Annotated in this window: 44 protein-coding genes (1 of these 44 cut by a window edge); 25 read left to right on the top strand and 19 right to left on the bottom strand. The window is 66.4% G+C overall.

Annotated features, from left to right (window positions below):
• The 4 genes from BW994_RS05520 to BW994_RS05505 all read left to right on the top strand — a co-directional run.
• Positions 1-1,341 carry the 3' portion of an AsmA-like C-terminal region-containing protein gene (locus BW994_RS05520; protein ID WP_029311158.1) on the top strand. The gene continues 1,785 nt to the left of window position 1, outside the view, so only the last 1,341 of its 3,126 coding nucleotides appear in the window; its start codon lies beyond the left edge, outside the window; its stop codon occupies positions 1,339-1,341.
• Positions 1,342-1,464: 123 nt separating this feature from the next.
• Positions 1,465-2,214 carry an electron transfer flavoprotein subunit beta/FixA family protein gene (locus BW994_RS05515; protein ID WP_029311157.1) on the top strand — a complete coding sequence of 250 codons (750 nt, stop codon included), beginning with the start codon at positions 1,465-1,467 and terminating at the stop codon, positions 2,212-2,214.
• A gap of 2 nt (positions 2,215-2,216) precedes the next feature.
• Positions 2,217-3,152 carry an FAD-binding protein gene (locus BW994_RS05510; RefSeq protein ID WP_029311156.1) on the top strand — a complete coding sequence of 312 codons (936 nt, stop codon included), beginning with the start codon at positions 2,217-2,219 and terminating at the stop codon, positions 3,150-3,152.
• A 1-nt stretch (position 3,153) separates the two neighbouring features.
• On the top strand, positions 3,154-4,041 hold the full coding sequence (locus BW994_RS05505) for a 3-hydroxybutyryl-CoA dehydrogenase (protein WP_029311155.1): 888 nt from the start codon (positions 3,154-3,156) through the stop codon (positions 4,039-4,041).
• A gap of 32 nt (positions 4,042-4,073) precedes the next feature.
• Here the strand turns inward: BW994_RS05505 and BW994_RS05500 are convergent, their stop codons facing one another.
• The 8 genes from BW994_RS05500 to BW994_RS05465 form a co-directional block, all read right to left on the bottom strand.
• Positions 4,074-4,958 (bottom strand): DMT family transporter, encoded by an 885-nt coding sequence (locus BW994_RS05500; protein ID WP_029311154.1) that lies wholly within the window; start codon positions 4,956-4,958, stop codon positions 4,074-4,076.
• Positions 4,959-5,256: 298 nt separating this feature from the next.
• Positions 5,257-7,806 (bottom strand): bifunctional acetate--CoA ligase family protein/GNAT family N-acetyltransferase, encoded by a 2,550-nt coding sequence (locus tag BW994_RS05495; RefSeq protein WP_029311153.1) that lies wholly within the window; start codon positions 7,804-7,806, stop codon positions 5,257-5,259.
• Between the two features lie 18 nt (positions 7,807-7,824).
• Positions 7,825-8,169 (bottom strand): hypothetical protein, encoded by a 345-nt coding sequence (locus tag BW994_RS05490; RefSeq protein ID WP_029311152.1) that lies wholly within the window; start codon positions 8,167-8,169, stop codon positions 7,825-7,827.
• The gene (locus tag BW994_RS05485; protein ID WP_029311151.1) at positions 8,157-8,648 is read right to left on the bottom strand and encodes a hypothetical protein; all 492 of its coding nucleotides are present in this window, start codon (positions 8,646-8,648) and stop codon (positions 8,157-8,159) included. The genes BW994_RS05490 and BW994_RS05485 overlap by 13 nt, the downstream gene beginning before the upstream one ends.
• Before the next feature lie 5 nt (positions 8,649-8,653).
• On the bottom strand, positions 8,654-10,546 hold the full coding sequence (locus BW994_RS05480; RefSeq protein ID WP_029311150.1) for a potassium transporter Kup: 1,893 nt from the start codon (positions 10,544-10,546) through the stop codon (positions 8,654-8,656).
• Positions 10,543-11,337 carry a (Fe-S)-binding protein gene (locus BW994_RS05475; RefSeq protein WP_029311149.1) on the bottom strand — a complete coding sequence of 265 codons (795 nt, stop codon included), beginning with the start codon at positions 11,335-11,337 and terminating at the stop codon, positions 10,543-10,545. Before BW994_RS05475 ends, BW994_RS05480 begins: the two co-directional genes overlap by 4 nt.
• On the bottom strand, positions 11,334-12,545 hold the full coding sequence (gene mltA / locus BW994_RS05470; protein WP_245594071.1) for a murein transglycosylase A: 1,212 nt from the start codon (positions 12,543-12,545) through the stop codon (positions 11,334-11,336). Before mltA ends, BW994_RS05475 begins: the two co-directional genes overlap by 4 nt.
• A gap of 18 nt (positions 12,546-12,563) precedes the next feature.
• Positions 12,564-13,232, bottom strand: a complete 669-nt coding sequence (locus tag BW994_RS05465; protein ID WP_029311147.1) for a Tim44/TimA family putative adaptor protein — start codon at positions 13,230-13,232, stop codon at positions 12,564-12,566.
• Between the two features lie 116 nt (positions 13,233-13,348).
• Here BW994_RS05465 and BW994_RS05460 point away from each other — a divergent pair, with 116 nt between their 5' ends.
• From BW994_RS05460 to BW994_RS05440, 5 genes are all read left to right on the top strand, one after another.
• Complete coding sequence (locus BW994_RS05460) at positions 13,349-13,903, top strand: histidine phosphatase family protein (protein WP_076454406.1); 555 nt, start codon at positions 13,349-13,351, stop codon at positions 13,901-13,903.
• A gap of 109 nt (positions 13,904-14,012) precedes the next feature.
• Complete coding sequence (locus BW994_RS05455; RefSeq protein ID WP_051657221.1) at positions 14,013-15,473, top strand: efflux transporter outer membrane subunit; 1,461 nt, start codon at positions 14,013-14,015, stop codon at positions 15,471-15,473.
• Positions 15,470-16,642, top strand: a complete 1,173-nt coding sequence (locus tag BW994_RS05450; protein WP_245594070.1) for an efflux RND transporter periplasmic adaptor subunit — start codon at positions 15,470-15,472, stop codon at positions 16,640-16,642. Before BW994_RS05455 ends, BW994_RS05450 begins: the two co-directional genes overlap by 4 nt.
• Entirely contained in the window at positions 16,639-19,878 is a 3,240-nt protein-coding gene (locus BW994_RS05445) for an efflux RND transporter permease subunit (RefSeq protein WP_029311143.1), read from the top strand. The genes BW994_RS05450 and BW994_RS05445 overlap by 4 nt, the downstream gene beginning before the upstream one ends.
• Before the next feature lie 2 nt (positions 19,879-19,880).
• Positions 19,881-22,973: an efflux RND transporter permease subunit gene (locus BW994_RS05440; protein WP_029311142.1), complete on the top strand. Its 3,093-nt coding sequence runs from the start codon at positions 19,881-19,883 to the stop codon at positions 22,971-22,973.
• Positions 22,974-23,231: 258 nt separating this feature from the next.
• On the opposite strand, the gene glgA is transcribed toward BW994_RS05440, so the two are convergent.
• The 4 genes from glgA to tsaD form a co-directional block, all read right to left on the bottom strand.
• Complete coding sequence (gene glgA / locus BW994_RS05435; RefSeq protein ID WP_029311141.1) at positions 23,232-24,674, bottom strand: glycogen synthase GlgA; 1,443 nt, start codon at positions 24,672-24,674, stop codon at positions 23,232-23,234.
• Positions 24,674-25,945 carry a glucose-1-phosphate adenylyltransferase gene (gene glgC / locus BW994_RS05430; protein WP_029311140.1) on the bottom strand — a complete coding sequence of 424 codons (1,272 nt, stop codon included), beginning with the start codon at positions 25,943-25,945 and terminating at the stop codon, positions 24,674-24,676. The genes glgA and glgC overlap by 1 nt, the downstream gene beginning before the upstream one ends.
• A 62-nt stretch (positions 25,946-26,007) precedes the next feature.
• Entirely contained in the window at positions 26,008-28,527 is a 2,520-nt protein-coding gene (locus BW994_RS05425; protein WP_081849024.1) for a glycogen/starch/alpha-glucan phosphorylase, read from the bottom strand.
• Positions 28,528-28,555: 28 nt separating this feature from the next.
• A complete protein-coding gene (tsaD, locus tag BW994_RS05420; RefSeq protein WP_076454399.1) occupies positions 28,556-29,665 on the bottom strand; it encodes a tRNA (adenosine(37)-N6)-threonylcarbamoyltransferase complex transferase subunit TsaD in 1,110 nt (369 codons plus the stop codon).
• A gap of 23 nt (positions 29,666-29,688) precedes the next feature.
• On the opposite strand from tsaD, the gene hemC reads away from it, so the two are divergent.
• From hemC to BW994_RS05400, 4 genes are read left to right on the top strand one after another with little or no spacing between them, the layout of a single operon-like run.
• Positions 29,689-30,687 (top strand): hydroxymethylbilane synthase, encoded by a 999-nt coding sequence (gene hemC, locus BW994_RS05415; RefSeq protein ID WP_029311137.1) that lies wholly within the window; start codon positions 29,689-29,691, stop codon positions 30,685-30,687.
• The gene (locus BW994_RS05410; protein ID WP_245801514.1) at positions 30,680-31,378 is read left to right on the top strand and encodes a uroporphyrinogen-III synthase; all 699 of its coding nucleotides are present in this window, start codon (positions 30,680-30,682) and stop codon (positions 31,376-31,378) included. Before hemC ends, BW994_RS05410 begins: the two co-directional genes overlap by 8 nt.
• Complete coding sequence (locus tag BW994_RS05405) at positions 31,375-32,370, top strand: COG4223 family protein (RefSeq protein WP_051657219.1); 996 nt, start codon at positions 31,375-31,377, stop codon at positions 32,368-32,370. The genes BW994_RS05410 and BW994_RS05405 overlap by 4 nt, the downstream gene beginning before the upstream one ends.
• A complete protein-coding gene (locus BW994_RS05400; protein ID WP_029311134.1) occupies positions 32,370-33,557 on the top strand; it encodes a heme biosynthesis HemY N-terminal domain-containing protein in 1,188 nt (395 codons plus the stop codon). The genes BW994_RS05405 and BW994_RS05400 overlap by 1 nt, the downstream gene beginning before the upstream one ends.
• Here the strand turns inward: BW994_RS05400 and BW994_RS05395 are convergent.
• From BW994_RS05395 to BW994_RS05385, 3 genes are all read right to left on the bottom strand, one after another.
• On the bottom strand, positions 33,499-34,704 hold the full coding sequence (locus BW994_RS05395; RefSeq protein WP_029311133.1) for an acyltransferase family protein: 1,206 nt from the start codon (positions 34,702-34,704) through the stop codon (positions 33,499-33,501). The genes BW994_RS05400 and BW994_RS05395 overlap by 59 nt on opposite strands.
• Positions 34,705-34,745: 41 nt before the next feature.
• Positions 34,746-35,003, bottom strand: a complete 258-nt coding sequence (locus BW994_RS05390) for a GlsB/YeaQ/YmgE family stress response membrane protein (protein WP_029311132.1) — start codon at positions 35,001-35,003, stop codon at positions 34,746-34,748.
• A 70-nt stretch (positions 35,004-35,073) separates the two neighbouring features.
• Complete coding sequence (locus tag BW994_RS05385; protein ID WP_245594068.1) at positions 35,074-36,063, bottom strand: lysylphosphatidylglycerol synthase domain-containing protein; 990 nt, start codon at positions 36,061-36,063, stop codon at positions 35,074-35,076.
• Positions 36,064-36,391: 328 nt separating this feature from the next.
• Between BW994_RS05385 and hpnA the strand changes: the two genes are divergently transcribed.
• The 5 genes from hpnA to hpnE are packed head-to-tail and all read left to right on the top strand — an operon-like array spanning position 36,392 to position 41,598.
• Entirely contained in the window at positions 36,392-37,519 is a 1,128-nt protein-coding gene (gene hpnA / locus BW994_RS05380) for a hopanoid-associated sugar epimerase (RefSeq protein WP_245801513.1), read from the top strand.
• The gene (locus BW994_RS05375; RefSeq protein ID WP_029314622.1) at positions 37,516-38,652 is read left to right on the top strand and encodes a glycosyltransferase; all 1,137 of its coding nucleotides are present in this window, start codon (positions 37,516-37,518) and stop codon (positions 38,650-38,652) included. The genes hpnA and BW994_RS05375 overlap by 4 nt, the downstream gene beginning before the upstream one ends.
• The gene (gene hpnC, locus BW994_RS05370) at positions 38,649-39,515 is read left to right on the top strand and encodes a squalene synthase HpnC (RefSeq protein ID WP_029314624.1); all 867 of its coding nucleotides are present in this window, start codon (positions 38,649-38,651) and stop codon (positions 39,513-39,515) included. The genes BW994_RS05375 and hpnC overlap by 4 nt, the downstream gene beginning before the upstream one ends.
• The gene (hpnD, locus tag BW994_RS05365; RefSeq protein WP_029314625.1) at positions 39,512-40,369 is read left to right on the top strand and encodes a presqualene diphosphate synthase HpnD; all 858 of its coding nucleotides are present in this window, start codon (positions 39,512-39,514) and stop codon (positions 40,367-40,369) included. Before hpnC ends, hpnD begins: the two co-directional genes overlap by 4 nt.
• The gene (gene hpnE, locus BW994_RS05360; protein ID WP_029314626.1) at positions 40,366-41,598 is read left to right on the top strand and encodes a hydroxysqualene dehydroxylase HpnE; all 1,233 of its coding nucleotides are present in this window, start codon (positions 40,366-40,368) and stop codon (positions 41,596-41,598) included. The genes hpnD and hpnE overlap by 4 nt, the downstream gene beginning before the upstream one ends.
• Positions 41,599-41,944: 346 nt before the next feature.
• On the opposite strand, the gene BW994_RS05355 is transcribed toward hpnE, so the two are convergent.
• On the bottom strand, positions 41,945-43,150 hold the full coding sequence (locus BW994_RS05355; RefSeq protein WP_035234207.1) for an ROK family transcriptional regulator: 1,206 nt from the start codon (positions 43,148-43,150) through the stop codon (positions 41,945-41,947).
• A 392-nt stretch (positions 43,151-43,542) separates the two neighbouring features.
• Here BW994_RS05355 and BW994_RS05350 point away from each other — a divergent pair, with 392 nt between their 5' ends.
• The 7 genes from BW994_RS05350 to BW994_RS05325 all read left to right on the top strand — a co-directional run bounded on the left by BW994_RS05350 (position 43,543) and on the right by BW994_RS05325 (position 49,001).
• A complete protein-coding gene (locus BW994_RS05350; RefSeq protein WP_051657697.1) occupies positions 43,543-44,901 on the top strand; it encodes a carbohydrate porin in 1,359 nt (452 codons plus the stop codon).
• Between the two features lie 78 nt (positions 44,902-44,979).
• Entirely contained in the window at positions 44,980-45,111 is a 132-nt protein-coding gene (locus BW994_RS20360; RefSeq protein WP_281174473.1) for a hypothetical protein, read from the top strand.
• Between the two features lies 1 nt (position 45,112).
• The gene (locus tag BW994_RS05345; RefSeq protein WP_035234210.1) at positions 45,113-45,580 is read left to right on the top strand and encodes a DUF427 domain-containing protein; all 468 of its coding nucleotides are present in this window, start codon (positions 45,113-45,115) and stop codon (positions 45,578-45,580) included.
• A gap of 134 nt (positions 45,581-45,714) precedes the next feature.
• The gene (locus BW994_RS05340) at positions 45,715-47,499 is read left to right on the top strand and encodes a DEAD/DEAH box helicase (RefSeq protein WP_051657704.1); all 1,785 of its coding nucleotides are present in this window, start codon (positions 45,715-45,717) and stop codon (positions 47,497-47,499) included.
• Between the two features lie 105 nt (positions 47,500-47,604).
• Entirely contained in the window at positions 47,605-48,006 is a 402-nt protein-coding gene (gene msrB, locus BW994_RS05335; RefSeq protein WP_029314631.1) for a peptide-methionine (R)-S-oxide reductase MsrB, read from the top strand.
• Positions 48,007-48,400: 394 nt separating this feature from the next.
• Positions 48,401-48,625 carry a dodecin gene (locus tag BW994_RS05330; protein ID WP_029314633.1) on the top strand — a complete coding sequence of 75 codons (225 nt, stop codon included), beginning with the start codon at positions 48,401-48,403 and terminating at the stop codon, positions 48,623-48,625.
• 163 nt (positions 48,626-48,788) lie between these two features.
• On the top strand, positions 48,789-49,001 hold the full coding sequence (locus BW994_RS05325) for a DUF2934 domain-containing protein (RefSeq protein ID WP_029314634.1): 213 nt from the start codon (positions 48,789-48,791) through the stop codon (positions 48,999-49,001).
• Between the two features lie 41 nt (positions 49,002-49,042).
• Here BW994_RS05325 and BW994_RS05320 read toward each other — a convergent pair whose 3' ends face one another.
• The 3 genes from BW994_RS05320 to BW994_RS05310 all read right to left on the bottom strand — a co-directional run bounded on the left by BW994_RS05320 (position 49,043) and on the right by BW994_RS05310 (position 57,454).
• Positions 49,043-49,816: a ferredoxin--NADP reductase gene (locus BW994_RS05320; RefSeq protein WP_029314635.1), complete on the bottom strand. Its 774-nt coding sequence runs from the start codon at positions 49,814-49,816 to the stop codon at positions 49,043-49,045.
• A gap of 143 nt (positions 49,817-49,959) precedes the next feature.
• Positions 49,960-51,900: a penicillin-binding protein 1C gene (gene pbpC / locus BW994_RS05315; protein WP_029314636.1), complete on the bottom strand. Its 1,941-nt coding sequence runs from the start codon at positions 51,898-51,900 to the stop codon at positions 49,960-49,962.
• 1 nt (position 51,901) lies between these two features.
• Complete coding sequence (locus BW994_RS05310) at positions 51,902-57,454, bottom strand: alpha-2-macroglobulin family protein (protein WP_076454397.1); 5,553 nt, start codon at positions 57,452-57,454, stop codon at positions 51,902-51,904.
• Positions 57,455-57,671: the final 217 nt, after the last annotated feature.

Raw genomic sequence — 57,671 nt, 5'->3', positions numbered from 1 at the left:
GGCGAGCGGGCGCGGTTTCATGCGGCGATGGCGCTGCCGAACGGCGATTTCACCCTGAAGGCCGATACCACCGTCGGGCGCCCCTTGCTCGCGAAACTGGGCGCTAGCACCGGGCTGTGGCAGGGCGGGGCGGCGCCGCTCGCGATCGCCTATCGCGATGCGAAGGGGCGCGGCACGCTCGACCTCACCGCCGATCTCACGCCGGTTGCGCTGGCGCTGCCGGTGGCGGGTTGGCGCAAACCGGAAGGTGCCGCGGGGCACGCGATGCTGGGGCTGGTGCTGCGCAACGGCCGGCCGCGCGCCGTACAATCCGTGGATATCGGCGCGGCCGGGCTGGCGTTGCGCGGCGAAACCAGGGGCGGCGCCCTGGTGATCAGCACGGCACGGCTGGGCGGCACCAGTGCGACCGGCAAGCTGACCCCGCCCGACCGCGCGGGCGCGCCCTGGGTGCTGGCCCTGGCCGGGCCGACGCTTGATTTGTCCGCCGCGCTGAACGCCGCGAATCCGTCACATCCGGCCGCCGCCAGTGCGCCGGCATCGAATCCGCCCGCGCCCCCTGCCCTGCCCTGGCGATTGCGCGCCGCGTTCGACCGCATCCGTCTGCACCAGGCCCCGGCCCCCGCGCTGGGCGGCGTGCATATCGACGCGACCGGCAACGCCGGCGCGCTGGCGACGATGAACGCCGTGGTGCGGACCGACCCCGATCACGACGCGCGGCTGGAATTCGGCCGGCAGGCCGGCGCTGACACGGTAAGGCTCACAGCGGGTAATGCCGGGGCGCTGTTTGCGGCAATCGGCACCACCGGCGATATCGCTCAGGGCAAATTGGTGCTGAACGCCGTGACGCGCGGTGCCACGACCGCGGGCCAGGCGGTGATCACCGACTTCCGGCTGCGCCACGCACCGGTGATCGCAAAAGTGTTGCAGGGAATGTCGCTTTATGGCGTGCCGGCCGCAACCTCCGGCCCTGGGCTTGCGATCACGCGGTTGACCGCGCCGTTCAGCATCACCGGCCCGATCGTGCGGCTGGGCAGCGGGCGCGCCTATTCCGCCTCGCTCGGCTTTACCGCGACCGGCACGATCGATGTGCGGCAGAAACGCTATAATCTGTCCGGCACCATCGTGCCCGCCTATGCGCTGAACACGTTGCCGGGGCGGATTCCGCTGATCGGCAAATTGTTCAGCCCGGAAAAGGGCAGCGGGCTGTTCGCGGCGCGCTACAGCGTGGTCGGGCCGTTTGCCAACCCGAATATCGTGGTCAATCCGCTCGCGGCGCTCACACCGGGGTTTCTGCGCGAAATTTTCGGCGTGTTCAACGCGCCGGCGACCGCCAAGCCATAACGTATGCGGCAGCAAACATCCCTATACATTGACTTGCGGGGCGATCGTCAATAGATCATCCATCCCCCGTCGTTTCGTCAGTCCGCTCAACACTTCAATGCAACCGCTCCGAATGGTGAAACCATGAAGCTTCTTGTTCCGGTCAAGCGCGTCGTCGATTACAACGTCAAGGTCCGGGTCAAATCCGACCATTCCGGCGTCGAACTCGCCGGGGTCAAAATGTCGATGAACCCGTTCGATGAAATCGCGGTCGAGGAAGCGGTGCGGCTGCGCGAAAAAGGCATCGCCACCGAAATTATCGCGGTGTCGATGGGGGTTGCCGCCTGCCAGGAAACGCTGCGCACAGCACTCGCCATGGGGGCCGATCGCGGCATTCTGGTCGAGACCGACGCCGAACTGCAACCCCTCGCGGTCGCCAAGCTGCTGAAAGCGCTGGTCGAGCGCGAACAGCCGCGCATGGTCATCATGGGCAAGCAGGCGATCGATGACGACATGAACGCGACCGGCCAGATGCTGGCGGCGCTGCTCGGCTGGCCGCAGGGCACGTTTGCCAGCAAGCTGACGATCGATGGCGATCATGCCACCGTGATCCGCGAGATCGACGGCGGGCTCGAGACGATTTCACTCACCCTGCCGGCGGTGGTCACCAGCGATCTGCGGCTCAACGAACCGCGCTATGCCTCGCTGCCCAATATCATGAAGGCGCGTAAAAAACCGATCGAGACGATCAAGCCGGCAGACCTCGGCGTCGATCCCGCACCGCGCCTGACCACCGTGACCGTGATGGAACCGCCCAAGCGCCAGGCCGGCATCAAAGTGGGCTCGGTGCATGAACTCGTCGAAAAACTCCGCAACGAAGCGAAGGTGATCTGACCATGGCAAATGTTCTGGTTCTGCTCGATCATGACGAGCACGGCATCAAGCAGCCCGCGCGCAGTGCCGTGGCGGCGGCGCTGAAGCTCGGCACCGTGCACGCATTGATCGCCGGTGAAGGCGTTGGCGAAGCGGCCAAGGCCGCCGCTGCGATCGCAGGGGTTGCGAAAGTGCTGGTCGCCGATGGGCCGGCCTATGCCCATGCGCTGGCCGAACCGCTGGCCGATCTGATCGTCAAACTCGCCGGCGATTACAGCCATATTCTCGCCGCCTCCACCGCGATCGGCAAGAACGTGATGCCGCGCGCGGCCGCCCTGCTCGATGTGCAGCCGATCAGCGACATCGCCGAAGTGATCGATGCCGACACCTTCGTCCGCCCGATCTATGCCGGCAATGCGATGGCGACGGTGAAATCATCGGATGCCAAAAAACTGATCACCGTGCGCGCCGCGAGCTTCGACCCGGTGGCGGCAACCGGCGGCACCGGCGCGATCGAGACGATCGACGCTGGCATGGCCAACACCACATCGAAATTCATCAGCGCCGAGTTATCGAAAAGCGAACGCCCCGAACTGACGGCGGCGAAAATCGTGATCTCGGGCGGCCGCGGCATGCAGAACGGCGATAATTTCACCAAGCTGCTCGACCCGGTGGCCGACAGGCTGCACGCCGCCGTCGGCGCATCGCGCGCGGCGGTCGATGCCGGGTTCGTGCCGAACGATTACCAGGTCGGCCAGACCGGCAAGATCGTCGCACCGGATCTCTATATGGCGGTCGGTATTTCGGGCGCCATCCAGCATCTGGCCGGCATGAAGGATTCCAAGGTAATCGTCGCGATCAACAAGGATGAGGACGCGCCGATTTTCCAGGTGGCCGATTACGGCCTGGTGGGCGATCTGTTCACCATATTGCCCGAGCTTGAAAAGGAACTCGGCTGACATGACCACGCCCGGCGCGATACAGCGGGTCGGCGTACTCGGCGCCGGGGCCATGGGCAACGGCATCGCGCATGTCGCCGCCCTGTCCGGTTTTGAGATCGTGTTAGTCGATACCGCCCAGGCCGTGCTCGACAAAAGCCTTGCCACCATGGAGAAAAACATGGCACGGCAGGTCGAAAAAAACACGATCGATGCCGCCGCGCGCGATGCCGCGTTAGCGCGCGTCGCCCGCTCGACCACGCACGATGCCTTCGCCACCTGCGACATCGTGATCGAGGCGGTGCCGGAACGCGAGGATATCAAGCGCGCGGTCTACGCGCAGATCATCCCGCATCTGGCACCCCACGCCATTCTGGCGTCCAACACCTCGTCGATCTCGATCACGCGGTTGGGCACGGCGAGCGGCATCGCCGAGCGGTTCGTCGGGATGCATTTCTTCAACCCGGTGCCGATGATGAAACTCGTCGAGATCATCAGCGGAATCGCGACCGCGCCCGCAACCCTCGCCGCCGTCGAAGACCTGGCGAAACGGATGGGCAAGACCACCATCGTCGCCGCCGATTTCTCCGGCTTCATCGTCAACCGCATCCTGGTGCCGATGATCAACGAAGCGATCTTCGCGCTGCACGAAGGCATCGGCACGATCACCTCGATCGACAACGGCATGAAGCTCGGCGCATCACACCCGATGGGCCCGCTCACCCTGGCCGATTTCGTCGGGCTCGACATCGTGCTCGACGTGATGCGCGTGCTGCACGAAGGCCTCGGCGAAGACAAATACCGCCCCTGCCCGCTGCTGGTAAACTACGTCGCCGCCGGCTGGCTGGGCCGGAAAACCGGGCGCGGATTTTACGATTACGCGAGCAATCCGCCGGTGCCGACGCGGTAACGCGTCGGCACGTCACGGCCATGCGGCCGGTTTCACCGCGCAGCGCGCCACTGGCTCAACACCACGCTGCCGATGATCATCGCACCGCCAACAACCTGCCCCACACCGAAAATCTCACCGAACGCCGCCCCGATCAACCCGGCCCACACCGGCTCCAACGCGTAGATCAACGTCGCCCGATTCGCCGGCACGCTGCGCTGCGCCCAGTTCTGCGCCACCATGATGAACGCGGTGATCAACCCCATCCCCAGCACCGCCAGCACCGGAAACCACGCCAGGCTGATCATCGGTCCGCCACGCACCCACTCCGTCCCCAGCGCGAGCACACTCACCGTCACCAACTGCACCAGCGCCAGACGCCGCGGATCGGTTCGCTTCGAACTGCGGCTGATCAGCACGATCTCGAGCGCCGCCGATAACGCCGCAATCACCGTCAGCCATTGGCCCGTACCCAGATCAAGCCGGCCCGGCGTAATGCCCGATACCAGCACCAGCCCGGCAAACGCCATGATCACACCAACCAGCGCCACCCCCGACGGCCGGCGGCGGAACAACATAAACTCGAGCACCGGCACCATCGGCACATACAGCGCCGTCAGAAACGCCGACTCGCCGCTCGCCACCGTCTTCAGCCCGGCCGCCTGCAAGCCATAGCCAAAATACAGCACAACCCCGACCGCAATGCCGCCCACCAGCTCACGCCGCTGGAAACTGGCCGGATGCGGCCGAACCACCAACGCAACCACCACCGCCGCCATACCAAACCGCCAGCCGACAAACGCAAACGGACCAATGAAATGCAGCGACGTGCGCGTGACCAGAAACGTGCCACCCCACAACACCGTCATGAACACCAGCACCAGAACCGGCGACGGTAAACGCACTGGCTTCACCCCGATCTCACTGACCTCGCCCATGACACCCCATCAACGCGACCCCCGCAAACAGAGCAAGCCCAACCGAACGCAACCCTGATCACGTCTGACGCTGGGGTGCGTGCCTGGAGGAAGAAGACGGGGGGCTTTGCCCCCTCGACCCCCACTAAGGGCTGAGCCCTTAGAACCCGCTAGTTTTAGGCAAGGGGAGGGCGACACAGGCCAGATCGACGGAACCACCGAGGCAGCGCCCTCCCCTTGCCTAAAACTAATGGATTTTAAAGGCTCCGCCTTTAACGGGGTCCAGGGGCAGAGCCCCTGGCCTTCTTCCTCCACTCACCTACCCCAACTTCAGCCGTGCTTCGACGACGTCGTCTTCGCCTTGGGTGTGGTGCAGGGTGAAGCCGAGGTGGCGGATGAAGCCGAGCATCGGGTGATTATCGGCGAGGATTTGGCCGACGATATCTTGCACGCCTTCGGTGCGGGCCCAGGCGATGAGGTGGCGCATCAGGGCCGAGCCGAGGCCGAGGCCTTTGGCTCCGGTTTCGACCAGCACGGCGAATTCGCCTTCGTTGCCATCGGTATCCGAGCGCACCAGGCGGGCGACGCCTCGGGTTTCGCCGCTCGCCTGATCGACCGCGATGAGCGCCATTTCGCGCCCGTAGTCGACTTCGGTCATCCGCACGATCTGTTCGGCGGTCAGGGCGCGGACCGCCGAGAAGAAGCGGAAGCGGACGTCTTCCGGGTTCAGGCGGCTGAACAGGCGCTGGTGGGCGGCAGCGTCTTCCGGGCGGATCGGGCGGATGGTGAAGTGCTGGCCGCGGACCTCGATCGCTTGCGCGAGTTCGGCGGGATAGGGGGCAATGGCGAGGTGCGGGCGGCGTTCGCCCGGCGCACGGAGGGTCAGGCGCGCGTTGGCCGCCGCGATACCGTGCTCGCTCGCGAACAGCGGATCGATCTCGATGGCGCTGAACTCCGGCCAATCGATGATCAACTGGCTGATCCGCACCAGCGTGCCGGCGACGGCGGCGCGATCGGCTTCATCGAGCCCGCGCGCGAGGCGGAGCAGATCGGTCCCGCCGGCGCGCTCGATCAACGCCTGTGCCAGCGCGAGGTTGAGCGGCGGCAGATCGACCGCGGGCGATGCCGTGCCTTCGCCACCGCCGACACCCAAGCCGATGGTCGGGCCGACGAACAGATGTTCGCCGACCGTGATGCGCAGGGGGCGGGCGCGGTCGATCTGGTGTTGCACCATGAAGCGGGCATCGGGCGGCAATTCGCCGCGCTGGTGCAGGCGCGCGGCGATCACCTGGGCGGCAGCGGCGGCGGATGGCGCGTCCGGCAGGTCGAGCGCTACGCTGCCGAGCGGGCGTTGCCGGGCGAGATCGGGGTGGGAGAGTTTGACGACGACCGGAAAGCCGATTTCGGTGGCGGCCTGGGCGACATCGTCCGGTGTATCGGCGAGGCGCCAGGCCACGATATCGATGCCGTAGGCGCGCAGCACCCCGAAGGCGTCCTCCTGGGTCAGCATCGCGCGGCCATCGGCGCGGGCCTGGGCGATGGCGGCTTGAACGGTCGCGCGGTCCGGCGCGACATCGAGCACGGCGGAGGGCGGCAATTCGCGGGCGGCGGCGCGGATGTCGCGGTGGCGCAGCAGGTCGCGGAACCCGCCGACCGCCTCTTCGGGCGTGGCAAATACCGCAACGCCGTGCCCCGCGAGGCGACGGCGGCGCGCGCCACCGGTGGTCTGGCCGAGCACGGTGACGAGCAGCGGCGCCTTGATGCTGGCGGCGCAGGCGATCAGCCCGGCGATGGCGGCATCGTCGTCCGGTCCGGCAGGCGCGTGGATGACCAGGACGCCGCCGACTTCCGGTGCGGCGGCGAGCATGGCGGCGAGATCGGCCAGCCTGGTCCCCGGCGCGTCCGGCAGCGCGATCGGCGCATCGGCCGGCGGTTCGGCGCCGAGCATCAAGCCGAGCACGCGGCGGGTTTCCAGCGATAGCTGGGCAAGCCCGATGCCGGAGGCCAGCGCGGCATCGGCGGCGAGGCGGCAGGCACCGCGGCTGTTGCCGAGGATCGCGAGCCGGTCGTTGCGGGCGGGCCGGGCACGCGTGAGGGTTTCGGCGGCGGCCAGGAAGGCGCCGAGCGTGGTGGTCAGCAGCACGCCGGCGCGCGCCAGCGCGGCCTCGAACCCGGCGAAGGCGGTGAAGCTCGGGTCCGCGAGGCGCGCACCCGGCGCGAGGGCGACGATCGGGCGCAGGCGCGATGCGGCGCGGGCGGCCGACAGGAACAGCCGTGGATCGCGCAGGCCGGCGATTTCTAGCAGGATCGGGCCGGTACCGGGGTCGCGGGCCAGATGATCGAGCACGCGGCCGAAGCCGATATCCGCGTTGCCGCCGATGCCCACGATATGCGAAAAACCGATGCCGTTGGGTTCCGCCCAGTCGATCACGGCGCGCGCCAGGGCCGGCGATTGACCGAGCAGGGCGACGCGGCCGGGCGGCACCGGCAAATGCGTCAGCAGCGCGTTCAACCCGGCGCCGGGAACCGCAAGGCCGAACGAGCGCGGCCCGATCACCCGGATTTTGGCGGCGAGCGCCATGGCGCGCAGCCCCTCGACCTCGGCGTACACGATGGCGGCGCCGGCGAGGCGGCCGGACAGGCTGGCGATGACCGCGGGCACTTCATCGGCCGGGTCGGCGATCAGCGCGAGGTCGATCAACGCTGCATCGTCGAGCCGGGTAACGATGCGGCCGCTATAGTCGGGCGTCAGCTCGGCCAGCAGCCGCGCCCCCAGCGGATGTGCGGCGCCGGAGACCAGAATGGTCGCGGGGTGGAACAGAACGTCGGGGTTGAATTTATTGACGCGCTTATAGCCGACGAGGCTCATCGCCCGCGGCCCTGCGCCCTATTGCGCGGGCCCGACGATGACCGGCGCCGGCAATTTGCCGCCGGTGCCGGCGTAGGCCTGGTTGGCATTGCTGACGCAATTGTTGATCCGGTCGATCTGATCGTGTTTTTCGGCGAGCTTATCGCTGAGATAGGCAGGATCGGGCGAGCCGATGAAGGGTGTGGCAAACTGGTCGGTGCGCGAGAGATAGGCATAGTGCCGCGCGGTATCGATCTGCTTTGCCTGTTGCGTGCAGGCCGCGAGGTCCGCCTTGTCGGCGGCGGATTGCGGCGGCGGCGCGCCAAAGCTGCAGGACGCGAGCGGCAGCGCGATTACCGAGAGCATCAGGGTCAGGCGGAGCATGGGGCATTGTCCTCGGCAGGGCGCGTGATCAGCATGGCGCGGAGTTCGTTTTCATCGAGACCGCCGGTATCGGTCAAGCGGGTCAGCGCGGCGGCCTGGAGCAGCGCGCCGTCGATTGCGGCACCGCCGCGCCTGATCTGGATGAACGGGGCGAGCCAGGCGGCATCGCCGATCAGCGCGACCAGGCCGAGCAGGCGCAGGCAGACCGAAACACCGTGCGGCGTGGACAGATCGGCGATGCGATCGACCGATGACGCCCAGGCCCGGGCATCGCGGTCGCGCAGCACCACATCCGGGCCACCGGCGAAGCGAAAGCCGCGCGTCGGGCCATCGTAGCCTTCGCGCGCTGCATCATGCGCGGCATCCCACGCCTGTTCGAGGTCGCGCTTGGCGACGCGCGGCAGGCGCGCGGGCGCAATCGGCACCAGGTGCAGTTCGGTGCCGTCGGCGGCGATTTCACGCTGGATCGAACCTGACATGATTATTAAATGGCGACGCGCACGCCGAGTTCCACGACCCGGTCGGACGGGATCTGGAAAAATTCGGTGGCCGAGATCGCATTGCGCAGCATGAACAGAAATATGGCGCGGCGCACGAAGCCCAGTTTCGGCACGGTTGCCGGCACCACGGTTTCACGGCCGAGGAAATAGCTGGTCTGCATCGGGTTGAACGGCAGGCCCTGCTCGCGCAGCAGATCGAGCGAGCGTGGCAGGTTCGGCACATCCATGAAGCCGTAGCCGATGCCGACGCGATAGATGCCGGGGGCAAGCTCCTCGCAATGCACCCGGTCCGCACCGCTCGCGGCCGGAACATCGAGGTTGCGGACGGTGACAAAAAACACCGTCTCGTGCAGCACCTTGTTGTGCTTGAGGTTATGCAGCAGCGAGGCCGGCGTGTATTCCGGATTGCCGGTCAGGAACACCGCAATGCCCGGCACGCGGACGATGCGCGATTGCGGCAGCCGCCCGAGGAACGAGGCGAGCGGCAGGCTGTCCTGCTGCCAGCGGGCGAACAGCAGGCTGCGGCCGCGCCGCCAGGTGGTCATCAATGTGACGATGCTCAGCCCGATCACCAGCGGCACCCAGCCACCCTCGAAAATCTTGAGGATATTCGCGCCGAAAAACGCGGCATCAACCGCAAAGAACGACCCCCAGACCAGCCCGGTCTTCCACAGCGGCCAGTTGAAATGCCGGTGGAACACCAATGCGGAGAGAATATTGGTGCACAGGAACGTGCCGGTCACCGCGATACCATAGGCCGAGGCGAGCGCGTTGGACGAACGAAAACCGAGCACCAGAATCAGCACGCCGACCGCAAGGGCCGCGTTCATCTGCGGCACATAAATCTGGCCTTCGGTGGTGACCGAGGTGTGGCGGATTTCCATGCGCGGCAGCAGGCCGAGCTGCACGCACTGGCTGCCCAGGGTGAACGCGCCGGAAATCACCGCCTGGCTCGCGATCACGGTGGCGATTGTGGCGAGCACGACCATCGGGATCAGAACCGCATGCGGCACGAGCAGATAGAACGGGTTGTCGGCAGCCTTGGGGTCCGCGATCACCAGGGCGCCTTGGCCGAAGTAATTCAGCACCAGCGCCGGCAGGACGAAGAAGCGCCAGGTGGTGCGGATCGGCCGGCGGCCGAAATGGCTCATGTCCGCATACAGCGCTTCGGCGCCGGTCACCGCCAGAACGACGGCGCCCAATGCCACGAAGGCCAGAACATCATGGCGGACAATGAACCGTATGCCCTGGACCGGGATCAGTGCGACCAGCACATGCGGGTTGATGATGATGCGATACAGGCCGCATCCCGCGATCGCGACGAACCAGACCACCATGATCGGGCCGAACAGCTTGCCGACCGCGCCGGTGCCCCGGCGCTGCACCAGGAACAGGCCGATGATGATGGCAACCGAAATCGGCAGCACGAAGCGGCTGAAATCGGGCGAGGCGACGCTCAGCCCCTCGACGGCCGAAAGCACCGAAATCGCCGGCGTGATCACACCATCGCCCAGAAACAGCCCGGCCCCGACGATACCGACCACCATCAGCCCGTAGCGCACCCGATCGGTCCGGGCGACGCGCTGGGCCAGCGCCATCAGCGCAAGAATGCCGCCTTCGCCGTTGTTGTCGGCGCGCATCACGAAGGTGACGTATTTGAGCGTGACGGTGATGATCAGCGCCCAGAAGATGAGACTGAGCAGCCCCAGCACGTCATCGGGCTTCAGGCCGCCCTTGCTGACGTAGCCCAAGCACGCCTGCAGCGCGTACAGCGGCGAGGTGCCGATATCGCCATACACGATACCCAGCGCACCGATCACCGCTGCGAATTTGAGTTGTTCGACCGGTTTGGACGGTTCGATCGCGACCTCGCTCAACCGCGCCCCCCGCCGGGTGCCACGGCGCCGATCGGTGCCACGTCACCGGTCATGCCGGCCAGCACCTCGGCGACATGGCGCACCGCGATCGGCTTGCCCTCGCGCGAGAGCTTGCCGGCCATGTTGAGCAGGCAACCGAGATCGCCCGCGAGCACCAGATCCGCCCCGGTCGCGGCAATGTCGGTCGTCTTGTCGCCGGTCATGCGCGCCGAAATGTCGGGGTATTTGACGCAGAACGTGCCGCCGAACCCGCAGCAGATTTCCGGTTCGCTCATCTCGACCAGTTCGAGCCCGGCCACCTTGCCCAGCAGGGCGCGCGGCTGGGTCTTGACGCCGAGTTCCCGCAGCCCGGCGCAGCTGTCGTGATAGGTGGCGCGCACATTCAGGCTGGACTCGATCCCGGCGAACCCCATGACATCGACCAGAAACCCGGTCAGCTCCCAGGTTTTCGCGGCCAGCGCCTCGGCGCGGCTGCGCAGGTCAGGGTCCTGATCGAACAATTCGGGCATGTGCTTGCGCAGCATGCCGGCGCATGAGCCCGAGGGTACCACGACGTAATCATATCCCGCGAAGGCGGTGAGCAGCCCTTCCGCCAGTGCCCGCGCGGTCGCACGATCGCCGGAATTATAGGCGGGCTGGCCGCAGCAGGTCTGGGCGCGCGGCACTTCCACCGTGCAGCCGGCGGCTTCGAGCAGCTTGATCGCGGCAAACCCGACACTGGGTCGATACATATCCGCGAGGCAGGTCACGAACAGCGCCACGCGCGGGCGGGCCGAAGAGGGTTGGGTCACGAGGTCGCTCCTGTCGCGGGCGCGGTGGTGGGACTGGATTGCTGAGTCGGGCGCGGCAGCAGCACGAACAGGCTGCCCGCCTCATCCGTGCTGCCAGCCATTTGTGCGGCGTTGCGGCCGATGCCGAAAAAAATCTGAGCGGCGGCGGCACCCTTGGCACCGACGTCGATATCCTGCGCCGTGGTCAGCCGGTCGAGCGTCTTGGTCGCGACGAACACCGGCGTGCCAAGCGGAATCGCCTTCTGATCGACCGCGATCGAGCCTTCCGGCGTCAGCGGCACGCCGAGCGCGCCGGGCGCACCCAGGCCGTCCGGCACGTCATCGAGGCGCTTGAAGAACACGTAGTTGCGGTTCGCGTTCATCACGCCCTGCGCCTCAGCCGGATGGGCGCGCAGCCACGCGCTGATCGACTGGATCGACACATCATTCGCCGCGAGATCACCCTGCTTGACCATCAGTTTGCCGATCGGTGTGTAGGCGCGCCCGTTGGTGCCGTCGAATCCCAGATCGATCAGCGTGCCATCCGGCAGGCGCAGCCGTGCCGCCCCCTGCACCTCGGCCATGTAGGCATCCACCGGGTCGCGCAGCCAGGCCACGACATGCGCCTGATGGCTGATCGCACCCGTCTCGATCCGTGCCCGGCTGTAATAGGGCACCAGCTTGCCGTAGCGCAGCCGGCCGACGATGCGCTGCTTGCCGGTGCTGTCGTGGAATCCGGCAAGGTTGGCGGCGACCAGATCGCGCGGCTTGGCATAGAGCGGCACATCGTAACCCGGCAGCTTCACCTCCGACCCGGCATAGACCGGCTCATAATAGCCGCTGATCCGCGCACTGCCGCCCGCCTGATACGGCACGAAATAGGTCTGGAAAAATTTCTGCGCCGCCCCGGCATCGTCGGGCGGCACCGCGCGCGCGGCGGCACACACGCCGCGCCACAGCCCGGCCTTGCCGCCGAGCGATCCGGCCACGCCGTCGCCGCCCAGGCTCTGGTCTTCCGGCATCACCGCGATGGCGCGGCACGACCGGACAAAACCGGGCAGACCGGCCGCCGCCGTGGCAGGCCCCCAACCCGGCAACGCCGTGAAAGCCACCGGCATGAGCGCCGCGCTACCCGGCCCGGCCGCAGTGGTGGCGGGCTTGATGGCACAGCCCGCGAGGCCGAACAGCATGAGCGCGGGCACGATGAAGAAGCGGGCGGTCAAGTCCAAAACTGGTCTCGGCATGGTTCAGCCGCTGCGCGCCGCGGCCAGCCGCCAGACCGGGTCGGAGCCGTTCACGCTCCGCTCGAAACTCCACAGATCGACGATCTCGGTCACCGCCTCGGTCCCGGCGATCACCTGCCCGGCGCGGTCGCGGGTGAAGTTTTCCTGATCGGAGACGAACCGCACCACGATGACCGCATGATCACCGAGCATTTCGGCCTCGTCGATGCTCGCCTCGACGATCTGCTTGATTTCGGTCTGCTGGGTTTCCCCCGCCTCGGCGCGCTGCGTGATGGCGTGTTCGAACGTGGCATATACCGTGGGCGTCAGCAGGCTGCGCAGCGTGGTCAGATCACCGGCGGCGAACGCGGTGACGATGCGGCGGAACGAAGCTTCGGCCGAATCGACGAATTTGACCGGATCGAACCCGCGATCCGATTGCGCGATGCGCCCGAGCACCTGGCCGACATTGGTGTGCGGCGAGGGGATCGGCCGGCCCGGCTTGGCGCGCGCGGCCTCGGCAAACCCATCGATCACCGGTGCCGCCGGTCCGCGCAGGCCGACGGCCTGCTGGTCGGGCAGCGGCGGGCGTTCATAGCCGGTCCGTTTGCCCAGCACGCTGCGCAGGCGCAGCACCAGGAAGCCCGCCACCAGGGCGAGCAGAACGAGGTCGATCGGAAATCCGTCATACATGGCTGATAAGCACCTTATTCGGGACGCAACCCGGGTGGTGGTGATAGGCCGTGCGGCGCGATGCCGCAACCGTCAGGCCGTTTGCCGCGGCGCGCGCGGCCATGTATCGATCGTGCATGATCCTGCTCCGCCATGGCCAAAGCGAATTCAACCTGCATTTCAGCGCAACCCGGCGCGATCCCGGAATCGAGGACCCGCACCTGACCCCGGCCGGCCAAGCCCAGGCAGAAGCCGCCGCCGCGGCGCTCGCCGAGACAACACTGACCCGCATGATCGTCTCGCCCTATACCCGCACGCTGCAAACCGCCGCACCGATCATCGCGAGCCGGCCCCTGACGATCGAGATCGATCCGCTGATTCGCGAGCGCTACGCCTTCAGCTGCGACATCGGCACCAGCCCGGATGCGCTCGGCGCGCGGTTTCCCGATCACGATTTCGCGCATCTGCCCGACCCCTGGTGGCCCGACGGGTTCGAGCCGGAGGCCTCGGTGATCGAACGCGCGGCGCAATTCCGGGCGCAGATGGCGGCACGGCCCGATTGGCGTGAGACCATCGTGGTCAGCCATTGGGCGTTCATTCTGGCCCTGACCGGTCGCTCGCTGATGAACGGCACCTGGATAATCTACGACCCCAACACCCCGGCCCCAGCCGAGCTGGTATGGCATCCGTGAACCGTCGTTCGCGGACTCGGCGCAATGCGGCTGTTACAATTGGTCGATATGAGCCGGCACCGATGCTGAACCGCCCCGCTCACGCCCTGACCGCCGGAAGCCGCGACTGATGACCTCCATGATCCGGCGCCCTGACAGGCTCGCTGTGCTCGCCGCCCCGCTGCTGCTCGCGGGCTGCGTGGTCGGCCCCGCGTTCCACGCGCCGAAAACCCCGGTGCCGACCGCATTCGTCTCGCCGACCACAGCCCAGCCCGCCTGGCCGAAACCCGGCTGGTGGCGCAATTTCGGCTCGTCGGAACTCGATACGTTGGTCGCCGCCGCGAAACTGCACAATTTTTCAGTGGTCGAGGCGATCGATCAGCTCGAAGCGGCCAACGCGCAGATCGAAGTGTCCGGATCATCATTGCTGCCGACCATCACCGGTGCCGGCAGCGGCAATTTCCAGCAGGCCGGCTCCGGTGCGGCCGGGGCATCGTCGCGCTCGTCGTTTTCGCAATTCGGCGGCCTCGGCTCGAACAAGAATTCGACCACCCATAATTATTCGGCGAATTTCCAGGCGTCGTATCAGCTCGATTTCTGGGGCAAGAATTACGATGCGCTGCGCGCCGCCCAGGCGAACGCCGCCGCCGCCCAGTTCAATGCCGCCACGGTGGCGCTGACCGAGGAAGCCGCGGTCGCGACCACCTATTTCCAGGTGCTCGCCTATCAGGACGAGCTGGCGATCGCGCACCACAATCTCGACGCCGCGCAGGGCCTGCTCAATCAGTTGAACGCTGAATTCCATGCCGGCGTGGTCGATCAGCCGACCGTCGCACAGCAGGCGGCGCTGGTGGCCTCGGAGCGCGCGACGATCCCCAATCTGGTCTCGGAACTGCGCCAGCAGGCTCTGGGGCTGGGGATTCTGACCGGTCAGGCACCGGAGTTTTTGCGCGTGCACGGCGGTTCGCTGAACGATATCACAATCCCGCCGCTCCGCCCCGGCGTGCCCTCGGCGCTGCTGGCCCGCCGGCCCGATGTCGCGGCGGCCGAAGCGACGCTGATCGGCGCCAACGCCACGGTGCGCGGCGCGATTGCCGCGTTCTTTCCCGCGATCAGCCTGACCGGTTCGGCCGGGTGGCAGAGCACGGCGCTGAACACGCTGATCAATCCGGGCTCGGTGCTGCTCTCGGCCGCGACATCGCTGAGCCAGCCGATCTTTGAGGGCGGCGCACTCACCGGCACCCTCGGCGTCGATCGCGCGACCTATCGCGAGGATGTCGCGAAATACGAGCAGGCGGTGGTGCAGGCGTTCACCGATGTCGAAACCGCGATGACCGCGCTGCACTACGCGACCGACCAGGAGCATCTGCAACGCATTGCGGTGCAGCGCGCGCAATCCGCCCTCGATGGCGCGCGCGCGCAGTTGCAGGCCGGCGTGGTCGATGTCAGCACCGTACTGAACGCCGAGGAAACCCTGCTGTCGGATCAGAACACGCTCGAACAGGCGCGGCTGACGCGGCTCGATGCGGCGGTGAATTTGTACAAGGCGATGGGCGGCGGCTGGGTTATTCCGAAAAACGAGGTTCGATGATCATGGCGAAGCGGCGCGGAACGATAATTGCCGTCGTGGTGGTGCTGGTGCTGGTCGCCGTGGTGGTGATCCGGCTGGAAGGCGGTGGCACCAAAAAGAAGCATGTCGCCTCGACCGCCATCCCCGTCGAGGTCGCAAAATCGGTCGTGCAGACCGTGCCGGTGTATCTGGATGCGCTGGGCACCGTCGTGCCGTACCGCACCGTGACGGTGCAGCCGATGATCACCGGGCCGCTGAAAAAAGTGCTGTTCCACGAAGGCCAGTTCGTCCAGCAGGGCCAGGAGATCGCCGAGATCGACCCGGCCCCGTATCAGGCAACCCTCGATCAGGCGAAGGCAAAACTGGCGCAGGACAAGGCAAGCCTGCTCAACGCCGAATTGCAGGCGCGGCAATACGCCTCGCTGGTGGCGCAGAACTACACCTCGAAACAACAGGCCGCGACCGCCAGCGCCACCGCCGCCGAAGACCGCGCCCTGGTCAAGCAGGATCAGGCCGCGATCGAGACCGACCTGATCAACCTGGGCTATACGAAAATCAAGGCGCCGATTTCCGGTCTGACCGGCATTCTGCAGGTGAACGCAGGCAATATCGTCAATCCCAACCTCACCAACGGCATCGTCGTGATCAACACGCTGCAACCGGTGTCGGTGCAGTTCAGCCTGCCGCAGCAGGATCTGCCGCAGATCACCACAGCAATGCAGGGCGGCGCGGCAGTACCGCTGGTCGCGACTGCCGAGGGCGATCCGCAAACCGCGACCGTGCTCGACCACGGCACGTTGTCGGTGCTCGACAATACGGTGAACGCCAACACCGGCACACTCACCCTGAAGGGCAAATTCCCCAACCCCAAGCTCGCGCTCTGGCCGGGGTCCTACGTGAACGTGCGCACGCTGGTGCGCAACATTCCCAACGCGGTCACGGTGCCGCCGGTCGCGGTGCAGCAGGGGCCGAGCGGCAGTTTCGTGTTCCTGGTCAAGCCCGCCGCGGCCGGGCATAAAGACGCCACCGTGGTCGATCAGCCGATCACCATCGGCTACGAAACCGAACAACTCGTCGTGGTCGCCAAGGGTCTGGCAGCCGGCGATCAGGTCGTCACCGAAGGCAATTCGCGCCTGAAGGATGGTGCCAAAATCAAGATCGTCGCAGCCCCCAAGGCCGGCGCCGCGTGAACATCTCGGCCCCGTTCATCGGCCGGCCGGTCGCGACCACGCTGCTGGCGATCGCGATTTTTCTGCTCGGTGTGCTCGGCTACAATGCCCTGCCGGTCTCCTCGCTGCCGCAGGTCGATTTCCCGACCATCCAGGTGGTCACCAAACTGCCCGGCGCCTCGCCCGATACCGCATCGAAACTGCTGACCGCCCCGCTCGAACGCCAGTTCGGCGAAATCGCCGGTCTCGCCTCGATGAGTTCGATCTCGAGCCAGGGCACCAGCGCGATCACCCTGCGGTTCGACCTTTCGGTTTCGCTCGATACCGCCGCGCAGAACGTGCAGGCCGCGATCAACGCCGCCTCCGGCACGCTGCCGCCCAATTTGCAGTATCCGCCGACCTATACCGAGGTGAACCCGGCCGATGCGCCGATCATCACTTTGGCGCTCACCTCGAAAACCGTGCCGATCTACACCATCGCCAACGCCGCCCAGACGCAGATCGTGCCGAAACTGTCCGAGATCAGCGGCGTCGGCAATGTCTCGGTCGAAGGCGGCATGACCAAGGCGATCCGCATCAACGTCAATCCCGCGCGCCTCGCGGCCTATGGCATATCGCTCGAAGACGTCCGCAACGCGATCGCCAACGCCAACCAGAGCGGCGCCAAAGGCGCGTTCAACGGCACCGACCAATCCTACACGCTCGGTGCCAACGACCAGATCACCGACCCCGCGCAATATCGTAACGTCATCATCGCCTATCAGAACAAGGCGCCGGTGCGGCTTTCGGCGGTCGGTTCGGTGACCGAGGGGCTGGAAAACAACCAGCAGATCGCGAGCTACAACAACACGCCGGCGGTGGTGATCGATATCGAGCGCCAGCCCGGCGCCAATATCGTCAGCACGGTGCAGAACGTGCAATCCGCGCTGAGCGATCTGGGCAAGGATCTGCCGCCCGGCATCAAGCTGCAAATCGTCGCGAACCGCACCGGCACCATCAAGGCCTCGGTCAACGACGTGCAGATCACCCTGCTCACCTCGGCCCTGCTGGTGGTGCTGGTGATCTTTCTGTTCCTGCCCAACCCGCGCGCGGTGCTGATCCCCGCGATCGCGCTGCCGCTCTCGATCGTTGCAACCTTCGCGGTGATGAGCGAGCTTGGCTATCAGCTCGATAATCTGTCGCTGATGGCGCTCACCGTCGCATCGGGTTTCGTGGTCGACGATGCCATCGTCATGATCGAGAACATCGTCCGCTTCATCGAGGCCGGCGAGCCACCGATGCGCGCGGCCTACCTCGGATCGCGCCAGATCGGCTTCACCATCGTTTCGCTCACCATCTCGCTGGTCGCGGTGTTCATCCCGCTGCTGTTCATGCCCGGCGTGATCGGCCGGCTGTTCTCGGAATTCGCGGTCACACTCGCGGTCGCGGTGGTGATCTCGGCGGTGATCTCGCTCACCCTGACACCGATGATGAGCGCCCGCCTGCTGCGCCCCGGCAGCGATGCCCGGCCAGGACGGATTGCCCGCGGTGCCGAGGCGGTGCTGCTGCGCGTGCGCAATTCCTACCAGCGCGGCCTGAACTGGAGCCTCGCGCACCAGCGTTTCATGATGCTGGTGTTCGCCGCGACCGTGGTGATCACCGGCTTGCTGTTCGTGGTGATCCCCAAGGCGCTGCTGCCGCAGGAAGACACCGGCGCCATCGTCGCGGTGACCGAGGCCGGGCAGAGCGTCTCGCTCGATGCGATGAACACGCTCCAGACAAAGGCGATCGGCATCATCCTGCACAACAAGGCGGTCGCCGGCGTCACCTCGCTGCTCGGCTCGGGCCTGACCAACCCGACGCCGAACACCGGGCGGCTGAATATCAGCCTCAAACCGTTCGGCACGCGGCCGGGCATCAGCACCGTCATGCGCCAGTTGCAAGCCTCGCTCACCGGCATTCCGGGGTTCAGCATCTATATGCAGCCGGTGCAGGACATCACGCTGTCCTCGCGCATTTCACCGACCCAGTACCAATACACCCTGACCGATACCGACCAGGCCGAGCTTGATACCTGGACCACCAAAATCGAGGCCGCGCTGAAACAACTGCCCCAGATCGCCGATCTGGCGAGCGATCAGCAGAACCAGGGGCTGGAGACCTATGTCGATGTCAATCGCGCCGCGGCATCGCGCCTCGGCATCAGCATGGCGACGATCGAAGCCACGCTGTACGACGCGTTCGGCCAGCGCCAGATCTCGACCATCTATACCCAGAACGCGCAGTACCGCGTCATCCTCGGCGTCGATCCCGGCTATGCCGCCTCGCCGCAGGCGCTCGCCAATCTATTCCTGCCGACCGGCAGCCTGACCACCAGCAGCAGCAGCGCCGCCCTCGGCCCGGGTGGGTCGGTCAGCGGCAACAGCACCACCACGCTCGGCGCGACCAGCGGCACCACCACCAGCGGTTCGAGCAACGCCAGCACCAGCACGGCGAGCACCACCGCCGTCGCATCGCAGGTGCCGCTGCTCCAGGTCGCCACCATCCAGCGGAAATTCGGCCCCCTCGCGATCACCCGCGAAGACCAGTTCCCCTCGGTGACGCTGAGTTTCAACCTGGCCAACGGCGCCTCGCTGGGCAGCGCCGAGACCGCGATTGCCAAGGCCCAGCAGGCGCTCGGTGTGCCGCAGACCATCAGCGGCACCTTCTCCGGCGCCGCCGCCGAATTCCAGACCGCCCTCTCCGAGGAACCCTGGCTGATCGCCGCCGCCCTCGTCGTCATCTATATCGTGCTCGGCGTGCTCTATGAATCCGTGATCCACCCGGTCACAATTCTATCCACCCTGCCCTCCGCCGGCATCGGCGCGCTGCTTGCCCTCATGCTCACCGGCACCGAATTCACCCTGGTCGCCCTGGTTGGTATCGTGCTGCTGATGGGCATCGTGAAAAAGAACGGCATCATCATGGTCGATTTCGCGATCGAGGCGGAACGCGACCGCGGCCTCACCCCCGAAGCCGCGATCATGGAAGCCGCCATCCTGCGCTTCCGCCCGATCATGATGACGACGATGGCCGCCCTGTTCGGCGCGGTGCCGCTGGTGCTCGAAGGCGGCGCCGGCTCCGAACTGCGCGCACCGCTCGGCATCGCCATCATCGGCGGCCTGCTGGTCAGCCAGCTGCTCACGCTGTTCACCACGCCGGTGGTCTACCTCGCGATGGAACGGCTGCGCCCCACCGCGCGCCGCAGCCGCAGCGCGACGCCCGTTCCGGCCGAATAGCGATGGGGTTTTCCGACCCGTTCATCCGCCGGCCGATCGGCACCGCCCTGCTCGCTTTGGGCATTCTGATCGCGGGCACGCTGGCCTATTTCCAATTACCGGTCGCCGCCGTCCCCAGCATCCCGATCCCCGCGATCGTGGTGTTCGCCTCCGAACCCGGCGCCTCGCCCAGCATCATGGCGAGCACCATCGCCTCGCCGCTCGAACACACGCTGGGCACCATCCCCGGCATCGATGATGTCCGCTCGATCAACTCCACCGGTTCAGCCTCGGTCATCCTGCTGTTCGATACCGGCACCAGCATCACCGCCGATGCCCACGCCGTGCAGGCCGCCATCAACGCGGCCCTGCCCAACCTGCCCTCGGCCATGCCCAGCCGGCCGTTCTACAAGGAGTTCAACCCGGCATCCCGCCCGGTGATGACCATCGCGCTGTCATCGAAAACCATGAGCCTCGGCAATATCTACAACATTGCCGACACCACGCTCGATCAGCGCCTCGCGCAAATCCCCGGCGTCGCCCAGGTCAACCTCTACGGCGGCGGCTCGCCGGCCGTGCGCATCCGCCTCAACACCCAGGCCCTCGCCGCGGCCGGGCTGACCAGCACGGATGTCTATAATTCAGTCCGAAGTGCTAATGAAATCGAGCCGATCGGCGTGCTGCAAGGCAAGCGCACCGCCTCGATCATCGCGACCAACGGGCAGTTGCACACCGCCGCCGAATATGGCCGCATCGTCCTGAAATCGAAATCCGGCGCCATGCTGCGCCTGTCGGATGTCGCCTCGGTGGTCGACAGCGTGGCCAACACCCAGCTCGCCGCCTCGGCCGATGGTCACCCCGCCATCACCATCGAAATCACCAAGACCGCCCAGGCCAACGTGATCAAGACCGTCGAAGGCATCAAGGCGCTGCTGCCCGAAGTCCGCAAATTCCTGCCGCCCTCGGTCAAACTCACCGTCCTGACCGATCGCACCACCACCATCCGCGCCAGCGTCGCCGATATCCAGTTGACCCTGCTGATCACCATCGTGCTGGTGCTCGCCGTCGTCACGCTGTTCATGCGCCGCCTCACACCCACCATCGCCGCCGGCGTCACCGTGCCGCTCTCCCTCGCCGGCACCGTCGCCGTCATGTGGGCGATGGGATTCTCGCTCGATAATTTCTCGCTCCTCGCCCTGACCATCTGCGTCGGCTTCGTGGTCGACGATGCGATCGTCATGATCGAAAACATCGTCGCCCAGCACGAACGCGGGCGGTCCGGCATCGAAGCCGCCCTGGTCGGCGCGCGCCAGATCGGCTTCACCGTGTTCTCGATCACCGTGTCGCTCGTCGTCGTGTTCCTGCCGCTCACCCTGATGGGCGGCATCATCGGCAGCCTGTTCTACGAATTCGCAATGACCCTCTCGGTCGCGATCGTGATTTCCGGCGTCATCTCGCTCACCGTCACGCCGATGATCTGCGCGCATTTCATGGGCCGCACCTCAACCATCGGCCGCGACTCCCGCCTCGCCCGCGGCATCGACCGCGCATACCACAACACGCTGGAAGCCTACGCACGCAGCCTCGACTGGGCGCTCCGCCACCGCTGGCTGATGCTGATCAGCTTCGCGCTCACTTTGGTCCTCACCATCTTTCTCTACATCAAGGTACCGAAGTCCTTCATCCCCGAGGAAGACAGCGGCCTGATCATCGCGCAAACCCTGGCCCCCACCGATGTCTCGTTCAACCGCATGCAACGACTCGAAGCCCGCGTCGTCAAAATCGTGCGGCAGGACAACGCGGTCGCAACCGTCAGTTCACGCATCGGCGTCGCCAATGGCTTCTCCACCGCAAACCGCGGCACCATGTTCATCGGGCTGAAACCCCTGTCGGACCGCTCGATCTCGGCACAAAACGTCATCCTGCGCCTGCAGAAAAAACTCGACCGGATTCCCGGCATCACCACCAACATGCAGGTGGCCCAGGACATATTTTTCGGCGGCCAATCAAACGGCGGCGAATACAGCTTCTCCGTGGTCGACTCCTCGCTCGATGAACTCGATGCCGTGACCCGCCAGATCGAAGCGAAACTCCGCACCCTCAAATCGATCAACAATATCGGCACCGATCAGGACAAGGCCCAGACCGAAATCATGATCGACATCAACCGTAACGCCGCGTCCCGCCTCGGCGTATCCATCGCCGCGATCGACGGGGTCCTGCAAAACGCCTACGCCCAACAACAGGTCTCGCGCATCTATCAGGCGCAAAACCAGTACGAAGTCGTCATGAAAGTTCCAGCCAAGCTCGACCGCGCACCCAGCGACCTCAGCCACCTCTTCGTCAACGGCTCGAAAGGCCCCGTCCCGCTCGATCAGGTCGCAACCTACAGCCGCACCACCGCACCGCTCTCCGTCACCCATCTCGATGGCGAACCCGCCGGGACCATCAGCTTCAACGTCGGCAAAGGCGCCTCGCTCGGCCCCGCAATCGCCCAGGTCAAAGCCGCCATCGCCTCGATGCCGCTGCCCGATACCGTCAAAATCCAGTTCGGCGGCAACGCGAAATACTTCCTCGCATCGATCGAAAAAGAACCCCTGCTGATCGCCGCCGCACTCGTCGCCATCTACATCGTGCTCGGCGTGCTCTACGAAAGCCTGACCCAGCCCCTTACCATCCTCTCCACCCTGCCCTCCGCCGGCGTCGGCGCCCTGCTCGCCCTGCTGATCACCGGCACACCCCTCTCGGTCATCGGCGTCATCGGCGTCTTCCTGCTGATGGGCATCGTGAAAAAAAACGGCATCATGCTGGTCGATTTCGCCCTCAACGCCGAACGCGAAGGCGGCATGACACCCCAACAAGCCATCCGCGCCGCCTGCATCGAACGCTTCCGCCCAATCATGATGACCACCATCGCCGCCATGCTCGGCGCCCTGCCCCTCGCCTTCGCCGTCGGCACCGGCGAACAACTCCGCCGCCCCCTCGGCATCGCCGTCATCGGCGGCCTGATCGTCTGCCAAGCCCTGACCCTCTACACCACGCCGGTCATCTACCTGGCCCTCGGCGGCTTCGGCAAACGCCGCGCCCGCCGCATCACCACCATGCCTGCCGAATAACGCCCGGCTTGGGTGGTGGCGCCGGTGAGGAAGGAAGGCCAGGGGCTCTGCCCCTGGACCCCGTTAAAGGCGGAGCCTTTAAAATCCATTAGTTTTAGGTAAGGGGAGGGCGCTGCCTCGGTGGTTCAACTGATCTGGCCTGGGTCGCCCTCCCCTTACCTAAAACTAGCGGGTTCTAAGGGCTCCGCCCTTAGTGGGGGTCGAGGGGGCAAAGCCCCCCGCCTTACTTCCTCACCGCCACACCCACCCAAGCCGGCGTTATTCGAGCACCAGGGCGTGGTACAGGGTGGCGTAGTGTTTGGCTGGGTGGGTCCAGGAGACGTCGAGTGTCATGGCGTTGGTTTGCATTTGTTGCCAGCGGGGCTGATCGGCGAACAGGGCCGCGGTGCGCCGCAGTCCGTCGGCGAGGCCGTTGGTGGTGACGGGGCCGAACTGGATGCCGGTTGCCACACCGGCGCCGAGTGCTGCGGGATTGGCGTCGATCACGGTATCGACCAGGCCGCCGACGAGTGAAACCACCGGGATGGCGCCGTAGTGTTGCGCAGCGAGCTGGGTCAGACCGCATGGTTCGAAGCGTGACGGCACCAGGATGGCGTCGGCGCCGCCCTGGATCAGGTGCGACAATCGTTCCTCGAAGCCGATGACCGCGGCGACCGATCCTGGCCAGCGCGCCATGGCCGCGCGCAACCCGGCCTCGAGCGCGGGCTCACCGCTGCCCAGCACCGCGAGTTGCGCGCCGAGTGCTGTGAGCAGCGGCAAGGCCTCGATGATCAGGTCGATCCCCTTCTGCCCGGCCAACCGGCTGACCACGCCGAACAGCAGCGCGTCTGGCCGCGCATCCAGCCCCATGCGTGCCTGCAGCGCGGATTTGTTCGTGGCGCGCGGTGACAGATCGCCGGGTCCGAAGGGTGCGACCAGCAAGGGGTCGCGTGCCGGGTTCCAGGCGATGGTATCGAGCCCGTTCAGAATGCCGTGCATCACGCCGGCCCGGGCGCGGATCAACCCATCGAGACCCATGCCGCCTTCGGGTGTTGCAATCTCGACCGCGTAGCGCGGCGAGACGGTGGTGATCGCATCGGCAAACTGCAGGCCCGCCTTCAGAAACCCGATGCTGCCGTAGTATTCGACACCATCGACCGCGTAGGCCGACGCCGGCAGCCCGAGCGCGCCGAGCAGATCGGCGGGAAACTGCCCCTGATAGGCCAGATTATGCACCGTCATCACGCAAGGCGGCCCGCCGCCGCCGGCGTAGTGCAGATAGGCGGGCAGCAATCCCGCCTGCCAGTCGTGCGCGTGCACCACATCGGGCACGAAGCCGGCGATGGCACCTTGCGCAATCAGCACGCCGGCGCGGCAGAGTGCGGCAAAGCGTTGTGCGTTGTCCGGCCAGTCGGCGCCGTTGGAGGCGAGATACGGGTTGCCCGGCCGGGCGAACAAATGCGGCGCATCGAGCGCGAAGATCGGCAATCCGTCAGGCTCACCCGCCACCACCAGCGCCGGCCCGCCGAATAAATCCGCGATCGACAGCACCGTTTCAGCTCCTGCCAGCGCGGCCATCACGGCCGGATAGCCCGGCACCAGGGCCCGCATGGCGACGCCCTCGGGTGCCAATGCGCCCGGCAACGCGCCCATCACATCGGCCAGCCCGCCGGTTTTCACCAGCGGATAGATCTCCGAACCGACCGACAGGACCTTGAGCACTAGTGGGTATCCAGCCGATCGATCATCGCCTGGGTGATCAGGCAAACGCCTTTGTCGGTCCTTCGAAACCGCAGCGCGTCCTCGGCTGCGTTCTCGCCGACCACCAGGCCTTCAGGAATGCGCACGCCGCGGTCGATCACCACATTGGTCAGGCGCGCGTACCGCCCGACATCGACATCCGGCAGCACCACCGCGGCCGTGACCTGCGAAAACGAATTCACCCGCACACCGGTAAACAACAGGCTGCGCCGCAGCGCCGCCCCCGAGACCACGCAGCCGCCGCACACCAACGATGAAACCGCGAGGCCCCGCCTGCCATCTTCATCATGAATGAATTTGGCGGGCGGGGTGCCTTCGGTATAGGTCCAGATCGGCCAGCTCTGATCATAGATGTCGAGCGAGGGCACGAAATCGGTAAGGTCGATATTGGCCTCCCAATACGCATCGACCGTGCCGACATCGCGCCAATACGGCTCCGCCTCCTTGCTCGAACGCACGCAGGAGCGCGAGAAATGATGCGCCATGGCCCGCCCGTTGCGCACCAGCCCGGGGATGATGTCCTTGCCGAAATCATGTTCGGAATCCGGATTGGCCGCGTCGCGCCGCAGTTCGTCGAACAGGAATTTGGTGTCGAACACGTAAATGCCCATGCTGGCGAGCGCGACATCGGTGCGCCCCGGCATCGGCGGCGGATCGGCCGGTTTTTCGAGGAAATCGATGATCCGGTCGTTTGCATCGGTGTGCATCACACCAAAGCCGCTCGCCTCGGCCAACGGCACTTCGACGCAGGCAACCGTCACATCCGCCTGCTGGGCGACGTGTTGTTGCAGAAGAACTTCGTAGTCCATTTTATAAATATGATCACCGGCCAGAATAATGATATGCGCGGGCGCGATGCTCTCGATGATTTCGATATTCTGATACACGGCATCGGCAGTACCCAGATACCAGCTGTTCTCGGAAACCCGCTGGCTTGCCGGTAATATGTCGAAGCTTTCATTGCGTTCGCGCCGAAAGAACGTCCAACCCAACTGTAAATGTCGGATCAGACTATGCGCTTTATACTGTGTCGCAACACCGATATGGCGGATCCCCGAGTTCAGCGCGTTCGACAGCGCGAAATCGATGATCCGCCATTTACCCCCGAAATGCACCGCCGGCTTCGCCCGCTTGTCGGTCAGATCGTAAAGCCGCGAGCCCCGGCCCCCGGCCAGAACATACGCCATCGCATTGCGCGATAGCGGTTTGTTGAGGCTGTCTCGATTGTTCATGGCGATGTTCCTTCCCGTGGCACCCGCCGGGTTTACCGGTCGGGTTTGTGATTATGCCCTGCTCATGTGGTCTCCAGACCGGTCGTGCGCCAGATGTTGCGCGCGTAATCACCGATCGCGCGATCGGATGAAAAATACGCCATGCCCGCGGTATTCATGATCGATGCACGCCACCACGCTTCCTGGTCGCCCCACAACCGATCGACCCGGCGCTGCGCCTGCGCGTAGGACTCGAAATCGGCGGTCACCAGAAACCGGTCATCGCCGCGCAATTCATGCACCAGCGGGTGAAACCGGCTGGCATCATCGGGCGAGAACACCCCCGACCACACGGCGTCGATCACCTCGGCCAGCGCGGGCGATGCCGAAATCGAATGATGCGGCCGCCAGCCGTCACGTTTGCGATCGGCGACCTCGGCGGCCGTGAGGCCGAAGATAAAGATGTTGTCATCACCGACATGATCGCGGATTTCAACATTGGCACCATCGAGCGTGCCGATCGTCAAGGCACCGTTCAGGGCGAATTTCATGTTGCCGGTGCCCGATGCCTCCATGCCGGCGGTCGAGATCTGCTCGGAAAGATCGGCCGCCGGAATGATCATTTCGGCCAGGCTGACATTGAAATTCGGCATGAACACCACCTTCAGCAGACCCCGCACCGTGGGGTCGCTGTTGATCACCTTGGCGACGTCGTTGATCAGCTTGATGATGAGTTTCGCCTGATGATAGCTCGCCGCCGCCTTGCCCGCGAAAATCTTGACCCGCGGCACCCACCCGGCCGAAGGCCGCGCGCGGATCGCATCGTACAGCGCGATGGTTTCCAGAATATTGAGCAATTGCCGCTTGTATTCATGGATGCGTTTGACATGGATATCGAACATCGCATCCGGATCGAGCTTGATCCGCATCCGGTCGCGCACCCATTTCGAAAGTATAATTTTATGGTTGCGCCGGCACGCGATCAAACGATTGCGAAACCCGGCATCCGAAGCCAGATCGCGCAGCGCCACAAGTTCCGCCGGGTCATCGCACACATGCTCGCCCAGCGCCTCGACCAGCAATCGCGTCAGGCCCGGATTGGCTTCGTACAGCCAGCGCCGGAACGTGATGCCGTTGGTGACATTGGTGATCCGCTCGGGAAACATCTTGTGCAGATCGGCAAACACCGTCTCGCGCATCAAATCCGTGTGCAGCGCCGAAACACCGTTGATCCGGTGCGATCCGATGAACGCGAGCGTACCCATCCGCACCCGCCGGCCATGGGTTTCATCGATCAGCGACAGGCCCGCGAGTTTATCATCGCTGCCCATGCCGAGCATGCGGACCTGTTCCAGGTGATCGGCATTGATCAGATAGATAATCTGCATCTGACGCGGCAGCATCCGCTCCATCAGCGGCACCGGCCAGGTCTCCAGCGCCTCGGGCAGCAGCGTGTGGTTGGTGTACGAAAACGTTCCTTTCGTGATCTCCCACGCCTCGGCCCATTCGAGCCCGTGCTCATCGACCAGCAGACGCATCAACTCGGCAACCGCGATCGAGGGATGCGTGTCGTTGAGCTGAATCGCAACCTTGTCAGGCAGGAGGCGCAGATCCTTGAACTGCGTGATGTGCCGGCGCAGCATGTCCTGCAACGAGGCGGCCGCGAAAAAATACTCCTGGCGCAGCCGCAATTCCTGCCCCGCCGCCGTCGCATCCGATGGGTAGAGCACCCGCGAGATCGACTGCGCGCGCACATCCTGCGCCAGCGCGCCGACATAATCGCCCGCGTTGAAGGTTTCGAGTTGCAGCGGATCGACCGCGCGAGCCGACCACAGGCGCAACGAATTCACATGCCGGCCGCGCCAGCCGACCACCGGCGTATCATACGCCACCGCGCGCACCACCTCGCCCGGATGCCAGACGTGCCGAACCTCGCCCTCCTCGTCGCGCACCGCTTCGACATGCCCGCCGAACCCGATGTCATACGCAACTTCCGGCCGCTCGAACTCCCAGGGGTTGCCGACCGCGAGCCAATCTTCCGGAAATTCCAGCTGGCGGCCATCATCGATCGCCTGCTTGAACAATCCGTTATTGTAACGAATACCATAGCCGTAGCCGGGGATCGCAAGCGTCGCCATGCTCTCCATGAAACACGCCGCGAGGCGCCCCAACCCGCCATTGCCGAGAGCCGCATCGGGCTCGGCGTCCCGCACCCGGTCCAGATCGACGCCGAGTTCCGCGAGTGCCGCGCGCGTCACATCGACCATGCCGAGATTGGTCAACGTGTCGAACATCAGCCGCCCGATCAGAAACTCGAGCGAAAGGTAATACACCCGCTTATGGCCGCGCTCGTAGATTTTGTTAGTGCTGGCAATCCAGCGCTCCACCACCCGGTCGCGCAGCGCCAGCGCGAGTGCCACGAACCAATCCCGGTCGTTTGCCGTCACCACGTTCTTGCCGACCCCATAGATCAGCTTGGCGACGATCGCCTCACGCCAGTCCTGGCTGGTGCGGATCGGGGCGAGCGGCGGCGGATCGTTGGAGAGCATTTTCTTCGTGCGCTGGGTTTGATCGGGTCGATCCTGCACCGGCGTGTTGTTCATCAGGGACTACCTCTCGTTGTCTTGCCGATCAGACTGACACGGAAACGCGCCTCCCTGCAATGAAACTTTGCGCTGTCATATCGAGCGGCCAGCGCGGCCGGCACGGCGTCGCCAGCGCATCCGGCCCCAGCCCGGCGCGCGCCCGCTCGATCGCGGCCCAGGCCACCATCGTCGCGTTGTCGGTGCACAGGCGCAAGGGTGGTGCGAACAGCGCATGGCCGGTGCGCGCGGCAACCGCCCGCAATCCCGTGCGAATCGCCTGATTGGCCGCAACCCCGCCCGCCACCACCACGCCGCTGGCCGATGGCATCATCGCCAGCGCATGCGCGAGCCGATCCGCCATGGTCGCCACCACCGCGGCCTGAAACGAAGCCGCGATCGCCGCCGCATCCTCACGATCGAGCGCACCCGCCGGCCGTGCGGCGACCAGCTGCGCCACCGCCGTCTTCAGTCCAGAAAACGAGAAATCACACCCTGACCGCCCCAGCATCGGGCGCGGCAACGCAAACCGCGCCGCATCGCCTTCGGCCGCCAGCAACTCCAGCGCCGGTCCGCCCGGATAGGCGAGCCCCAGCAGCTTCGCCACCTTATCGAACGCCTCGCCCGCCGCGTCATCGAGCGTGGTGCCAAGCTGGCGATACCGCCCGACCCCCTCCACCGCGATCAACGCGGTATGCCCTCCCGAAACCAGCAGCAACACATAAGGAAACGCCGGCGGCACCGCCGAAAGCCCCGGCAACCGCGCGGTCAGCGCATGCGCCTCGAGGTGATTGATCGCATAGAAATCCGCCCCGGTGGCGAGCGCCATGCCCTTGGCAAAACCGCCGCCGATGATCAGCCCGCCGATCAAGCCCGGCCCCACGGTCGCGGCCACCGCACTCACATCAGCCGCCCGCACCCCGGCCGTACGCAGCACGGATGCCACCATCGGCCCCAGCGCCGCCAGATGCGCGCGCGCCGCAATCTCGGGCACCACGCCGCCGAACGGCGCATGATCGGCGATCTGGCTCGCCACCAGCTCGGCCCGCACCACCCCGGCGCCGTCGAGCACGGCGCACGCCGTCTCATCGCACGAGGTCTCGATCCCCAGCACCAGTGCCGCGGCATCATGCCCGATATTTCCGGCTTTTCTTTCCATGCCGATCCTTTAAAGCAAGCAGGATGGACCAGGAAACCACGGCTACACCAAAAGTCGCCCCCCACACCGGCCGCCTGCCCCTGCGGGTCGGCACCCGCGGCTCGCCGCTCGCGCGAAAACAGACCGAGATGTTCTTGGCCGCACTCCGCGAAATCTGCCCCGCACTCGGCTACGCGCCGGATGCCTTCGCCGCCGAGATCATCAGCACCACCGGCGATCAGGTGCTCGACCGGCCGCTGGCCGATCTGGGCGGCAAGGGCCTGTTCGCCAAGGAAATCCACGAGGCGCTGCTCGACAAGCGAATCGATTTCGCCGTCCATTCCCTGAAAGACCTGGAAACCACTCTCCCCGCGGGCATCATCCTCGCCTGCACCATGAAGCGCGAAGACGCCCGCGACGCGCTGATCCTGTCCGATGAATACAAAATCGAGGACGGCGCCGAAATCTGGTCCGCTTTGCCCGCCAACGCCCGCATCGGCACCTCCTCGGTCCGCCGCCAGGCGCAATTGCTCCACGCCCGGCCCGATCTGAAAATGGAATTGCTGCGCGGCAACGTCCGCACCCGGCTCGATGCCGCGCGCACCGGCAAGTTCGACGCCACCCTGCTCGCCCTCGCCGGCCTGCGCCGCCTCGGCTTCGAGTCGGAGGTCTCCGCCGCGATCGACCCGGAAGCGATGGTCCCCTCCGCCTGCCAGGGCATCGTCGGCATCACCGTGCGCGCGGAGGACGCGGCCCTGGGCCATCTGCTCGCGATGATCGAGGACAAGGAAGCCAAGGCGGTCGCGACCGCCGAGCGCGCCCTGCTCGCCGCCCTCGATGGTTCCTGCCGCACCCCGATCGGCGGCTACGCCCGCCTGCTGCCGGATGGCACACTGCACCTCACCGGGCTCACCGCCCGCGCCGATGGCAGCTTCCTGCTCAAACGCAGCGAAACCGCCGATGCGGCCGATGCCGAACGCCTGGGCCAGGAACTCGGCGCGTCCCTCCGGCGCGACAGCCCATCCGATATTTTTCTTGACTGAGTCGCTGACGATCCTGGTCACCAGGCCCGAGCCCGGCGGCTCCGCCACCGCCGATCTGCTGCGCGCCCGCGGCCACGTGCCGGTGCTCGCCCCCTGCCTCGACATCGAAGCCCTGCCCGCCACCCTGCCATACACCTGCGATGCCATCGTCATCGCCAGCGCCCAGGCGCTGCCGGGCCTGCCCGCCGCGTGGCGCGCCATCCCGCTGTTCGCGGTGGGCGATGCCACCGCCGCCCGCGCGCGCGACCTGGGGTTCATCACCGTCGAAAGCGCCTCAGGCACGGCGCGCGACCTCGCCGATCTGGTGGTCCGGCAACTCAAGCCGCGCGCCGCCATCGTGCTGCCCTGCGGCGCCGGCCACAGCCTCGAACTCGCCGCCGCCTTGCGCACGGCAGGGTTCCGCGTCACCCGCCGCGTCGTCTACCGCTCACGCCCCGCCGAACATCTCGCCGCCGCCGCCATCGCCGCCCTCGCCGCCGAGGCGGTCGACCGCGTGATGATCTTTTCCCCCGCCACCGCCCGCCGCTTCGCCAGCCTGATCGACCACGAGTCGCTCGCCGGCACCCTGCGCCGCGCCATCGCCATCGCGATCAGCCCCGCCGCCGCCGCCCCCCTCGCCCGCCTGCCGTTCCGCGCCATCCGCGCGGCGATTTCACCGGATCAGGATCACATGCTAGCGATACTGCCATGAGCGAACCCGAAAACCACCCGATGCCGCCGCAAGGCGAAGCCATCGTCGATCACCCGATCACCACCCCGATCGACGATCCGGTCATCACGCCCACCGCGCCTCCCGAACGCACCGACAATCGCGGCCCGATCGTGGCCGGAATCGTCCTGTTCCTGCTGCTCGCGGCCGGCGAGGCCTGGCTGTTTCACGCCCAGAGCACCGCATCCGACCAGACCAGCACGATCGCCGCCCTTACCCAGCAGGTCGACAGCCTGAAATCCGAGGTCGCGACCCTGCAATCCCGGCTGGAAACGACCAACACCAAAGTCGCTGGCCTCGCCAACCGGCCCGCACCGTCGCCACCGGCCCCCCAGGTCAAGGTCGAACCCAAAATCCCGTCCGCCCTAGCCGACCAGATCAAGACCATGCAGGCCGGCATCGCCTCGCTCTCGACCACCGCCTTGGCCGATCACGCCGCCCTCGCCACGCTGCAAACCAACGCCGCCGACCTGCCCAAGCAGGTCGCCAAGGCGCAGATGCTCGCGCAACTCGCCCAAGCCAGCCTCGCGCTGGAAAACGGCGCGCCGCTCGGCACCATTCCCAACGCGCCGGAAGCCCTGGTCCGCTACGCGACCGCAGCGCCACCCACCCTCGCCGGCCTCAAGGCCAGCTTCCCCGCCTACGCCGACGAAGCCACCATCGCGGGCGGCGATGTCGCGGCATCCGGCGGCTTCTGGCAACGGGTCAAGGGCCGGGTGGAAAGCATGGTCACCATCCGCCACAACGCCCGCGTGCTGGTCGGCAGCCGCGCCGCCGGCATCCTCGGCGCCGCGCAGACCGACCTCGATCACAACGATCTCACCGCCGCTTTGACCGCTCTGAAACCGCTGCCCCAAGGTGCCGCAACGGTCATGGCACCCTGGATCAGCAAGGCAAACCACCTCATCGCGGCGCGCACCGCCCTGGCCACCATGGCGGCATCGCCCGCCACCGGCGCGGCGGGGTCGCACTGATGTTGCGCGCATTCGGCTTCGCCATCATCGCCCTGATCGTACTCGGCGCCGTCTGGTATGTCGCGCTGCTGCCCGGGCACATCACGATCGATTTCGGCAGCTACGCCGCCACCGCCTCGACGCCGATCGCCATCCTGCTGCTCGCCATCCTGGTGCTCATTCTCATCCTGTTCGTCGGCATCATCCGCGCCCTGCTGCGCACCCCCGCCCGGGTCGCCGCGCGCCGCAACCTCTCGCGCCGCAACAATGCCGATGCCGCCTCACTCCGCGCCCTGTCCGCCATGGCCGCCGGTGATGATCGCACCGCCGCCAACCACGCCCGCATCGCCCAGCGCCAGGCGCCCGACGCACCACTCACCCTCTACGTCGCCGGCGAAACCGCGCGCCGCACCGGCGATCACGCCACCGCCGACCGGCATTTCGCCGCCCTGGCCCGCCACAAGGACGCCGGGTTTCTCGGCTGGCGCGGCCTGGTCAATCACCGCACCCAGGCCGGCGGTGATGCCGCCGCCCTGGCCGAAGCCGAAGCCCAGACCCGCCAGGCCGCCGTGGCCTATCCCAACTCGGTCTGGCTGCGCGACCAGCGCGTGCAACTCGCCTTCAACCAGAACCGCTACGCCGATGCCGCACGCCTCGCGACCGACCCGCCGGCCCGCGCCGCCCTCGCGATCATGGCATCCCGCACCGCCGAGGGCGAACGCATGGCGATCGACTGGGCGCGCGAAGCCGTCCGCGCCGCCCCTTCTCTCGCCCCGGCCCATCTCTCGCTCTACGCCGCCCACGAACGCGCGGGTCATCTGTGGCGCGCCAAACGCGCCCTGGTCGCCGGCTGGAAAGCCGCCCCGCACCCGGACCTCGCCGCCGCCTACCTGACCTCGATCAACCTGCCGCTCGATCGCGCCCGCGCCGCGCAAAAACTGGCCAGCGCCAATCCCGGTCATCCGGAAAGCGAGGCCCTGCTCGCCCGCACCGCCAAAGCGGCCGATCTCGCCGGTGAAGCCCAACGCCACGAAGCCCGCGCAATGGCCGCCGCCGGCAGCGCATGGGTCTGCGCCGCCTGCGACACCAAACACGCCGACTGGCAGGCCAATTGCCGCAAATGCGGCACGATCGGCAGCCTCGGCTGGGTCAAACCGCCGCCGGACCCGACGACTGTGCTGCTGCCGTCACCGCAACCGGCGGCCTGATCCGCGCTTTCGCCCAAGCGAGGCACCGCCGTTCGACGGTATAGTGCAGCACCGCGGCAAGCCCGACCGAACCCGCCAGCGTCAGCGGCCCCCACACCAGCGAAAACCACACCGGATCACCCAAGGCCGCGCCACCAACCACCACCGCCAGTGCCCGGCCTACCGGCTCGTTGACCAGATACAGCGGATAGGAAATCGCCCCCAGCCACAACACAGCCGGATGATCGAGGCACCGCGCGATCGGCCGGACCAGCCGATGATCGGGCGTGCGCTGGGCCGCGATCATCACCGCCCACACCAGCGGCGGCAGCCCCTTGCCGATCATGCCAAGACCGCTGCCGTGGCTCGCCCCGATCAGAACCGCAACCGCAAGCGTCGCCGCAAAAGGCACCAGCCCGGCCTCACCCCGCCACAAGCGCGCCGCCGCGATGCCAATGGCGAAATAGGCCGCCTCGTTCGGCAGAAACGCCCGGTGGAAATGCCAGGCCACGGGCATCACCGCCGTATAGACCCGCCCGCTCACCCCCAGCGCCAGACACAGCACCACCAACCGACGCAAACCGCGATCATCGATGCCGGTCAGGGGCACCACCAAGGCGATCATCACATAGAACTGCCACTCGGTGGACAGACTCCAAGCCGGGCCGAGCAGCGAAAACTGCGCATCATGCAGCACATCATGCGGCAACGCGCCCTGCAACAATGCCAGATGCAGCGCGATATGCGCGAACAGCCGGTGCGGTAACGTCCGCTCCCAGAACTCGCAGCCAAGATCACCAAGGTGAACCCACGGCATGGCAGCAAACGGCGATCGCCACGCCAGCACCGCAGTCGCCAGGGCGAGCACGACAAAATACACCGGCAGCAGCCGCCACGCGCGCGCCGCGAGAAACGCCCGCGCCCGCCCGCCGAACCGCGCCATCGACTGCACGATCACCAGACCCGACAACGCAAAAAACAGATTGACCGCCGCCAGCCCATGGCTGACCGCCGCCTCAACGCCCCAGCCCAGTGCGGACGGCCACGGAATGAACGGCGCCGTATGCCCCAGCATCACATAAACGGCGAGAATCCCCCGCAGACCATCCAGCCGGGTCAACCGACCGATCGTCTGCCGAGGCGAATCAGAATGCAACCGCGCCGTCATGACGCGGTGATAACACAACCTTAAGTCGAATTATACCAAAATCAGAGGCGCCGCCGCCCCGAAATCGCGTGATACACCACCAGCACCACCACCGACCCGATCACCGCAACGAACAGGCTGTACAAATTGAACCCGGTAATCGGCGCCGCCCCCAGCGCCGAAAAAATCGAGCCGCCAACCAGGGCGCCGATAATGCCCAACACCATATCCACCAGCGGTCCCTTGCCCGCATTGTCAACGATCAGGCTCGCGATCCAACCAGCGATCAGACCGAGCACGATAATAGCCAGCAATCCCATGGGGCACGCTCCTTGATAGCGGTGTCAACGTCGCGAATATCCCGGATTATGGCACATCGGCGCGCCCGCCTCAACGAATGTCGGTGCCCGCCAGATGCAGCCGCCGCGCCTCGATCCCCTGCCACACCAGCAGCACCGGCACCGCAATGATCACATCCCGCGCCCGCCGCAACAACGACACCGACAACGCAATATCCGGCGGAATCCCGAAAATCGTACCCAACAGGCTGTAAGCCGCCTCCTGCACCCCGATCCGCCCGGGAACGAAAAACCCCGCCGCCAGAATCGCATGCAACAACGCCTCGATCGTCAACGCATCGACCAGACTGATCGCCGTCCCCAACGCATGAAACGCCACATACGACGTCACGCCCGCCGCAAACCAGCACACCAGATGCAACAGCCCCGCCGCAAAAATCCGCCCTGGCCGTGCATAAATCGCATCGATCGCCACCTGCAACCGCTCCAGCCGCACCGCCGCGCCATCCGCCGAACGCCCGGCAATCCGCATCGCAAGACCACGAAACACCCGCCCGCCGCCGCGCTGCACCAGCAAAAACCCCGCCGCCCCCAACACCGCAACCCCAAGCCCGCCCGCAACCGGCACCAGCAAATCACTGCCCGGCGCCAACCGCGCCAACAACACAACACCCGTCGCGATAAAAACCAGCTCGGCCAGAAACTCCACGGTAATGTCCGCCAGCGTCGAAGCCGTCGCCGCCGCCACATTCACCCCACCCAACGCAATCGCCCGCCCGCCCAACACAAACCCGCCCACATGCGAAAACGGCAAAAACTCACCCGCCGAATCCCGCACCATCCGCCCATAATACAACAGCCAATACCGCCCGCCCTGCGCCCGATCCAACAAAAGCCGCCACGCCCCCGCCAAACCCGCAATCACCACCAGCTGCACAGCAAAATACACCGCAAACCCAACCAGACTCACCCGGTCGATCGCCCGCAAAACCCCGCCCCACCCCAACCACGCAATCGTCGCCGTAAACAAAACCAGCCCAAGCAAAGCAAACGCCGCCGGCCACCCCCTGAACCCACTCACCAAAAACCCCCATCCCGCATCCCCACCCCCTACCAAACCCCACCGCACCCTGCAAAAAATACCGACGGTTGGGGTCGGGTGGCCGGGGCGTTGCCAGGAGTAAGGAAGGCCAGGGGCTCTGCCCCTGGACCCCGTTAAAGGCGGAGCCTTTAAAATCCATTAGTTTTAGGCAAGGGGAGGGCGACCCACGCCAGATCGACGGAACCACCGAGGCAGCGCCCTCCCCTTGCCTAAAACTAGCGGGTTCTAAGGGCTAAGCCCTTAGTGGGGGTCGAGGGGGCAAAGCCCCCCGCCTTGCTTACCCCGAGCGCCCTCGCCACCCGGCCCCGTGCGCCGGTATTTTTTGCAGGGCGGGGGTTTTGCCGGTATGCGGCGCGGGTGTGGGTTGGGTTTTGGAGTGGTGGGTGCGGGTGTGAGCGGTATTGCGGCGGCGGGTCTGGTGTTGGTGACGGGGGCGACGGGGTTTGTCGGGGCGGCGGTGGCGCGTGCTTTGGCGGGCCGGGGGGTTTCGGTGCGGCTGATGCATCGGGCGGGCAGTGATCTGGCCAATCTGGCTTGTGTGCCGGGCGAGCGGGTGGTTGGCGATTTGACCGATCCGGCGTCGTTGGGCCGTGCGGTGGCGGGGTGTCGATATGTGTTTCATGTTGCCGCCGATTATCGATTGTTCGTGCCGGACCCGGCGGCGATGCGGCGGATCAACATCGATGGCACGGTTGCGTTGTTGCGTGCGGCGCGGGCGGCGGGTGTCGAGCGTGTGGTCTACACCAGCAGTGTGGCCGCCCTTGGCCTGATCGGCGATGGGACGCCGGCGGACGAGTTGACGCCTAACGAGGCTGCCGATCATGTCGGCCCGTACAAGCGCTCGAAATACGAGGCGGAGGTAGCGGTGCGATCGCTTGCCGCACAGGGGCTGGATGTGGTGATCGTCAACCCGACGGCGCCGGTCGGGCCGGGCGACATCAAACCGACGCCGACCGGGCGCATGGTGCTCGATGCCGCGCGTGGCAAAATGCCCGCCTATGTCGAAACCGGCATGAACATCGTGCATGTCGATGATGTCGCCGCCGGGCATATTCTGGCGTTGGAGCGGGGGCGATCGGGTGAGAGTTATATTCTCGGCGGCGAGGATCTGATGCTGTCGGACATCATCGGCCTGATCACCAAGCTGGCCGGCCGCAAGCCGCCGCGCGTCAAGCTGCCGATCGGCCCGTTGATGCCGCTGGCGGCGGCGATGGAGGCGTGGGCCCGCGTTTCCGGCACCGAACCGTTGATGACGCGCGATACGCTGACCATGGCGCGCAAGCTGATGTTCTTTTCCTCGGCCAAGGCGATCGGCGCGCTCGGTTATGCGCCGCGCCCGGCCGCGATGGCGGTGCGTGATGCGCTGGTCGATTTCAGCCGGCGCGGCCTGCTCGACCGCGCGCGGTTCCACCCCGATGTGCTGGCGGTTTCATGATCATCGCCGGTCTGGCCGCGCTGATCTGGCTCTATCTCTATGCGCTGCATGGCGGGTTCTGGCGCAGCACGCCCGAACTGGCACCCGAACTGGCGCCCGAACGGCCGCTCGAAGCCCCGCCGGTCGACATCATCGTCCCGGCGCGCGACGAGGCGGGCAGCATCGCCGCGGTGGTCGCCTCGCTCCTGGCGCAGGATTACGCTGGCCCGCTGCGGCTGTTTCTGGTCGATGATGGCAGCACGGATGGCACCGCCGCCGCCGCGCGCGCGGCCGCCGGCGATGATCCGCGCTTTCACCTGATCACCGCTGCGCCGAAACCGCCCGGCTGGTCGGGCAAATTATGGGCGCTGGACCAGGGCATCGGCCACAGCGCGGCCGGGTTCCTGCTGCTGACCGATGCGGACATCACGCATGATCCACGCCATCTCGCCACGCTGATGGCACGGATCAGCCAGCCCCGGCGCGGCGCGCGGCTGGACATGGTCTCCGAAATGGTCCGGCTGAACTGCACCAGCACGGCGGAACACGCGCTGATCCCCGCCTTCGTCTATTTCTTTCAGATGCTCTATCCGTTCGCGCGGGTGAACGACCCGCTGGCAAGCACGGCGGCTGCGGCCGGCGGCGTCGTGCTGATCCGGCGCGAGGCGTTGGTGCGGATCGGCGGCATCGCCAGCATCCGGCGCGCCCTGATCGACGATGTCACGCTGGCGCAGCGGGTCAAGCAGGCGGGTGCGATCTATCTCGGTCACAGCAATCTCGCCCGCTCGATCCGCCCCTATCCGCACTATCGCGATCTCCGCGCGATGATCGCGCGCACCGCCTTCACCCAGCTGCGCTATTCCTATGCGCTGCTCGCGCTGACCATCGCCGGCATGGCGCTGGTCTGGCTGGTGCCACCGCTCACGCTGCTGTTCGGCGCCGGTGCCGCGCGGCTGTGCGGCCTGCTCGCCTGCGTGCTCGCCGTGCTGAGCTATCGGCCGACCTTGCGCCGCTACGGCCTGACCCCGGTCTGGGCGCTGGCATTGCCGCTGATCGCGCTCATTTATATCGAAGCCACCATCGCCTCGGCCTGGCGCTACGCAAGCGGCGCCGGGGCGGCGTGGAAAAACCGCGACTACGGGGCGCAGACATGAGCGTGACAGCAACCAACCCAACCCAGGCGGCCGGCGGCGACGTCGAACTTGCCTCCGGCAAGGACAAGGGCGACGAGAATTTCCCGGTCGGCTCCTGGCTGATCCGGCGCGACCTGCGCCGCCACGTCCACGCCTATTATGCCTTCGCCCGCAACGCCGATGACATCGCCGACCACCCCACCCTCACCCCTGACGACAAGATCGCCCGGCTCGATGTGATGGAAGCGGTCCTGACCGGTGCCGCCGATCACGGCTCGACCTCCGCACTCCGCCTGCGCGCCAGCCTCGCCGAAACCGGGGTCGATCCGGTCCACGCCACCGAATTACTGATCGCCTTCCGCCAGGACGCGACCAAGCGCCGCTACGCCACCTGGGCCGAGCTGATGCACTACTGCCGCTACTCCGCCGCCCCGGTCGGGCGCTACGTGCTCGCGCTGCACGGCGAGAACACGGCAAGCTGGCCCGCCTCCGATGCGCTGTGCGCCAGCCTGCAGGTGCTCAACCACATCCAGGATTGCGCCAAGGATTTCGCCGAACTCGACCGCTCCTACCTGCCGGATGATTGGCTGACCCGCGAGGGCCTGACCGCCGCCGCCGTGACCGATCCCGCGACATCCCCCGCCCTGCGCCGCGTGTTCGATGCGATGCTGGCGGCAACCGCCGACCTCAACCGCGCCGCAACCCCCCTGCCCGGCCACGTCCGCGCGCGCGGCCTGCGCGTCGAAACCGCCATCATCCTCGCCCTCGCCCGCCGCCTGCACGCCCGCCTGAGCCGGCAGGACCCGCTGGCGATGCGGGTGAAGCTGCGACCAGCCGATGCCGCCGCCGCCCTGCTCGCCGGCCTGACCCGGACGCTCGGATGAACGATCTCGCTGTCCAGGATGCCGCCGTCGTCACCGCGGCGACCCGCGCCGCCGGCACCTCGTTCTACCGCGGCATGGCCGTGCTCTCGCCGCCCCGCCGCGTCGCCATGTACGGCATCTATGCGTTCTGCCGCGCGGTCGATGACATCGCCGATGAAGACGCCCCGCTCGCCGCCAAACAGGCGGGGCTGGAGGCCTGGCGCAACCGCATCGCCCGCCTCGCCGCGGGCGGCGACGATGCGGTCACCCGCGTCCTGCGCGATGCCTCGCTGCGCTACGCCCTCCGCCGCGAGGATTTCCACGCGATCATCGATGGCATGGCGATGGACGCCGGTGCGCCGATCATCGCCCCCGACGCCGCGTTCCTCGATCTGTATTGCGACCGTGTCGCCTCCGCGGTCGGCCGCCTCGCCATCCGCGTGTTCGGCGAGGTTTCCCTGGCCGGCGACGATGTCGCGCATCATCTCGGCCGCGCCCTGCAACTCACCAACATCCTGCGCGACGTCGCGGAGGATGCTGCGCGCGGCCGCATCTACCTGCCGCGCGAAGCCCTGCTCGCCGCCGATGTACCGCTCGACCCGTCACGCATCCTCGCCGCCCCCGGCCTGCCCCGCGCGATGGCCGCCATCGGCGCCCAGGCCGAAGCCCATTTCGCCGCCGCCGCGCAGGCGATGCGCCTGTGCAACCCGCGCGCGGTGCGCCCCGCCCGCATGATGGCCGCCGCCTACCGCCCCCTGCTCAGCCGGATGCGGCGCGAAGCCTTCGCCCACCCCGAACGCCGCCCCCGCCTGTCCGCCGCGCGCAAACTCCTGTTGGCCGTGCAGTTGCTCCTCCTCACCGATCGCCGCCGATGAACCGGGTCCATGTCATCGGCGCCGGCATGGCCGGCCTGTCCGCCGCCACCTCGCTCGCCGCGCGCGGGGTCAGCGTCGTCCTCTACGAGGCGGCGAAATGGGGCGGCGGCCGCTGCCGCTCGTACGACGATGCCACGCTCGGCTGCCGGCTCGACAACGGCAACCACCTGCTCCTGTCGGGCAACCGCTCCACCATGACCTATCTCGACCGGATCGGCGCTGCCGATACGCTGGTCGGCCCGGACAAACCGCTGTTCCCCTTCATCGACCTGGTATCCGGCGCTGCCTGGACCCTGCGCCTCAACCGGGGCGCAACGCCCTGGTGGGTACTGCGCAAAACCTGGCGCGTGCCCGGCACCACCCCGCGCGACTACTGGGCGCTGCGCCGCCTGCAACGCGCCAAACCCGACGATCTGGTGGAGAACCTGCTCGGCACGCTCGGCCCGCTGTACGATCGCCTGCTCGAACCGCTGTCGATCGCAGCGCTCAACACCAAGCCCGATGTCGCCGCCGCCGCCCCGCTCGCCGCCGTGGTCGCGGAAAGCATCGCGCTCGGCGGCGCCGCCTCGATGCCGCGCTACCCGGCGATCGGCCTGTCGGAAAGCTTCGTCGATCCCGCCCTCGCCTTCCTGCGCGCCCATGGTGCCGAGTTCCGCTTCGGCGCCCGCGTCGCCGGCCTGACCGTCTCGGCCAACCGCGTCACCGGCCTGGTCGGCCCGAACGTCGATGAAATCATCGACCCCGACGACCGCGTCATCCTCGCCACCCCGCCCTGGGTCGCGGCCGATCTGCTGCCCGGCCTGATCGTGCCCAATGCGTTCGAAGCCATCCTCAACCTGCATTTCCGCGCCGGGATCGATGCCGGCAAGGCCGGGTTCTACGGTCTGCTCGGCGGCGTCGCCGAATGGGTGTTCGAAAAAACCGAGGTCGTCTCGGTCACGATCAGCGCCGCCAACGACCGGCTCGATACCGACCCCCAAACCCTGGCGGCCGAGGTCTGGTCAGACCTGCGGCGCGGCTTCGGCCTGCCGCGCACCATGCCGCCCTACCGGGTGGTGCGCGAAAAACGCGCAACCTTCGCCGCCACGCCCGCACAACTCGCCCGCCGCCCCGGCCCGGCCACCAGCCTGCTCAACCTGAAACTCGCCGGCGACTACACCGCAACCGGCCTGCCCTCGACCATCGAAGGCGCCATCCGCTCCGGCGAAACCGCCGCGTCGATGATATAGCGCGCCGATTACGATTTCCCGCCAACCCGAAAACCGACCGATCGAACCCAGCCACGCCGCCCGGTCGCGCGGCTCGTCGGCACCAAAATCCGCCGCGCCACGCTGCATCTTCGTGGCAGCGTCGCCACTAAGTCAGATGCCCTGCCGTTGTTGGAAATACAGATAATTTTGCAACACCTGCAAGGATTTGCAGCACCGGCGGTCGAGTTCCACAAAATTGGCTTGACCCGACAAGTCCCCCGGTTGATTTGTCACAAAACTACAAAGAACAGCCATTTGGGGGAAACGAAGTTTGGCCGATCGCCGGCATCATCATTGCGCGCCATCCGATGCACGAGGGTTCGTCTCACTCGGGCGGACCCGCGCCATGATCGCGGCCGCGCCCGAGCTTGATCGGCGGATCATCGAGAAACTGATGCAGCGCGAGCGCGACGCCGCCCATCGGTGCCGCATCGTCCCCGAGCACGGACACCACGAGTTCGACATCGCGCATGATGGCCGCGAGCGCGTTGGCATGCAGCGAGTCCATGGCCGCCGGCAGCAGGCAGGGTGCCAGCCGCGCCAGACTGCCGCCCAGCACGATGCGGCGCGGACTGACGATATTGATCAAATTCGCCAGCCCCAGCCCCAGATAATAGCCAGCCTCGCCCAGCACCGCCCCCACGATCGCATCGCCCTGCTCAAAGCCGCGCAAAATCCCCGCCACATCACGCGCCTGATGACCCTTGGCCGCCAATTCGGCCAGAATCGCCCGCTCGGACACATAAGCCTCGAGGCAGCCGCGCGCGCCGCAGCCACACGCCCGCCCGCCCGGCACCATCTTCATATGGCCGATCTCGCCGGCCAGCCCATGCGGCCCGCGATACACCTCGCCCATCATGTACAAACCACCGCCGATGCCCGACCGCCCCATGATATAGACAAAATCGGTAATGTCGCGGCTCGCCCCGAACAGATGCTCGGCGATCGCTGCCGCCTTCACGTCGTTTTCCAGCCGGATCGGGCATTTCAGGTGCCGCGCCAGCATCGCCGCGATATCGAGATCGCGCCAGCCGAGGTTGGGGGCGAACACCACCCTTCCCTCAAGCGAGACCAGCCCCGGCAGCGCAATGCCGACGCCCAGCAGCGCCCCGCGCCCGGCCTTCACACTGCGCAGCGCCGCAGCCACCCCCTCATGCGCGGCCAGCGCCGCCGCCTCGGGCTCGGTGCTGCCCGCCACCGTGACATCGGCGCAGGCCATCCCGTCGATCGTTGCGAGAGTAACACGGATCGCGTCCGGTTCGATCCCGATCCCGGCCAGAAAACCAGCGCGCGCATCGATGTTCAACGCAACCGTCGGCCGGCCGGCGCGCCCGGTCGGTGCATCGGTGGTGCGGCGCACAATGCCGGTTGTTTCCAGATTGGTAATGATGATCGAAATCGTCGCCGGGTCGATGCCGGATTGTATCGACAATCTCTGCTGCGAAATCCCCGGATTCTGGCGAATGATGTGAAACAGCCGGCCGGTGTTGATGCGCCGGATCAACGCGGAATTGACACGGGTACGGGTCATGCGGCGCGCGTGAAATCGGGCACGATGTTAGCCGGTTTCATGGGTTCAGCTCGACGTTTCGCCGTTCGGTTGAATTTCGCATTGACACCGCAGACGCTCCTCATTAAGGGTTTTTTAAAGAGTAAAAATAATTCACGCAAGCGACAGATTGTTCGAAATTGCGTGGATCGAAGCGGGGACGAAACGATGACACATGCAAACACCGCTGCAACGTCACAAAACACGTGCATGTCCCATGCGCGTCGGTTTCATTTCCCGCGCCCCCTCGGCGGCTGTGCTGCAGCCGCCATCACCAGTTCCTGCCCGGCGCCGATGGCGCGGTACCGGGGTGTCTTTGCGCCACCAAAACAGGTTTCGCCGCAAACCAAAGTCACGCAACATGGAGGTCCGTTTTGAACCATAACCAACCAGCCAAGCTCCGGAACCGGCTCGCAGGCACGTTCGCCGCAGCAGCCTTGTTCGCAACGGTTCTTGGCGTCAGCAGCCCCGCCCAGGCCCAGCAGGCCGCGCCCGAGGTCAATCTGGCACCGTCGCCGATCCAAAGCCTCGGCCAGTCGCTCTACAACGATGGCATCTACCTGAATTCGCGCTACCTCGGTGAATTCGCAGGCTCGGTCAGCGGCGGTCAGCGCCAGGGCACCGATTACGCCGGCGAACTCAACTTCGGCGCGACGTTCGACATGGAAAAACTCGCCGGCATCCAGGGCGGTTCGTTCCATGTCCTGTTCACCCAGCGCCATGGCCGCGCGCTCGCGTTCGACGCGATCAACAACAGCGTCTCGGTCCAGCAGATCTACGGCGGCGGGCAAACCGCACAGATGACGATTCTGACCTATGAACAGAAATTCTTCAACAACATGGCCGATATCGAGTTCGGCCGTACCGATGTGGGCGACAGCTTCGACGTCTCCTCGTTCTATTGCGACTTCCAGTCGAACGCGCTGTGCGGCAATCCGCCGGACATGGGCAAGATCGTCTCGACCTCGTTCTACCCGATCTCCGTCTGGGGCGGTCGCCTGTTGATAACGCCGACCCCGAACGTCTACTTCAAGGTCGGCGCCTATCAGGCCACCAACAACCAGAACCCCGATGCCCATCACGGCTTCTACTTCGGCACGGCGGGATCGAGCGGCTACATGCTGCCGATCGAACTGGGCTACAAGTTCAAGACCCCCGGCGCCATCGCCAATAACCGTTACGATATCGGCGCCCTGATCGATCGTACCCACTACGATGCCGCCTTCTACAGCCCGAACACCCAGTTCGGCCGGGCCGCGATCTACGCCCAGGCGCAACAAATGGTCTACCAGGCCGCACCGAACTCGCCGCGCGGCGTCTACCTGTTCGGCGAAGCCATGGTCGGCACCGCCGGCGGCAAACAGGTCTCGAACCTGCAGGCCGAAGCCGGCATGATCTGGGAAGGCCCGCTCGCCAGCCGCCCCAACGACAACATCGGCCTCGCGGTCAGCGGTCTTCACTACAACAACCGCTACCTGAACTCGCTGTACCAGACCCGCCTCGCCGAAGGCGGCGCCGGCCGGCCGGATCACAATTTGATCATGACCGAAATCCACTACGCCATTCAGGTCAACAAATGGCTCAACGTGATGCCGAACTTCCAGTACGTCATCAATCCTGACGGCCAGGGCTTCTCGACCTACGCGACCCACAACCTGCCGAATGCCGCCGTGTTCGGCATCCAGCTCTACGTCGACCTGCCGACGCTGTTCGGCATTCCGACCAAGTCGTAACCAACCCCGATCACCCGATCGGATCGCAAACCCCGGGGCCAGTCCCCGGGGTTTTTTTATGTCCAGAGCAGTTCCCGTTTGCCCTGTTGCCACCATGTCATCCGCAGCATCACCGCACCGCAGGAATGGAGTTTCAGCATGGCCCTCCGCCCCGCCATCATCCCCGAAAACAGCTTCGGCGCCCGCAATGCCTGGGCCGAACCGGCCTGACATGCCAGTGATCGAAAACGTCTGGGACTATCCCCGCCCGCCCCGGCTCGAACCCGTCCCGCTGCCGCTCCGCATCGACTTCAACGGCACCACCATCGCCGCAACGACCGAAGGCTTTCGCGTGCTCGAAACCAGCCACCCGCCGGTCTACTACCTCCCCCGCACCGCCTTCTCCTGCGGCATCGAACCCCGCAGCGGCGGCAGTTTCTGCGAATGGAAAGGCCGCGCCTCCTACTGGTCATTGCGCCAGGGCGACCGGATCGCGGTCGACGCCGCCTGGAGCTACCCGACCCCCTCGCCCAGTTTCCTGCCGATCCGCGACTACCTCGCGGTCTACGCCGGCCGGGTCGATGCGTGTTTCGTGGGCGATGAACAAGTCACCCCCCAGCCCGGCGGCTTCTACGGCGGCTGGGTCACCGCCAACCTGATCGGCCCCTTCAAAGGCAGCCCCGGCACGATGGGTTGGTAAAACGCGCCCGCGGCACGATGGGTTGGTAAAACGCGCCCGACAACGGGCGGCAGCCAGCCCATCGCAACGGTTGCCGCACGATCGCCCGCGCGCTATCAGCCCCCATGAACTCCCCGATCGAAACCGCCCCCGTCATGAATTTCCCGATCGCGGTCCCCGCGCTGCAACGCGCGCTGACCGCACGCGGCTACACCGAACCCACCAGCGTCCAAAGCGCCGTCCTCGCCGACGACGCCACCGAGCGCGACCTGCTGGTCTCCGCCCAGACCGGGTCGGGCAAAACGATCGCCTACGGCCTCGCCTTCGCCAGCACCATCATGAACGACGGCGCCCTCCCGCCACCCACCGCCCCGCTCGCCCTGATCATCGCCCCCACCCGCGAACTCGCCATCCAGGTCCACGCCGAACTCGCCTGGCTCTACGAATTCACCGGTGCCCGCGTCGTCTCCTGCGTCGGCGGCATGGACCCCAGGCGCGAACAACGCGCCCTCGCCGCCGGCTGCCACATCGTCGTCGGCACCCCAGGCCGCCTGCAGGATCACCTCGAACGCCGCCACCTCGATGTCAGCGCCCTGAAAGTCGTCGTGCTCGACGAAGCCGACGAAATGCTCGACCTCGGCTTTCGCGACGAGCTTGAATTCATCCTCGGCACCACCCCCACCGAACGGCGCACCCTGCTGTTCTCCGCCACCATCGCCCGCGAAATCGCCGCCCTCGCCCGCCAATACCAGCGCGACGCCTTCCGCATCGATACCGTCGCCCGCAACCAGCCCCACGCCGATATCGAATACCGCGCCATCCGCGTCGCCGCCCATGAAATCGAACACGGGCTGGTCAATTTGCTGCGCTTTCACGAACTCGGCGGCTGCCTCGTGTTCTGCTCGACGCGCGAAGCTGTCCGCCAACTCCACGGCCGCCTGCAGGAACGCGGCTTCGCCGTCGTCGCCCTCTCTGGCGAACTCAGCCAGACCGAACGCAACACCGCCCTGCAATCCCTGCGCGACGGCCGCGCCCGCGTCTGCATCGCAACCGATGTCGCCGCTCGCGGCCTCGATCTGCCCAACCTCGATCTGGTCATCCACGCCGATCTGCCCAACAACAAAGCCATCCTCACCCACCGCTCCGGGCGCACCGGCCGCGCCGGCCGCAAAGGCCTCTGCGTCCTGCTCGTCCCCAACAGCCGCCGCCGCCAGGCCGAAGCCCTGCTCGCCTCGGCTAACATCAAAGCGAGCTGGGACGAACCACCCTCGGCCGACTCCATCCGCGCCCGCGATCAGGCCCGCCTGCTCACCGACCCGCTGCTGACCGAACCACCCCTCGATGACGATCTCACCGCCGCCCGCGAATTGCTCGGCGGCTACACGCCCGAAACCATCGCCACCGCCCTCATCCGCCTCTACCGCGCCCGCCTGCCCTCACCCGAAGACATCTCGCCTCTCCCGCCCGAACGCCCCCGCTTCGATAACAACCGCGACTTCAACAGCCGCGAACCCCGCCCCCACACTGGCACACCGGGCGCCGGCCCCATGGTCTGGTTCCGCGCCGACGTCGGCCGCCGCAAAAACGCCGATCCAAAATGGCTGCTCCCTTTGATCTGCCGCGTCGGCGGCGTCACCAAACGCGATATCGGCGCCATCCGCATCTTCGACCGCGAAACCAAATTCGAAATCCACCAATCCGTCGCCGATGACTTCATGAAATCCGTCATCGCGGTCAACAACCCCGAAATCCACATCGAAACCACCACCGGCCCCACACCGGATGCGGTCGGCGCCACCCGCCCCCGCCCGCCAGGCGCAACCCCGCCCTGGCGCAAAAAAACCGGCAACCCACCCAACTTCAAAACCCCCGGCACCGATCCCGCCAAACCCAACGAACAAGCCCGCCGCCGCCGCAACAAAGCCAAATCCGGCGCCTGACCCCGCCCCCCAACGCCTTGATCCCGCGCCGGCCATCCCCACACTCTCCTGAAAGCCGCACACAGAAATCCCAAGGCCGCGCAGCGGAATCAAGGAGCCCCACACATGGAACAATCCACCTACAGCTTCGCCCTGTCCGACGCCGAATGGCGCCAGAAACTCACCCCCGAACAATACGCCGTCATGCGCGCCCACGGCACCGAACGCCCCGGCACCTGCGCCCTGCTGAACGAAAAACGCCCAGGCCGCTTCACCTGCGCCGGGTGCAACACCCCCCTGTTCAACACCGAAGGTAAATTCGAAAGCGGCACCGGTTGGCCCAGCTTCGACGCCCCAATCCCCCACGCCGTCGCCACCACCACCGATCGTAGCCACGGCATGGTCCGCACCGAAGTCCACTGCGCCACCTGCGGCAGCCACCTCGGCCACGTCTTCAACGACGGCCCCGCCCCCACCCACCACCGCTACTGCATCAACGGCATCGCCATGAATTTCACCCCAGCCTAGTCCTGGCCACTTGTGGGGTGGTGCCTGAGAGTCAGTAAGGCCAGGGGCTCTCCCTCCGGAGCCATTCCAGCGATGAAGAGCATCGCTGGAACCTTCGGCTCCTCCGCCCCTGGACCCCGTTAAAGGCGGAGCCTTTAAAATCCATTAGTTTTAGGCAAGGGGAGGGCGCTGCCTCGGTGGTTCCGCTGATCTGGCCTGGACAGCCCTCCCCTTGCCTAAAACTAGCGGGTTCTAAGGGCTAAGCCCTTAGTGGGGGTCGAGGGGGCAAAGCCCCCCGCCTTACTTCCTCTCAAACACCACCCCACCAGTGCCCAGTATTACGGGCCGGGTGATAATTGAAATCGGGGTGGTTGGTGCCAATGTTGTGAGTGCAACAATAAAGAGGCGACCGAGGATGGACAATCACACGTATCGGCTGGTGGAGTTGGTTGGGTCTTCGCCGACCAGTATTGAGGATGCGATTCAGACGGCGCTGACCAAGGCGCACGAGACTTTACGTCACATTCATTGGTTTCAGGTGACGGAGACTCGTGGCCATGTCGAGGGTGGCCGCGTTGCGCATTATCAGGTCACGTTGAAGGCTGGGTTTACGCTGGAGGATGATGGCAAAAGTGCCTGAATCGCGCGGGGCTTCGGCGGATCGCGTAACGACCGGGCGTTCTTGATCCAGCGTTTTGGCGCCGCACCGGATAACCGCGAATTCACGCATCCGCCCGATTGAGCCTGGTCTTTCGCCGCGCCATGTCTGTCGCACACGGCAATCAATCAGGAGGAATTTCGCCATGTCCGACCAGGACCACAACGACAAAGTGAGAGAGCTGGCCTACAAACTATGGGAAGATGCCGGCAAGCCCGCCGATCGCGACGACGAGTTCTGGCACCAGGCCCATGCCCAGATCCCGCACCCGCCGGAGGCGCCGGAACCGATGAACGACGACGAACCGGCTCCAGCCAAATCGCCGCTCGCCGCCAAAGTCCCCGCCGGCCGGGGATAACGTAACGGCAAGGCAGGCCGGCCCGGCGGCCTGCCGCGCCATTATTTCTCGACGAACGCCTTTTCGATCACGTATTCGCCCGGGATCGAGGAGTTTCCCTCGTTGAACCCGCCCGCTTCGAGCAGCGCGGTCATATCGGCCAGGAACGCCGGGCTGCCGCACAGCATCACGCGGTCGCTTTCGGGCGACAGCGGCGGCAGGTTGAAGCTGGGGTCGAATCCGTCGCGCATCAGCGTCGTGATCCGGCCGTTATGGCGGAACGGCTCGCGCGTCACGGTCGGGTAATACAGCAATTGCCTCCGCACCATGTCGCCGATGAACTCGTTCTGCGGCAGCGTACTGGTGATATAGGTCTCATAGGCGAGCTCCGACACATGCCGGCAGCCATGCACCAGGATGATCTGTTCGAACCGCTCATAAATATCCGGCTCGCGGATAATGCTCATGAACGGCGCCAGCCCGGTCCCGGTCCCGAGCAGATAAAGCCGCGCGCCCGGCCGCAGATTATCGGCCACGAGCGTGCCGGTCGGCTTGCGCCCGACCAGCACGGTATCGCCGGGTTTGACGTGCTGCAACTGCGAGGTCAGCGGGCCGGACGGCACCTTGATGCTGAAAAACTCCAGATGATCCTCATAAGTCGCACTCGCCATCGAATACGCCCGCATCAGCTTGCGCCCCGCGACATCGAGCCCGATCATCGTAAACTGCCCGGCCACGAACCGGAACGACGGATCGCGCGTCACGGTAAAACTGAACAGCCGATCGGTCCAATGGTGCACATCGGTAACGGTTTCGGTATTGTGGCTGGCACTCATCAGGCTTGCTCCGCGCATCGTTCGGGTCAGGATCAATCGGTGGTCGTAGAAAAACTGTCAGTCGTTTGCAACACTGGTCTATCACATGGCGATCCCCGGCAATCCAGCCAGCGGCAGGTCAGCCCTGCATCAGCCCCGGCGCATCACCGCACATGGACCGTCCCGGTAATCGTCCGCCCGGTCGCATCCATGATCGTGAGCCGATAAAACCCCGGCCCCGGCGGCTGCCATTCGGCGCTGCGCAGCGCCGGAATCGACGCAATCAACCGATCATCGATCATGAACCGCAGCGGCCGTGCCCCGCCCATCGCCCGCAAATCCACCGGATCGCCCGCCGGCAGCACCAGTTTCGGCGCGGGCGCGAGCAGCGCGAACGGCAACGCCGGCTTCGCCTCGGCCAGCACCGGCGGCGTGCTCGATCGTGGCAACGCCAGCGGTGCCGCCGGCAGAAACCCGAACACATCCGCCAGCACCGGCAACGCGGCCAGCGCGAACTGCCCCGCCAGCGCCCCGCCATCCGGCGCGCCGATCCACACGCCGACCACCGTATCCCGATCGTAGCCGAACGCCCAATTATCCCGATTCCCAGCGCTGGTACCGGTTTTCCACGCAATACCCGCCGGCCCGCCACCCGGAAACGGCCGCGTCAGAATCCCGGTGATTTCCTGCGCAATCGCCGGTGACAGCAGGCGCCGCCGCCGCCGCGCCTCAGCCGCCAGCACATGCAATCGCTCGACCCGCCCATCCGTCGCAAGCCCGGCATACAGCGCCATCAGCCGCCGCATCGTAATCCCCGCACCCCCCAGCGCCAGCGGCAACGAGGGTGCCGCCCCGCGCGGCAGCGCAAGCGGCACCCCGGCCGCCGCGAGCGCCGCGGCAAAATGCTGCGGCCCATACGCCCGCATCAACGCCACCGCCGGCACATTGAGCGAGCGGCGCAGCGCGGTCGTCGCGGTCACCGCCCCCTTGAAACGCCCGGTGTAGTCATCCGGCGCATACCCCCCGAACCGACCGGGCAGATCGGTCAGCAGCCCGTGCGGCTGCGCCAGCCCATCGGCAAAAGCGAGCCCATATAAAAACGGCTTGAGCGCCGACCCCGGCGACCGCACCGCCCGCGTCAGATCGACAAACCCGGCCCGCCGCGCATCGCCCCAGTCCCCGGCATAAATCGCCCGGATCGCCCTGGTCCTCGCATCCACCACCATGATCGCAAGGCTCTCATGCGGCCCCAGCCCGCGCATCACCCCAAGCGCGAACCGCGCGATCGCGGCATCGAGCGGCCCATCGATCGTGGTGCGCGCCCCGGCCGGCAAATGCACCGTCACCTGCGGCGCCAGCACCATGAACCGATGCCGCCGCCCCGGCACAGCACGCGCCTCGGCATGGCGCAGCGCCGCGCCTGAAATCACCCCCGCCGCCGCGGCCGCCGCGAGCACCCGGTTGCGCGCCGCCATCGCCGCACGCGGATGCACCGCGGGGTCGAGTGCCGCCGGCCGCCGGCACAGCGCAACCAGCAAAGCCGCCTCCGCCGGGCTCAACCGCTGCGGACCATGGCCGAACCACGCGTGGGACGCCGCCTCCACCCCGACCAGATTGCCACCGAACGGCGCGAGCGAAAGCCACATGCCCAGGATCGCCGCCTTGCTGTAATGCTCGTTCAACGCCAGCGCATGAAACGCCTCATCGAGCTTCACCGCCAGCGTGCGCGGCGCCGGATGCAGCAGCCGCGTCACCTGCATGGTCAGCGTCGATGCGCCCGAAACCACATGCCTCGCCGCCAGCAATTGCGCGCTCGCCCGCAGGATCGACAGCGGATCGACCCCCGGATCGAGATAGAAATGCCGATCCTCGACCGCAATCACCATCCGCGCCAGCAACGGATCGACCGTCGCCGCATCGCTCGGCAATTTCCACTCGCCCCGCGCATCCTCGAACGTCGCAATCGCATGACCATGCCGGCCGAAACTCTGCCGGCTCTGCACCAGCAGCCGCGACAATCCGGGCGGGCGAAACCACGCCAGCCCAAAGATCAGCCCGATCGCAACAACACCAGCAAGCCCAACCGCCCCAAGCCGGCGCCGCATCTCAGGGCCGCAGCGCGGCATCGCGCTTGAGCACGGCCATCCGCCGCTCGGTCTGATCGATCAGGCAGGCCACCCCCTTCGCCGTCCGCATCGCCACCGCCTGCCGCCCGCACGCGGCCCGCTTGTCGATGATCCATTGCGACTCCCCAACCCGCAGCAACGCCTGCTCGCCCGGCGGCAGTGTCCGCATCAACGCGTCATATTGCCTCGCCAATGCGGCATTCGCCGCCTTGAGCTTCGGCGACCCACCACTCCCCGGCGTCACCACCGATTTCTGCGTCACCACCGGCTTCGGCGCCGCCTGCCCCGGTGCCAGCACCGTCACGCTGCCCCCCGCCGTCCGGCCGAACACCATCGGATGAAACATATCCGACAGCGTCACCCCCGGCAGCGTGAAATGCCCCGGCGTCACCGCCCGCACCATCACCGCGACGCGGAATTCCCGATCCACGCCATTATCCTCGCCGAAATAATTGGAATCCGACGGTGCCAGATCGAACGCCGCCTCGTAGCGATCATCCGAAGCCGCCCGCACGCGCGGATGGCTGAGCCGGCCCAGCCAATCCAGCGCACCCCCGCTCACCGCCCCGCTCGCAATATTGCCCGCAAGCTCCCACCCCGCCGGCAAACCGGCATCGACCACGGCCCGATGCGGCGCGGAATCGACCGCCCGGCCGCTGATCACCATGATGAAACTGGTGTTCTGCGCCAGCACCGCGGGGTCGAGCGCGGTGCCGTCCAACGCATAGAACCGCCGCGTCACGACCATGCCCTGCCGCACCGCCGCCGGTGCCCGATCCGGCACGCCGGTCGTCGCCACACTCACCGCCAGCGCCGTCGTCGCCCGATTGACAATCGCCGCCGGCCCCGCCAGCGCCTCGCTGACCGCCTTGTCCGCCTTGATCGCGCGGCCACCGATCGTGAAATCCATCGGCGGCAGCGGCGCGCCGAGCACCCCATCGGCAAAACACGCCCAGGCCAGCTCCTGGGCGCTCAAATCCGCGACATCGATCCCCTGCCCCGGCAAATCCGCCCGCAACGCCGCCAGCCGGTCGCGCAGCAACCCGGTCTGCGCCACCACCGCAGGCACCGCCCAGGCATCGCGCAACGGCGACCCGAACGCCTGGTTCCAATCCTGATCCAGAAAATACCAATCCCCGGTCAAGCGGTTATGCATCGACAGCGCCGCATCCAGCGCATGCCGCGCCGCCCCCGGCTCGCCGATCTCATCCAGCGCCGCGCCAAGCTGCGCGCGCGCCAGCGGCATGTCCAACCCATCGAGCCCCTCGCCCAACTGGCGGATCACCCCCGCCGGCGGCCGCCCCGCCAGGCCCAGCACATAGGCCGCATAAACCTGCGAGAACGGGCTGCCCTCACCCTGCACCACCTCGTTATGCAACCACGCCAGCGCCTGATCGATCTGCGCATCCGGCACATACGCCCCGGCCTTGCGCGCGCGCAGCAAAAACTCCGTCGCATACGCGCTCAGCCACGGCTCACTGGTATCCTGCGACGACCACAGCCCGAACGCCCCATCGAACCGCTGCAAATCCAGCACCTGCTCCACCGCCCGCGCCAGCCGCGCCTGCGGCTCCGGCCCCGCGACCGGCCCATGCAGCACCGTCAGCGGCAGACCCCGGCTCACGCTCTGCGCCAGAAACGGCAGATGATTCGCCGCCAGCGCCTGCATATACTCCGCCGGATCGAACGGCAGCGTATTCCCGAACGTGATCGTCGCGCCCACCGAACCCGGATAAAACCCGGCGTCGTTCACCCCGATCGTCGCCCGCGCCCCCGGCTTCACCGTCGCGGTCATCAACCGGCTCACCGGCGCGCGGGCGGACTGCACGCTCAGGGTCCAATGCCGGTCCAGCGTATAATGCGCCCCGCGCAACGCCAGATCGATCCGCCCGGTGCCCTCCGCCTGCGCCGCATCCAGCCCGAACCGCACCACCTGGCGCGCACCCGGCTTCAGATCGATCGTCGCGCGCGCCGCCCCCGCAATGCGCAACGGGCCGGACACGCTGAGCCGCGCGGTGAAACTGCCATACGGCAAATCCAGGTTCTGCAGCATCAGCCCGGCATCCGCACTGTCCCCCGGTGCCAGAAAGCGCGGCAGCAGCGCATCGGCAATCACCCGGTTGCGCACAATGATATCGCTGTTCGCCCCACCCACCGCCGTCTTGGTCCAGGCCACCGCCATCAGCCTGATCTGGCCGTTGAACGAGGGAATATGCAGCGTGATATGCGCAATCCCATCCGCCCCCGCCTGCACCGGCCCCGCGAACAACGAAACGATGCGCTGCGGAATCGGCTTGTTCGCCGGCCCGAAATTCGCCCCCGCGCCGTTCTTCAACACCGCCGGCTGGCCGGAGGGCGGCAGGATCAGCCCGGCGTAATCGTCCAACACGCTCACCCCCAACCGGCGCTGGCCAAAAAAATGCCCGAGCGGATCAGGGTCGGCAAAATCGGTCAACTGCAAAATTCCCTCATCCACCGCCGCCAGCGTCACATACGCCCCCGGCCGCGCATGGACATCGAACGTCACATCCCGCCCCGGCCGATACAGCGGCTTCACCGGAATCGACACATCGATCCGCCGCCGCCCCGGCTTCACGCCAATCCAGGTCAGCCCGATCGCCCGCCCCGGCTGATGCGTCGCATCGCCCTTCTGAAACGCCTCGACCATCGCATACGCACCCGCCCCCCACCGCCGCCTGACCGCGATGTTCAGCGTCGTCCCGCCCTGCGGCAGGGTGAAGTTCCGCGTCGAAATCACATCGTTATTGGCCATCACCAGCGTCGCCGGCCCCGCGAACGGCGCGCTCACATGCACCTGCGCGGTATCGCCCACCGCGTAATCGCGCGCACCGGATGAAACCGTCACCCGCTGCGGCGCCGCCGGATTGGCCGAGGTCGCCCAGCCGGAATAAAACACCACCGAGCTTGCCGCGAACCCGCCCTTCGCCTGCACCACCCGCAGCCGATACCGCCCCCAACCCAGCACCGGCGCGCTGAAATGCGTCGGCTTGCCCGGTTGCAGCGTCACATTCACCGTCTCCACCGGCCGATTCACATGACTGATCGACCAGCGCGCCACCGATCCGTTGTAATAAATGTTCCACTCGGTGTCCTGGCGCACCAGGCTCACCGTCACCGGCATCGCCACCGCCGCCCCCGCCGGATCGACCGCGGCAATCTCGAACCCCGGCGCCACCTTGTTGCCCACCGTATCATCGGCGAAATCCGGCCTGATCCCGATCAACGGCGCCGCCGGCGTCACCGGCAGCGTGATCGCCTTGGTCACCGCCCGGCCGGAGGGATCATCGATGCTCACACTCAGCTTCGCCGCAATCGCATGGGTGGTGTCCGGCGGATTGGTCAGATCGATCGGCACACGCGTATTGCCATGCGGCCCGGTCGCCGCCAGCTGCACATGGCTCAGCGGCGATTCGAACATCTCGCCCTGCAAGCCGAACCGATACCCCGCCCATTGCGCAAACGGCGTCGCCGCCGTCACCAGCCGCACCGTCGCCGTCCCGCTCAGGGCCGAACCCGGCGCACCATATAGAAACCGCACATTGACCGGCCAATGATCGCGCTTGCCCGCCACCAGCGGCTTCGGCTGCCCGAGCGAAACCTTCAGCTTCGCCGGCACGAACGCCGCAACCGTGAAATGCCGCTCGGCGAGCGCCTGCTTGTCCGTCCCCATCGCCAGGCTGACCGACCAATTCCCCGCCTGCGCCGCACCCGGCAGCACAACCGGCAGCGTCACCGCATCATCATCATGCCGCGCCACCACCCGATCGAGGTAAACCTGCCCGCCCGGCCGCCGCACGATCACATGCAACGGCAAATCGAGCGGCGTCTGCCGATCGGTCCGATACAGCGCCATGACATGCACGGTCTCGCCCGGCCGATAAATCCCCCGATCCAGCCACAGGAACGGATCGATCCGATGCGCCACCGGCCGCCCCGAAATCCCCCGATCCGACAAATCGAGCGGCGATCCCGTCAAATCGAACACCGTGAAATCACCATCCGGCCCGCTGATATGCAAAGCAACCGGCGCCTGCCCACCGCTGCCCGCCAGCAAGGGCGCCGCAAAAGTCGCGAACCCGTCACCATCCGTCGTCGCCGTCGCCAGAATCGAATTATCCGATGCGATCAACGCAATCTTCACGCCGCTCTGCGGCTGCGCCGCGGTAAAATTGCGGATCTGCACATGCAGCCCGTTCCAACCGCGCCAGACCACCGGCGCCAGATCGGTCCGCAGCACCAGCTGCACCGCATGCAACGCATAATTGCTCTTCTGCCCCGCCCCCGGCCGCAGCTCGATCGCATAAAGACCTGGCTTGGCCATAACCTTGGGCAAATTCAGCACCGAGCGGATCAGCCGGTTGGAAACGAACCCCGGCACCGCCGCCGCGCCCTGCCAGACCGTCCTGCCATAATTGCCGTTCAGCGTGTTCTGATAGGAATCCGGATTGAACAGCGGATGGTTCGAGAAAAACCCGGTCAACGACCGCTCCGCCACCCGCACGATCTTCAGCCGCACCGTGTCCAGATTGACCGTGGAAACCCCCACCGCCGGCGGCGACGAGGCGGGGATCAGAAAATGCGTGACATCCGCAATCAACTGCGCCCGCCGCGCGCCGATCACCACACTCACCTTCATATCCTCCGGCAGGCGCGCCCCACCCTGCAACGGCATCCCGTGCAGCAGCGTCACCGTGCTGGTATTGCCGGCCGGCAGACCGGCAACACAAATCGCACCCGCCTGCACGCTCACCGCCGCCTGCGGCTGGGGCGGTGCAAACCGCACCCAATCCCCCGCATGGAAATCCGCCGCCCCGCTCGGCTTCACCGTCAGCGCAATACAGGCGCTGGTCGGAAACTGATTGGCATGCACGGTCAACTTGGTCACCCGCACGCCATAGGTCTTGCGCGCCGCCGCCAATTTGTCCGCAATCACCCGATCATCCGGATACGCACGCTGCAACGCCGCCAGCACATCGAGCCGCGCCAACTGATTGTCCTGCAACGACAACGCCTTGACGATCAACAACAACGCCCGCTTGGCACGCCCCACATCGCCGCCGGATGTCTCGTTCTGCCGATACGCAATGAACGCCGCCGCCTCGATCGCGGCCGGATCGGGCTTGGCGATGCGCGACAGCGCCGTGGCATAATCGAGCCACAGCCCCGGCTGCGTCTCATCGCCAATGGTCAACCGCCGCCGATAAAGCGCCGCCGCGGCCGCCCAATCCTGATCATCGAACGCCTGCTTCGCCCGCCGCGCCAAATCCGCCCGATGCGCCGCAACACCCGCACTGTCCCCCACCACCCGCCGATCCGCAAACGCCTGAAACGCCCGCGCATCCGCAACCAACCCCGGCAGCAGATGCCGCAAACCAACGCTCGGCGGCGGCGCCGCCCGCGCATCAGGCACCGGCGCATCAGCCACCGCCACCCGATGGCTCACCGCCAACCCCGCAACCGCAAGGCACAGCACAACCGCAAACCGCAGCATCGAACGCGGTGAGTTGCCCATCAGACGCCGCAGCCCATGATCGGATCGGACATCGCTTCTCACTCCCAGTGGCCATCCGCCAAGCATAAACAAACCAGCATTTTCTTGGCTCTTTCGATAACAGGATGCCAGAACAACGCCAAGGTCCCCAATCAATCCAACCCCACAACGTCGTTGCAAGCACAAACCCGTAAGATGGGTATCCCTTGATACCCATCACCCAAGCCCCCAACCCCAC

Origin of the sequence: Acidiphilium rubrum, from assembly GCF_900156265.1 — a bacterium.
Lineage (GTDB): Bacteria > Pseudomonadota > Alphaproteobacteria > Acetobacterales > Acetobacteraceae > Acidiphilium > Acidiphilium rubrum.
The sequence above is the reverse complement of the archived record's forward strand: the minus strand, read 5'-3'. Positions and strand labels throughout refer to the sequence as shown.

Coding starts and splice junctions, on each gene's coding strand:
- BW994_RS05515 (WP_029311157.1), top strand. CDS start 1,465: ATGAAGCTTCTTGTTCCGGTCAAGCGCGTCGTCGATTACAACGTCAAG.
- BW994_RS05510 (WP_029311156.1), top strand. CDS start 2,217: ATGGCAAATGTTCTGGTTCTGCTCGATCATGACGAGCACGGCATCAAG.
- BW994_RS05505 (WP_029311155.1), top strand. CDS start 3,154: ATGACCACGCCCGGCGCGATACAGCGGGTCGGCGTACTCGGCGCCGGG.
- BW994_RS05500 (WP_029311154.1), bottom strand. CDS start 4,958: ATGGGCGAGGTCAGTGAGATCGGGGTGAAGCCAGTGCGTTTACCGTCG.
- BW994_RS05495 (WP_029311153.1), bottom strand. CDS start 7,806: ATGAGCCTCGTCGGCTATAAGCGCGTCAATAAATTCAACCCCGACGTT.
- BW994_RS05490 (WP_029311152.1), bottom strand. CDS start 8,169: ATGCTCCGCCTGACCCTGATGCTCTCGGTAATCGCGCTGCCGCTCGCG.
- BW994_RS05485 (WP_029311151.1), bottom strand. CDS start 8,648: ATGTCAGGTTCGATCCAGCGTGAAATCGCCGCCGACGGCACCGAACTG.
- BW994_RS05465 (WP_029311147.1), bottom strand. CDS start 13,232: ATGTATGACGGATTTCCGATCGACCTCGTTCTGCTCGCCCTGGTGGCG.
- BW994_RS05460 (WP_076454406.1), top strand. CDS start 13,349: ATGATCCTGCTCCGCCATGGCCAAAGCGAATTCAACCTGCATTTCAGC.
- BW994_RS05455 (WP_051657221.1), top strand. CDS start 14,013: ATGACCTCCATGATCCGGCGCCCTGACAGGCTCGCTGTGCTCGCCGCC.
- BW994_RS05450 (WP_245594070.1), top strand. CDS start 15,470: ATGATCATGGCGAAGCGGCGCGGAACGATAATTGCCGTCGTGGTGGTG.
- BW994_RS05440 (WP_029311142.1), top strand. CDS start 19,881: ATGGGGTTTTCCGACCCGTTCATCCGCCGGCCGATCGGCACCGCCCTG.
- glgC (WP_029311140.1), bottom strand. CDS start 25,945: ATGAACAATCGAGACAGCCTCAACAAACCGCTATCGCGCAATGCGATG.
- BW994_RS05425 (WP_081849024.1), bottom strand. CDS start 28,527: ATGAACAACACGCCGGTGCAGGATCGACCCGATCAAACCCAGCGCACG.
- tsaD (WP_076454399.1), bottom strand. CDS start 29,665: ATGGAAAGAAAAGCCGGAAATATCGGGCATGATGCCGCGGCACTGGTG.
- hemC (WP_029311137.1), top strand. CDS start 29,689: ATGGACCAGGAAACCACGGCTACACCAAAAGTCGCCCCCCACACCGGC.
- BW994_RS05405 (WP_051657219.1), top strand. CDS start 31,375: ATGAGCGAACCCGAAAACCACCCGATGCCGCCGCAAGGCGAAGCCATC.
- BW994_RS05400 (WP_029311134.1), top strand. CDS start 32,370: ATGTTGCGCGCATTCGGCTTCGCCATCATCGCCCTGATCGTACTCGGC.
- BW994_RS05395 (WP_029311133.1), bottom strand. CDS start 34,704: ATGACGGCGCGGTTGCATTCTGATTCGCCTCGGCAGACGATCGGTCGG.
- BW994_RS05390 (WP_029311132.1), bottom strand. CDS start 35,003: ATGGGATTGCTGGCTATTATCGTGCTCGGTCTGATCGCTGGTTGGATC.
- BW994_RS05375 (WP_029314622.1), top strand. CDS start 37,516: ATGATCATCGCCGGTCTGGCCGCGCTGATCTGGCTCTATCTCTATGCG.
- hpnC (WP_029314624.1), top strand. CDS start 38,649: ATGAGCGTGACAGCAACCAACCCAACCCAGGCGGCCGGCGGCGACGTC.
- hpnD (WP_029314625.1), top strand. CDS start 39,512: ATGAACGATCTCGCTGTCCAGGATGCCGCCGTCGTCACCGCGGCGACC.
- hpnE (WP_029314626.1), top strand. CDS start 40,366: ATGAACCGGGTCCATGTCATCGGCGCCGGCATGGCCGGCCTGTCCGCC.
- BW994_RS05355 (WP_035234207.1), bottom strand. CDS start 43,150: ATGACCCGTACCCGTGTCAATTCCGCGTTGATCCGGCGCATCAACACC.
- BW994_RS05345 (WP_035234210.1), top strand. CDS start 45,113: ATGCCAGTGATCGAAAACGTCTGGGACTATCCCCGCCCGCCCCGGCTC.
- BW994_RS05340 (WP_051657704.1), top strand. CDS start 45,715: ATGAATTTCCCGATCGCGGTCCCCGCGCTGCAACGCGCGCTGACCGCA.
- msrB (WP_029314631.1), top strand. CDS start 47,605: ATGGAACAATCCACCTACAGCTTCGCCCTGTCCGACGCCGAATGGCGC.
- BW994_RS05330 (WP_029314633.1), top strand. CDS start 48,401: ATGGACAATCACACGTATCGGCTGGTGGAGTTGGTTGGGTCTTCGCCG.
- BW994_RS05325 (WP_029314634.1), top strand. CDS start 48,789: ATGTCCGACCAGGACCACAACGACAAAGTGAGAGAGCTGGCCTACAAA.
- BW994_RS05320 (WP_029314635.1), bottom strand. CDS start 49,816: ATGAGTGCCAGCCACAATACCGAAACCGTTACCGATGTGCACCATTGG.
- pbpC (WP_029314636.1), bottom strand. CDS start 51,900: ATGCGGCGCCGGCTTGGGGCGGTTGGGCTTGCTGGTGTTGTTGCGATC.
- BW994_RS05310 (WP_076454397.1), bottom strand. CDS start 57,454: ATGGGCAACTCACCGCGTTCGATGCTGCGGTTTGCGGTTGTGCTGTGC.